Annotated in this window: 56 protein-coding genes and 1 pseudogene (2 of these 57 only partly in view); 26 read left to right on the top strand and 31 right to left on the bottom strand. The window is 70.2% G+C overall.

What is annotated here, in order from left to right; translation table 11 throughout:
- The 3 genes from AB0H62_RS27055 to AB0H62_RS27065 form a co-directional block, all read right to left on the bottom strand.
- Positions 1-266, bottom strand: partial view of a citrate synthase gene (locus AB0H62_RS27055; protein ID WP_220244560.1) — the beginning only. It extends 1051 nt beyond the left edge of the window; 266 of the gene's 1317 nt are visible here — the first part of the coding sequence; it begins with the start codon at positions 264-266; its stop codon lies off the left edge, out of view.
- A 191-nt stretch (positions 267-457) separates the two neighbouring features.
- Positions 458-1399 carry a carbohydrate kinase gene (locus AB0H62_RS27060; RefSeq protein WP_220244561.1) on the bottom strand — a complete coding sequence of 314 codons (942 nt, stop codon included), beginning with the start codon at positions 1397-1399 and terminating at the stop codon, positions 458-460.
- Positions 1400-1440: 41 nt separating this feature from the next.
- A complete protein-coding gene (locus AB0H62_RS27065; protein ID WP_360588962.1) occupies positions 1441-2037 on the bottom strand; it encodes a TetR/AcrR family transcriptional regulator in 597 nt (198 codons plus the stop codon).
- 126 nt (positions 2038-2163) lie between these two features.
- Between AB0H62_RS27065 and AB0H62_RS27070 the strand changes: the two genes are divergently transcribed.
- Positions 2164-3309: an acyl-CoA dehydrogenase family protein gene (locus AB0H62_RS27070; protein ID WP_360588964.1), complete on the top strand. Its 1146-nt coding sequence runs from the start codon at positions 2164-2166 to the stop codon at positions 3307-3309.
- A gap of 51 nt (positions 3310-3360) precedes the next feature.
- Here AB0H62_RS27070 and AB0H62_RS27075 read toward each other — a convergent pair whose 3' ends face one another.
- Genes AB0H62_RS27075 through AB0H62_RS27085 form a run of 3 tightly spaced genes read right to left on the bottom strand, consistent with a single transcriptional unit; the run spans position 3361 to position 5983 of the window.
- Entirely contained in the window at positions 3361-4581 is a 1221-nt protein-coding gene (locus tag AB0H62_RS27075) for an amidohydrolase (RefSeq protein ID WP_220244564.1), read from the bottom strand.
- An 11-nt stretch (positions 4582-4592) separates the two neighbouring features.
- On the bottom strand, positions 4593-5111 hold the full coding sequence (locus tag AB0H62_RS27080; RefSeq protein WP_220244565.1) for a GNAT family N-acetyltransferase: 519 nt from the start codon (positions 5109-5111) through the stop codon (positions 4593-4595).
- A complete protein-coding gene (locus AB0H62_RS27085) occupies positions 5078-5983 on the bottom strand; it encodes an aldose 1-epimerase family protein (protein WP_220244566.1) in 906 nt (301 codons plus the stop codon). The genes AB0H62_RS27080 and AB0H62_RS27085 overlap by 34 nt, the downstream gene beginning before the upstream one ends.
- An 88-nt stretch (positions 5984-6071) precedes the next feature.
- On the opposite strand from AB0H62_RS27085, the gene AB0H62_RS27090 reads away from it, so the two are divergent.
- Together AB0H62_RS27090 and AB0H62_RS27095 are read left to right on the top strand one after the other, a co-directional pair.
- A complete protein-coding gene (locus tag AB0H62_RS27090) occupies positions 6072-6650 on the top strand; it encodes a TetR/AcrR family transcriptional regulator (RefSeq protein ID WP_220244567.1) in 579 nt (192 codons plus the stop codon).
- On the top strand, positions 6650-7459 hold the full coding sequence (locus AB0H62_RS27095) for an MBL fold metallo-hydrolase (protein ID WP_360588967.1): 810 nt from the start codon (positions 6650-6652) through the stop codon (positions 7457-7459). Before AB0H62_RS27090 ends, AB0H62_RS27095 begins: the two co-directional genes overlap by 1 nt.
- Here the strand turns inward: AB0H62_RS27095 and AB0H62_RS27100 are convergent.
- From AB0H62_RS27100 to AB0H62_RS27150, 11 genes are all read right to left on the bottom strand, one after another.
- On the bottom strand, positions 7437-8807 hold the full coding sequence (locus tag AB0H62_RS27100) for an APC family permease (protein ID WP_360588969.1): 1371 nt from the start codon (positions 8805-8807) through the stop codon (positions 7437-7439). The two genes, AB0H62_RS27095 and AB0H62_RS27100, sit on opposite strands and share 23 nt — an antisense overlap.
- A gap of 38 nt (positions 8808-8845) precedes the next feature.
- Positions 8846-9376, bottom strand: coding sequence for a hypothetical protein (locus AB0H62_RS27105; protein ID WP_360588971.1), 531 nt, complete (start codon positions 9374-9376; stop codon positions 8846-8848).
- 24 nt (positions 9377-9400) lie between these two features.
- Complete coding sequence (locus AB0H62_RS27110; RefSeq protein ID WP_220244571.1) at positions 9401-10741, bottom strand: MFS transporter; 1341 nt, start codon at positions 10739-10741, stop codon at positions 9401-9403.
- Positions 10742-11035: 294 nt separating this feature from the next.
- Positions 11036-11719, bottom strand: coding sequence for a pyridoxamine 5'-phosphate oxidase (gene pdxH, locus AB0H62_RS27115; RefSeq protein WP_220244572.1), 684 nt, complete (start codon positions 11717-11719; stop codon positions 11036-11038).
- A gap of 160 nt (positions 11720-11879) precedes the next feature.
- A complete protein-coding gene (locus AB0H62_RS27120) occupies positions 11880-12497 on the bottom strand; it encodes a TetR/AcrR family transcriptional regulator (RefSeq protein ID WP_220244573.1) in 618 nt (205 codons plus the stop codon).
- Positions 12498-12995: 498 nt separating this feature from the next.
- Positions 12996-13694, bottom strand: coding sequence for an urease accessory protein UreD (locus AB0H62_RS27125; protein ID WP_220244574.1), 699 nt, complete (start codon positions 13692-13694; stop codon positions 12996-12998).
- Complete coding sequence (gene ureG, locus AB0H62_RS27130; protein WP_255638487.1) at positions 13691-14404, bottom strand: urease accessory protein UreG; 714 nt, start codon at positions 14402-14404, stop codon at positions 13691-13693. The genes AB0H62_RS27125 and ureG overlap by 4 nt, the downstream gene beginning before the upstream one ends.
- On the bottom strand, positions 14394-15080 hold the full coding sequence (locus AB0H62_RS27135; RefSeq protein WP_220244576.1) for an urease accessory UreF family protein: 687 nt from the start codon (positions 15078-15080) through the stop codon (positions 14394-14396). Before AB0H62_RS27135 ends, ureG begins: the two co-directional genes overlap by 11 nt.
- Positions 15080-16801, bottom strand: a complete 1722-nt coding sequence (locus AB0H62_RS27140; RefSeq protein ID WP_360588974.1) for an urease subunit alpha — start codon at positions 16799-16801, stop codon at positions 15080-15082. The genes AB0H62_RS27135 and AB0H62_RS27140 overlap by 1 nt, the downstream gene beginning before the upstream one ends.
- Before the next feature lies 1 nt (position 16802).
- On the bottom strand, positions 16803-17108 hold the full coding sequence (locus AB0H62_RS27145; protein WP_354874732.1) for an urease subunit beta: 306 nt from the start codon (positions 17106-17108) through the stop codon (positions 16803-16805).
- Between the two features lie 9 nt (positions 17109-17117).
- Positions 17118-17420, bottom strand: coding sequence for an urease subunit gamma (locus AB0H62_RS27150; protein WP_220244579.1), 303 nt, complete (start codon positions 17418-17420; stop codon positions 17118-17120).
- A gap of 304 nt (positions 17421-17724) precedes the next feature.
- Here AB0H62_RS27150 and AB0H62_RS27155 point away from each other — a divergent pair, with 304 nt between their 5' ends.
- Positions 17725-18870 carry a citrate synthase 2 gene (locus AB0H62_RS27155; protein ID WP_354874728.1) on the top strand — a complete coding sequence of 382 codons (1146 nt, stop codon included), beginning with the start codon at positions 17725-17727 and terminating at the stop codon, positions 18868-18870.
- A gap of 47 nt (positions 18871-18917) precedes the next feature.
- Here the strand turns inward: AB0H62_RS27155 and AB0H62_RS27160 are convergent, their stop codons facing one another.
- Together AB0H62_RS27160 and AB0H62_RS27165 are read right to left on the bottom strand one after the other, a co-directional pair.
- Entirely contained in the window at positions 18918-19514 is a 597-nt protein-coding gene (locus AB0H62_RS27160) for a TetR/AcrR family transcriptional regulator (RefSeq protein WP_360589058.1), read from the bottom strand.
- 14 nt (positions 19515-19528) lie between these two features.
- On the bottom strand, positions 19529-21247 hold the full coding sequence (locus AB0H62_RS27165; RefSeq protein ID WP_360588977.1) for an SDR family oxidoreductase: 1719 nt from the start codon (positions 21245-21247) through the stop codon (positions 19529-19531).
- 214 nt (positions 21248-21461) lie between these two features.
- On the opposite strand from AB0H62_RS27165, the gene AB0H62_RS27170 reads away from it, so the two are divergent.
- The 7 genes from AB0H62_RS27170 to sepH all read left to right on the top strand — a co-directional run bounded on the left by AB0H62_RS27170 (position 21462) and on the right by sepH (position 28652).
- Positions 21462-22301, top strand: coding sequence for an ABC transporter ATP-binding protein (locus AB0H62_RS27170; RefSeq protein ID WP_220244581.1), 840 nt, complete (start codon positions 21462-21464; stop codon positions 22299-22301).
- Positions 22298-23113, top strand: a complete 816-nt coding sequence (locus AB0H62_RS27175; RefSeq protein WP_220244582.1) for an ABC transporter permease — start codon at positions 22298-22300, stop codon at positions 23111-23113. The genes AB0H62_RS27170 and AB0H62_RS27175 overlap by 4 nt, the downstream gene beginning before the upstream one ends.
- Positions 23110-24282: a sensor histidine kinase gene (locus tag AB0H62_RS27180; RefSeq protein ID WP_360588980.1), complete on the top strand. Its 1173-nt coding sequence runs from the start codon at positions 23110-23112 to the stop codon at positions 24280-24282. The genes AB0H62_RS27175 and AB0H62_RS27180 overlap by 4 nt, the downstream gene beginning before the upstream one ends.
- Positions 24279-24902 (top strand): response regulator transcription factor, encoded by a 624-nt coding sequence (locus tag AB0H62_RS27185; RefSeq protein ID WP_360588982.1) that lies wholly within the window; start codon positions 24279-24281, stop codon positions 24900-24902. The genes AB0H62_RS27180 and AB0H62_RS27185 overlap by 4 nt, the downstream gene beginning before the upstream one ends.
- A 24-nt stretch (positions 24903-24926) precedes the next feature.
- A complete protein-coding gene (locus AB0H62_RS27190; protein WP_360588984.1) occupies positions 24927-26273 on the top strand; it encodes a serine hydrolase domain-containing protein in 1347 nt (448 codons plus the stop codon).
- A 116-nt stretch (positions 26274-26389) separates the two neighbouring features.
- A complete protein-coding gene (gene serC, locus AB0H62_RS27195) occupies positions 26390-27517 on the top strand; it encodes a phosphoserine transaminase (protein WP_360588986.1) in 1128 nt (375 codons plus the stop codon).
- Between the two features lie 286 nt (positions 27518-27803).
- Positions 27804-28652 (top strand): septation protein SepH, encoded by an 849-nt coding sequence (sepH, locus tag AB0H62_RS27200; protein WP_360588988.1) that lies wholly within the window; start codon positions 27804-27806, stop codon positions 28650-28652.
- Here sepH and AB0H62_RS27205 read toward each other — a convergent pair.
- The 3 genes from AB0H62_RS27205 to AB0H62_RS27215 form a co-directional block, all read right to left on the bottom strand.
- Positions 28649-29005: an MmcQ/YjbR family DNA-binding protein gene (locus tag AB0H62_RS27205; protein ID WP_220244588.1), complete on the bottom strand. Its 357-nt coding sequence runs from the start codon at positions 29003-29005 to the stop codon at positions 28649-28651. The two genes, sepH and AB0H62_RS27205, sit on opposite strands and share 4 nt — an antisense overlap.
- An 18-nt stretch (positions 29006-29023) precedes the next feature.
- A complete protein-coding gene (locus tag AB0H62_RS27210) occupies positions 29024-29620 on the bottom strand; it encodes a DUF2537 domain-containing protein (protein ID WP_220247181.1) in 597 nt (198 codons plus the stop codon).
- Between the two features lie 402 nt (positions 29621-30022).
- On the bottom strand, positions 30023-30826 hold the full coding sequence (locus tag AB0H62_RS27215; RefSeq protein ID WP_360588990.1) for an RNA methyltransferase: 804 nt from the start codon (positions 30824-30826) through the stop codon (positions 30023-30025).
- Positions 30827-31052: 226 nt separating this feature from the next.
- Between AB0H62_RS27215 and AB0H62_RS27220 the strand changes: the two genes are divergently transcribed.
- The 5 genes from AB0H62_RS27220 to AB0H62_RS27240 all read left to right on the top strand — a co-directional run bounded on the left by AB0H62_RS27220 (position 31053) and on the right by AB0H62_RS27240 (position 35714).
- A complete protein-coding gene (locus tag AB0H62_RS27220; RefSeq protein WP_360588992.1) occupies positions 31053-32552 on the top strand; it encodes a glutamate-cysteine ligase family protein in 1500 nt (499 codons plus the stop codon).
- 64 nt (positions 32553-32616) lie between these two features.
- The gene (locus AB0H62_RS27225) at positions 32617-33234 is read left to right on the top strand and encodes a TetR/AcrR family transcriptional regulator (protein WP_220244591.1); all 618 of its coding nucleotides are present in this window, start codon (positions 32617-32619) and stop codon (positions 33232-33234) included.
- Positions 33235-33300: 66 nt separating this feature from the next.
- Complete coding sequence (locus tag AB0H62_RS27230; RefSeq protein ID WP_220244592.1) at positions 33301-33984, top strand: biliverdin-producing heme oxygenase; 684 nt, start codon at positions 33301-33303, stop codon at positions 33982-33984.
- 194 nt (positions 33985-34178) lie between these two features.
- Positions 34179-34802: a superoxide dismutase gene (locus AB0H62_RS27235; RefSeq protein ID WP_220244593.1), complete on the top strand. Its 624-nt coding sequence runs from the start codon at positions 34179-34181 to the stop codon at positions 34800-34802.
- A gap of 99 nt (positions 34803-34901) precedes the next feature.
- Positions 34902-35714, top strand: coding sequence for an arylamine N-acetyltransferase (locus AB0H62_RS27240; protein WP_360588995.1), 813 nt, complete (start codon positions 34902-34904; stop codon positions 35712-35714).
- 282 nt (positions 35715-35996) lie between these two features.
- Here AB0H62_RS27240 and AB0H62_RS27245 read toward each other — a convergent pair whose 3' ends face one another.
- The 3 genes from AB0H62_RS27245 to AB0H62_RS27255 form a co-directional block, all read right to left on the bottom strand.
- A complete protein-coding gene (locus AB0H62_RS27245) occupies positions 35997-37256 on the bottom strand; it encodes an MFS transporter (RefSeq protein WP_360589061.1) in 1260 nt (419 codons plus the stop codon).
- Positions 37257-37465: 209 nt separating this feature from the next.
- Positions 37466-37897, bottom strand: a complete 432-nt coding sequence (locus AB0H62_RS27250; RefSeq protein ID WP_220244595.1) for a MarR family transcriptional regulator — start codon at positions 37895-37897, stop codon at positions 37466-37468.
- A gap of 118 nt (positions 37898-38015) precedes the next feature.
- Positions 38016-39482, bottom strand: a complete 1467-nt coding sequence (locus tag AB0H62_RS27255) for an NCS2 family permease (RefSeq protein ID WP_360588997.1) — start codon at positions 39480-39482, stop codon at positions 38016-38018.
- A gap of 107 nt (positions 39483-39589) precedes the next feature.
- Here AB0H62_RS27255 and AB0H62_RS27260 point away from each other — a divergent pair, with 107 nt between their 5' ends.
- Positions 39590-39817 carry a DUF2530 domain-containing protein gene (locus AB0H62_RS27260; RefSeq protein WP_220247183.1) on the top strand — a complete coding sequence of 76 codons (228 nt, stop codon included), beginning with the start codon at positions 39590-39592 and terminating at the stop codon, positions 39815-39817.
- A 34-nt stretch (positions 39818-39851) separates the two neighbouring features.
- On the opposite strand, the gene AB0H62_RS27265 is transcribed toward AB0H62_RS27260, so the two are convergent.
- Together AB0H62_RS27265 and AB0H62_RS27270 are read right to left on the bottom strand one after the other, a co-directional pair.
- A complete protein-coding gene (locus tag AB0H62_RS27265) occupies positions 39852-42623 on the bottom strand; it encodes a molecular chaperone Hsp90 (protein WP_360589063.1) in 2772 nt (923 codons plus the stop codon).
- 1541 nt (positions 42624-44164) lie between these two features.
- Positions 44165-44908 (bottom strand): annotated as a pseudogene (locus AB0H62_RS27270) (DUF3027 domain-containing protein); the annotation flags it as partial.
- Between the two features lie 50 nt (positions 44909-44958).
- Between AB0H62_RS27270 and AB0H62_RS27275 the strand changes: the two are divergent.
- From AB0H62_RS27275 to AB0H62_RS27285, 3 genes are read left to right on the top strand one after another with little or no spacing between them, the layout of a single operon-like run.
- Entirely contained in the window at positions 44959-45756 is a 798-nt protein-coding gene (locus AB0H62_RS27275; RefSeq protein ID WP_360588999.1) for a glutaminyl-peptide cyclotransferase, read from the top strand.
- A 38-nt stretch (positions 45757-45794) separates the two neighbouring features.
- Complete coding sequence (locus AB0H62_RS27280; protein ID WP_360589001.1) at positions 45795-47795, top strand: MFS transporter; 2001 nt, start codon at positions 45795-45797, stop codon at positions 47793-47795.
- 10 nt (positions 47796-47805) lie between these two features.
- The gene (locus AB0H62_RS27285; protein WP_220244599.1) at positions 47806-48282 is read left to right on the top strand and encodes a DUF2771 family protein; all 477 of its coding nucleotides are present in this window, start codon (positions 47806-47808) and stop codon (positions 48280-48282) included.
- Positions 48283-48340: 58 nt separating this feature from the next.
- Here AB0H62_RS27285 and AB0H62_RS27290 read toward each other — a convergent pair whose 3' ends face one another.
- The gene (locus AB0H62_RS27290) at positions 48341-48727 is read right to left on the bottom strand and encodes a cold-shock protein (RefSeq protein ID WP_220247185.1); all 387 of its coding nucleotides are present in this window, start codon (positions 48725-48727) and stop codon (positions 48341-48343) included.
- Between the two features lie 131 nt (positions 48728-48858).
- On the opposite strand from AB0H62_RS27290, the gene AB0H62_RS27295 reads away from it, so the two are divergent.
- Positions 48859-49089, top strand: coding sequence for a hypothetical protein (locus AB0H62_RS27295; protein WP_220244600.1), 231 nt, complete (start codon positions 48859-48861; stop codon positions 49087-49089).
- A 3-nt stretch (positions 49090-49092) separates the two neighbouring features.
- On the opposite strand, the gene AB0H62_RS27300 is transcribed toward AB0H62_RS27295, so the two are convergent.
- Positions 49093-49698, bottom strand: a complete 606-nt coding sequence (locus AB0H62_RS27300) for an HAD hydrolase-like protein (protein WP_220244601.1) — start codon at positions 49696-49698, stop codon at positions 49093-49095.
- A gap of 102 nt (positions 49699-49800) precedes the next feature.
- On the opposite strand from AB0H62_RS27300, the gene AB0H62_RS27305 reads away from it, so the two are divergent.
- A complete protein-coding gene (locus AB0H62_RS27305) occupies positions 49801-50421 on the top strand; it encodes a TetR family transcriptional regulator (RefSeq protein WP_360589003.1) in 621 nt (206 codons plus the stop codon).
- Positions 50422-50437: 16 nt separating this feature from the next.
- Positions 50438-51406, top strand: coding sequence for a R2-like ligand-binding oxidase (locus tag AB0H62_RS27310; protein ID WP_220244603.1), 969 nt, complete (start codon positions 50438-50440; stop codon positions 51404-51406).
- Positions 51407-51448: 42 nt separating this feature from the next.
- Here the strand turns inward: AB0H62_RS27310 and AB0H62_RS27315 are convergent, their stop codons facing one another.
- Positions 51449-52522, bottom strand: coding sequence for a hypothetical protein (locus AB0H62_RS27315; protein ID WP_360589005.1), 1074 nt, complete (start codon positions 52520-52522; stop codon positions 51449-51451).
- A gap of 119 nt (positions 52523-52641) precedes the next feature.
- Positions 52642-54300: an AMP-binding protein gene (locus tag AB0H62_RS27320; protein WP_360589007.1), complete on the bottom strand. Its 1659-nt coding sequence runs from the start codon at positions 54298-54300 to the stop codon at positions 52642-52644.
- 133 nt (positions 54301-54433) lie between these two features.
- On the opposite strand from AB0H62_RS27320, the gene AB0H62_RS27325 reads away from it, so the two are divergent.
- From AB0H62_RS27325 to AB0H62_RS27335, 3 genes are all read left to right on the top strand, one after another.
- Entirely contained in the window at positions 54434-55201 is a 768-nt protein-coding gene (locus AB0H62_RS27325) for an ESX secretion-associated protein EspG (RefSeq protein ID WP_360589009.1), read from the top strand.
- Positions 55202-55280: 79 nt separating this feature from the next.
- The gene (locus AB0H62_RS27330; protein WP_360589011.1) at positions 55281-55835 is read left to right on the top strand and encodes a hypothetical protein; all 555 of its coding nucleotides are present in this window, start codon (positions 55281-55283) and stop codon (positions 55833-55835) included.
- Positions 55836-55936: 101 nt separating this feature from the next.
- Positions 55937-56280, top strand: the 5' portion of a protein-coding gene (locus AB0H62_RS27335; protein WP_360589013.1) for a DUF3558 family protein. 211 nt of this gene lie beyond the right edge of the window; the window shows 344 of its 555 coding nt (coding positions 1-344); the start codon lies at positions 55937-55939; its stop codon lies beyond the right edge, outside the window.

The following is a 56280-nucleotide window of genomic DNA, read 5'->3' on the forward strand; positions in this document are numbered from 1 at the left end:
TTCTCGGCGAGCTGCTCGATCGGGTACCCGCGGTAGCGCAGGATGCCAGCATCACCGTCGATGTAGGTGATGGCCGACGACGCGGCACCGGTGTTCACGAACCCGGGGTCGTAAGTGATGTACCCCGTCTGCGCGAGCAGCTTCCCCAGCTCGATCCCGGGTGCGCCCTCCACCGGGTGGACGACCTTGAATTCGTGCTCGCCACTCGGCAGGCGCAGCGTCGCGGTTTCGCCGCCGGACTGCCCCGCATTCGTCGCGTCGGACATGCAGGTCCCTCTCACGTTGGCACGGGCCGGCGGCGCCTGTACGTTCCACAGGTAGCCACGTGTTCACGCGAGGAAACACGCGCCTCGCTGCACACCGCCCCGCTGGGGTATGAATTCCCCCCTACGCTAGTCGAAATAAGGGTGTGCGCGCAGCCGCTGCGTTGCCCTCAATAGCCCCTTTGGGACCAGGTTCACACGGTGGAAGCCATTTCCCGCGCCGTCGGCGGCTCCGCGCCGCTGCGCGAGACGGTGATCGAGGCCGCTTTCGCGGCGTAGCCGAGAGCCTCGCGCCACGCGTCGGCGTCGAGTGCGGCCAGGTCACGGACCTCGCGGGTGTGCAACCACGCCAGCAGCGCGCCCTGAACGGTGTCGCCCGCCCCGATCGTGTCGACCACCGGTACCCGCCGCGAAGGCACGTGGGCCAGCTCACCTGCGGCGGTGATCACGGACAGCCCTTCGGCGCCGCGGGTCAGGACGACCGCGTCCACACCGGACTCGACCCACGTCTTCGCGGCCGCCACCGGATCGGCTCCTTCGGTGAGCCACGCCGCGTCGTCGTCGGAGATCTTCAGCAACCGGACATCGGGCAGCCACGACGCGAACCGTGCGCGGTAGGCGGCCGGGTCGGCGATGAGCGCCTCGCGGATGTTCGGGTCGAGCGCGGTGAGCGTGCCGCGCGCGGCCTCTCGGCGCAGCATCGCTTCGTACGCGCTGGCGCCGGGCTCCAGCACCAGGCCGAGCGTGCCGAGCGAAAGGGCGGTGGCGTCGTCGGGCAGCGTGCCCGGGTCGGTCACGAGCCGGTCGGCCGTGCCCTCGACGTAGAAGGTGTAGCGAGCGGCACCCGTTTGGTCCAGTGCCACCACGGCGAGCGTGGTCGGCTCGTCGCCGCGCTGCAGCAGCGAGGTGTCCACGCCGGAGTCGACGAGCCGGTCGACGAGCGCGACACCGAACCGGTCGGTGGACACGCGGGACAGGAAGGACGCCGGCACACCGAGCCGCGCGGCGGCCAGCGCGACGTTGTAGGGCCCGCCACCCAGCCGTGGCAGCAGAGCGCGCAGCCCACCGTCCACATTGGAGTCCAGCAGTTCACCCGGAACGAGGTCGACCAGCGCCTCTCCACCCACCACGATCACGAGCGCGAGTGTAGAGGACGGTTTCGTGACAAATCCTGTCCTCAGTCCTTGTTCAACCCACCGAGGAGGAGCTCGCCGAGCGCGGTGAACGCCTCGGCGTCGGACACGTCGGTGCGGCGTCCGAGCACCCCGGTCTGGATGCCCTCGACGATCAGCCCCGTCATCTCGGCGACGAGGCGGGCGTGCACGTCGCGGAACACGCCGTCGGCCACGCCCTTGTCGATGAACGCGCGGATGCGGCGGGCGGCGGCGCGGCTGTTGAGCTGGTAGGTGTCGCGGGCCGGCTCGAACTGCGCGATGTCGGTCATGAAGGCGGGCGACGCGCGGTTCAGGTGCTCCGAGACGCCGGCGAGGTACTCCCCGATCAGCTTGCGCGCGTCGTCGATGCCCTCGATGCGGGTCTCGATGCGCTTCGCGGCGCCCCTGAAGAAGTGGGCGACGACCTTCACCGCGAGCTGCTCCTTGCTGGGGGCGAGCGCGTAGAGGGTCGACTTGGAGCAGCGCAGGCGGGCGGCCAGGTCGTCGAGCGTGAAGCCGGCGAAACCCTCCGCGAGGAACAGTGCCTCGAGCTCGGCGAGCAACGCCTGCTGCCGCGCCGTCGGGCGACGTCGGGCTTCGCGGTCAGACGGTACTGCCATCGGGGGGCCACCAGCTTTCCTGATCGCGTCACTATCCCTCATTAACGCAGGACAGCTCCCACCTCCGTACGGTACTCTCAAACGGCCCCCAGTACTGTTTTCAGTACTCCTGCCACTGGAGGAGCCATGCCGGCGGAACGTTTGCTGCCCACCCCCGAGGCCGAGGACCTGCTCGCGCTGGTCAGGGAGATGGCGCGCGACGAGTTGAAGCCCCGCGCCGCGGCGGCCGAGGAGGCCGAGGAGTTCCCGCGCGACGCGTTCACGCTGCTGGGCAAGTCCGGGCTGCTGGGGCTGCCGTACGCCGAGCGCTGGGGTGGCTCCGACCTGCCGTACGAGGTGTATCTGCAGGCGCTGGAGGAGATCTCCGCCGCGTGGATGACCGTCGGCGTGGGGCTGTCGGTGCACACGATGTCCTGCTACGCGCTGGCCCACTACGGGTCCGACGAGCAGCGCTCCCGCTGGCTGCCGGACATGCTCGGCGGCGCACTGCTGGGCGCATACGCCCTGTCGGAGACGCAGGCCGGCTCCGACGCGGCCGCTTTGTCGACCCGCGCCCGCCGTGACGGCGACGACTACGTGGTCAACGGCACCAAGGCCTGGATCACCCACGCCGGCGCCGCCGACTTCTACACCACCATGGTCCGCACGAGCGACGACGGCGGCCACGGCATCTCGTGCCTGCTCGTCGACGCCGCCACTGCCGGTCTGTCCGCGGCTCCTCGCGAACGCAAGATGGGCCTCACGGGCTCCCCGACGGCGCAGATGATCTTCGACAACGCGCGGGTGCCGGTCTCCCGCCGGATCGGCGACGAGGGTTCCGGCCTGAAGATCGCCCTGTCGTCACTGAGCTCCGGCCGCCTCGGCATCGCCGCGTGCGCCGTGGGTCTGGCGCAGGCCGCGCTGGACGAGGCCGTGGCCTACGCCAAGGGCCGCACCCAGTTCGGCAAGCCCATCATCGAGTTCCAGGGCCTGGAGTTCCTGCTCGCCGACATGGCCGCCACCGTCGAATCCGCCCGCGCGACCTACCTCGACGCCGCCCGCCGCCGCGACCGCGGCCTCGACTTCCAGCGTCAGTCGTCCGTTGCGAAACTCGTCGCCACCGACGGCGCCATGCAGGTGACCACCGACGCCGTCCAGGTCCTCGGCGGCGCCGGCTATACGCGCGACTTCCCGGTCGAGCGATACATGCGCGAGGCGAAGGTCCCGCAGATCTTCGAGGGGACGAACCAGATCCAGCGGATGCTGATCGCGAGGGCGCTGAAGGCTGCCTGACCCCCGCTTCGTGGGTGCTGCCGGCCGAAGCGGGCAGCACCCACGCGCAGGTCAGCGGGTTTCGCGGTACCGGCGGTCCGCCGCGACGCCCTCGCCCGTGGACTCGTCGTAGTGGTAGACATCGCGGCCCCGGACGAAGACGCGCAGGGCGCGGTTCATGACGTCCAGCGGGTCGCCCGACCAGAGGACCACGTCGGCGTCCAGGCCGGGCGCCAGGGAGCCGATGCGGTCGTCCAGGCCCAGCATCTCGGCCGGGTGCACGGTGAGCGAGCGCAGCGCCGTCTCGGGGTCCAGGCCGTCCTTCACGGCGAGGGCGGCCTGGTAGACGAGGAAGTTGATCGGCACCACGGGGTGGTCGGTGGTGATGGCGATCTTCACGCCCGCGCGCGCCAGGATGCCGGCCGAGCGCAGGGAGCGGTTGCGCAGCTCGACCTTGGACTTGGTGGTGAACAGGGGGCCCAGGATGACGGGCACGCCGCGTTCGGCCAGCAGGTCGGCGATGAGGTGGCCCTCGGTGCCGTGGTTGATCACGAGCTTGTAGCCGAACTCGTCGGCCAGCCGGATGGCCGTGACCATGTCGTCGGCGCGGTGCACGTGCTGGTCCCAGTACAGCTCGCCGTCGAGGACCTTCGACAGCGTCTCGTGCGTCAGGTCGACCTCGTGCGGCTTGCCTTCCGCGAGGGCGTGCTCGCGCTTGGCCTGGTAGTTGCGGGCCTTCGTGAACGCCTCACGCAGGATCGCGGCCACGCCGAGGCGGGTCGACGGCGTCTGCTTCTTGTCGCCGTACACGCGCTTCGGGTTCTCGCCCAGTGCGCTCTTCACGCTCACCTGCTCGGCGAACGTCATGTCGAGGATGCTGCGGCCCCACGTCTTCACGCCGATGGTCTGGCCGCCGATCGGGTTGCCCGACCCCGGCTTGATCACCACGCTCGTGACGCCGCCGGCCAGCGCGTCGTCGAAGCCCGGCTCGTACGGGTCGATGCCGTCGACCGCGCGGAAGCGCGCGCCGTTCGGGTCGGTCATCTCGTTGGTGTCGTTGCCGGCCCAGCCTTCGCCGTCCTCGTGGACGCCGAGGTGCGCGTGCGCGTCGATGAAGCCGGGCAGAACCCAGCTGCCGGACGCGTCGACGAGCTCGGCGTCCTCCGGCACGTCCACGTCGGCGGCGGCGCCGACCTGGACGATCCGGCCGTCTTCGATGAGCACGGTGCCGTCTTCGATGGGAGCCGAACCGACGGGGACGACGTAGCCCCCCACAATCGCCTTAGAAGCCATAGTTTGACACGCTAACGAATTGCCGCCGGTGCCCGCTCGCGGGGTTTCTCCAGGTGGATGAGCTCGTAGTCCGCCTCGGGGCTGCGGTGGGTCTCGCGGTAGCCCAGCTTCGCGTACAGCCGCAGCGGCCCGGCGGAACGTTCGCCGGTGAACAGCCGGAACCGCGCGACCTCCGCAGGTGCCAGCTCCTCCGCCACGAGCAGCAAAGCCGTGCCGAGGCCCTCGCCCTGCCGGTCCGGCGCCACGGCCAGCCGGCCGACCTCGCCGACGTCGCCGTTCACCCGGACCCGCACCGTCGCGATCAGCCGCGAGCCGGCGCGCACGCCCCACACCGGCAGCGACGGGTCGGCGAGCGCCGCACGCACGCTCTCCAACGGCTCCACCAGCGGCGGGAGCTCGAAGTTGTCGTGCGCGCGGGCCTCGCTGAGGTACGCGGCGCGCTGCAGCGTGAGCAGCTCACCGGCGTCGGCCCCGGTCAGCAGCTCGGGCGACACGGTCACGGAACGCGGATGCCCCAGCTGCCCGACCACGACGTCGCGGGCTCCAGCTCGATCAGGTCGGTGCCGGTGTTGAGCGCGTCGGCCGGGCAGGTCATCGGCTCGAGCGCGACAGCGCGGCCACGGCCGGTCAGGTCGTCGGGCGTGAACACCTGCACCCAGCGGAAGTCGGGGCCGGTCCAGACCACCAGCCGCTGGTCCTCGTACGAGAGCACGTGGTGGTGCGTGCCGTCGTCGGCCAGGGAAAGCGAGCCGAACGCCGTGTCGAGGTCGACGCCCGCAAGCACCCGGCCGCTGCGGAAGTCGTACTCGGTGTCCGCGACATCCTGCTCGTCCGCGTACGGCATCTGCTGGTCACCGACGTACGGGCGCACGCGCGAAGCCGGCAGCGTGAGCGTGAGCTCGTCGGTCGGCACGTCGCCGATGCGGAAGTACGGGTGCGTGCCCACGCCAACGCCGATGGGTTGCTCACCCTCGTTGCGGATCTCGTGCGTGATCGTGAGCTCGCGCGGCTGCAGTTCGTAGGTGATGGTGGCGCGCAACGGCACCGGCCAGCCCGGCTGCACCTCGACGTCGACCGCGAGCGTGATCGACGATTCCGCGTGCTCCAGCAGCTCCCACTCCTTGTGGCGAGTGAGGCCGTGGATCGCGTTGCCACGCGCGGCTTCCGTGATCTCCAGCTGCTGCATCTCGCCCTGGAACTCCCACTCGCCGCCCTTCGTGCGGTTCGGCCACGGGAGCAGCACCTGGCCGAGGCCCTTCGGCGGCATCTCATCGGCCGCGTACTCCTCGACGTAGGGCACGCCGCCGACCTCGAACGCACGCAGGCCGGCACCGATCTCGGTGACGATGGCGCGCGCGTTGCCGCGGGTGATTTCGAACTGCTCTCCGGTGGGGTTGGCCATGCCGCAGACATTACCGGCGGACACCACGTGGATGCGGCCGGTCAAACTAACTAGACCGGTCGTCATAGTTTGAGCTACGGTGAGCCGCATGGTCCGCCGCACCGACTCCCGCCGCCGCATGCTCGACTCCGCCGCCGAGCTGTTCCAGGCGCAGGGTTACCACGCCACCGGCCTCACGCAGCTCGTCGCCGCGGGCGGAGCCCCGAAGGGCTCGCTGTACTTCCACTTCCCCGGCGGCAAGGAGCAGCTGGCGGCCGAGGCCGTACGGCTGTCGAGCGAACGGGTGGCCGACGTGCTGACTGCCGTGGTCGCGGCCGCGCCGGATCCGGCGTCGGCGATCGACGCGGTGGTCGACGCCTTGGCCGCCTCGCTCACCGAGTCCGACTTCCGGCGCGGGTGTCCACTTGCGACAGTCGCGCTGGAGGCCGCCGCGGAGAGCGAACCGATCCGCGAGGCCTGCCAGGACGGTTACGCCGGCTGGCACACGCGGCTGGCCGAGTACTTCACCGCCCAGGGTCTTGCGGTTGACCGCGCCGCTTCCCTGGCCACGGTGGTGCTCGCGTCGATCGAAGGCGCGCTGCTGTTCGCCAAGACCCGCCGCGACGTCACGCCTCTTCGCGACATCGCCGCCCACCTGCACACCACCGTCGAGAGGGAGTTCGCCTGATGCGCGTGCACCACCTGAACTGCGGCACCATGACCCCGATCGGCGGCCGGCTCGTCGACGGCCGCCCCGGCCTGTTCCGGCACGCCACACTCGTGTGCCACTGCCTGCTACTCGAGACCGCCACCGGCCTCGTCCTGATCGAGACGGGCATGGGCACGCCCGCCGTCGCCGACCCGGAACGCTGGCTGGGCCGCCGGTTCCTCACCCTGTCGAAGCCCGTGTCCCGGGCCGAGGAAACCGCCGTGAGCCAGATCCGCGCCCTCGGCCTCGACCCGGCCGACGTGCGCGACATCGTGCTGACCCACCTCGACCTCGACCACGCGGGCGGCCTCGTCGACTTCCCGCAGGCCCGCGTGCACGTCTACGCGGCCGAGCTGGCGGCCTACCACGCGGGCAACCCGCGGTACCGGCGCGCGCAGTTCGCCCACGGTCCACAGTGGACGCCCTACGAAGACGCCGGCGACGACTGGTTCGGCTTCTCCGCCGTCCGCGAGCTCGACGGCGTGCCCGACGTCGCGCTGATCCCCCTGGCCGGCCACACCACCGGCCACGCCGGCGTCGCCGTCCACACCGACACCGGCTGGCTCCTCAACGCCGGCGACGCCTACTTCTACCACTCCGAAATCGACGAACCGGCCCGGATCCCGCCGGGCCTGAAGCTTTTCGAACGGTTGGTGCAGACAGTGCCCGAGCAGCGCATCGAGAACCAGCAGCGCCTCCGCGAGCTGCGGCTGACGAGCGACGTCACCATCTTCGCCGCCCACGACCTCACCGACTTCGAACGCCTCAGCCGACCGGCTCACGCTTGACGTCGCGCCGGTCAAGACCCCGCTTGACCAGCCAGTTCACGAACCACAGCACCACACCCACCCCGAGCAGGATGGCCGCCACGCGGTAGTCGCTCGCCGGGCGGCCCGACAGTGGGCTCACGAGGTAGAGGCAGAAGATCGCCGCGAGCACGGGGATCACGGTGGGCGCGCGGAAGTGCTTGTGCGCCACCTTGTCCTTGCGCAGCACGAGCAGTGCGACGTTGACGATGGCGAACACCACGAGCAGCAGCAACGCCGTGGTGCCGCCGAGCGCACTGATGTCTACAAAGGACACCAGGAGGATCGCGATGGCGCTCGTGAAGATGATCGACACCCACGGCGTGCGGCGGGTCGGGTGCACACGGCCGAAGATCGACGGCAGCACGCGCTCGTTGGCAAGACCGTAGAGCAGGCGGCTGGCCATGAGCATGTTGATCAGCGCCGAGTTGATGACCGCGAACAGGCCGATGGCCGAGAAGACTTCGCGCGGGAAGCCGGGGGCGCCGACGTCGAGCACGGTGAGCAGCGCGCTGCTCTTGGCCGCGGCCAGGTCGTCGGCCGGGACGAGCAGCGAGGATGTGATGGACACCAGCACGTAGATCGTCGCCGCGATGACCATGCCCCAGAGCATCGCCTTCGGGAAGATGCGGACCGGGTCGTGGCATTCCTCGGCCATGTTCACGGAGTCCTCGAAGCCGACCATCGCGAAGAAGGTCAGCGAGGTGGCCGACGTGATGGCCACCAGCCACGTCTTGTCAGCCGTGTTGATCTCGACCAGCCGCGAAGGTTCGCCGTCGCCGTTGATCACGGCCCACACGCCGACGCCGATGATGATCAGCAGACCGGACAGTTCGATGCAGGTGAGCACCGCGTTGGCCTTCACCGATTCGCCCACGCCGCGGAAGTTGATCAGTCCCAGCGCGATCACGAACACGATCCCGACCAGCACCATCGGCAGCTTCACGAACGCCGCCAGGTACGTCGCACCGAACGCGACCGCGGCCGACGACGCCGACGTGATGCCGGAGCACATCACCGCGAACGCGACCATGAACGTCAGGAACGGCACCCCGAACGCCTTGTTCGTGTACAGCGCGGCGCCCGCGGCCCGCGGATACTTGCCGACCAGCTCCAGGTAGCTGAACGCGGTCATGAACGCGACCACGAAAGCCAGCAGGAACGGCAGCCACAGCGCACCGCCGACCCGGCCGGCGACCTGGCCGGTCAGCGCGTAGATCCCCGTACCGATGATGTCGCCGACCACGAAGAACAACAGGAGCTTCGGCCCCATCACGCGCCGGAGACCCGGTCCACCCACCTGCGGACCGTCCGCCTCAACGTCCGTCATGGGCGAATAGTCTGCCTTGTCCGGCCGCCTCGCGAAAGTCAGACGGCGGTGACAGCCGTTTTGACCAGCGGAACCATCATCTGCTGGGTCATCTTCACCGGACCGGTGTAGTTGACGAGCATGGGCACGCCCTTGGCGATCTTGGCCGTGGCGAGCGTCGCGGTCTTCTGCTCGTCGATGTAGTACACGGCGCCGTCGGCGAAGCCCGGCACGTCGACGGCGCCCGGCTTGGCCTTCTTGATCGCCGCGACCATCTCGGCCGGGTCGGCCTGGCGGCCCTCGTACCGGGTCACGGCCAGCGCGCCGGCCTGCTTGTCGCCGACGAGGTATTCGCAGCTCGTGGCCTTGCCCCCGTTGGCGGCGTTTTCCTGGTTCGGGCCGACCTTCGACGTCACGCCGGGGATCTTGATCGCGTTGCCGACCTCGCTGGCCGACAGGAGCGAGCACGTCGAACCCGGCGGCGCGGGCGTCGTGGAAGACGGTTTCGGCGGAGCGGCCTGCTGCTCACCCGAGGAGCAGGCAGTGAGCGCGGCGGCGGTGAGCAACAGGGCGACCGGGTAAACACGCATGCCCGGCATGTTAGGCCGTTCGGACTATTCTCCCGCGACCGGTTCGGCACCCTTCGCCGCGACCGGCTCCGGCTTGGCCTCTCCCGTGGGCGCGCGATAGCGCCAGAACGCGGGCAGCACCAGCATCGCCGCGAGCACCAGCACGATCACCAGCAGCCCACCGCCCGTCGCGGCGGCTTCGGTGCCCCACTCGGCGCCGGCCCAGCCGTGCGTCAGGTCGGCCAGCCGCGGCCCGCCCGCGACGACGACCGTGAACACGCCCTGGAGGCGGCCGCGCATCTCGTCGGTGGTGGCGGTCTGCAGGATGGCCTGGCGGTAGACGGAGCTGACCATGTCGGCGCCGCCTGCCAGCGCCATGAAGATCACCGCGAGCCACAGCGAGTGCGCGAGCCCGAACGCCGCGACCGCCGCGCCCCACAGGCAGATCGAGACCACGACGGCCACGCCCTGCCGCGAAACGCGGTGCAGCCAGCCGGAGAACAGGCCGATCAGCATCGCGCCGGCCGGGAGTGCCGCGTAGAGCAGACCCAGCGCCGGACCGCCGCCCGGCGGGTCGCCGAACGTCCGCTCGGCCATCTCCGGGATCAGCGCGCGCGGCATGCCGGCGACCATCGCGATGATGTCGGCGACGAACGACGCGAGCAGCACCTTCTGCTTGGCCAGGTAGCGGAACCCGTCGACCACGTCGCCGAACCCCGCGCGCCGCGACGGCCCGTTCAGCGGCGGGATCGGCGGCAGCCGCCACACTGAGATGAGCGTGATCAGCAACGCGCACACGTCGACGAGGTACAGCGTCGACAGGCCGATCACGGGGATCAGCGCCCCACCGAACAGCGGCCCGAACACCGCGCCGAATGTCGACATCGTCGTGTTCAGCGCATTGGCTGACGGCAGGAGTTCAGGGGGCACCAGCCGCGCGACGACGGCGCCGCGCGTGGGCATGTTGATCGCGAAGAACGCCTGGTTGGCCGCGAGCAGCACCAGCACGAGCGTCACGGAGCGGAAGTTCGCGAAGGCCTGCAACCACAGCAGCGCCGAGGAGACCGCCACACCGATGTTCGTGACCAGCAGCAGCTTCCGCCGGTCGACCGCGTCGGCGATCGCCCCGCCCCACAACCCGAACACGAGCAGCGGCACCAGCGCCACGGCCCCGGTCAGCCCCACATACCCGGACGACCCGGTCAGGTCGAACACCTGCTTCGGCACCGCCACGGCAGTCAGCTGCGACCCGACCGCGGTCACCGCCGTCGACATCCACAACCGCCGGAACGCCGGAATCTTCAACGGCCGCGTATCGACCACGATGCGCCCGAGGACTCCCCGCGCCCCCCGACGAGGGCGCGCCGCCCCCGGATCAGAACTCACGACTCACTATCTTAGCCGCGCTAACTATCGCCCCGCGGGTGATTTTGATCGCCGGACATTCGTCCGGAATGCCGCTTTCAGTAGATCTCACCCACCACAACCCGGCAGCCGAACCCACCTACCCCACGGCCATCGATGCACCCAACTCACCCGTGCACCCGGACCCGCCCCTGCACCTCGATCCCCGCGCCCTTCACAATCAAAGATCGGGGTGCCCACCGCTCACCGGAACGGCGACGCGCCCACCCGAAGCAACCAGCAGCCACGCACCCACTCAGCCAAAGAAGCGATGGATCAGGGAGCCAACCTCTCCACCTGCCACCCATCATCCGTCCGCCTGAACCTCAACCGGTCATGCATCCGGTCTTCCCGCCCCTGCCAGAACTCAACGAAGTCAGGCCGGATCCGCCAGCCACCCCAGTGCGGCGGCGCCGGAATCTGCTCCACATCCCCGAACCGCCGCTCGATCCCGCGCAGCGCGTTCTCCAACGCCCGCCGGCCGTCGACGATCCGCGACTGCGGCGAAGCCCAAGCCCCAAGCTGAGACCCGCGCGGACGCTGCGCCCAGTACGCGGCCGTCTCCGCGGAGCCGACCTTCTCCACCTCACCCCGCACCGTGACCTGCCGCTGCAGCGAGTACCAGGGGAACGTGGCCGACGCATACCGCGTGGCCGTGAGGTCGTGACTCTTCGCCGACGTGTAGTTCGTGTAGAACACCACGCCGCGTTCGTCCAGCCCCTTGCACAGCACCGTGCGCGACGAGGGGTGACCCTCGTGGTCCGCCGTGGCGAGGACCATCGCGTTGGGTTCGGCGACGCCTTCGGAGATCGCCTGGCCCAGCCAGTTCTGCAGTTGCTCGGTCCAGGTGGCCGCGAGCGCCGTCTCGTCGAACGGAGCGCCGTCGTAGGCCACCCGCATCCCAGGCAGCCGGACCACCGCGTCGGCTACGTCGGCCACCTCGTCGGTCTCCGGCATCATGGGCCCCAACCTCCGTACCCCTGGTGAGGGTGTCGACTCATCGGTATCCGGAGACGGTATTGGCTCCTCAGCTGCGGCGAAACCCACCGAACGGTGACTCCTGCCACCCTCACCGGACCGGGTGGCGTAACCCGCGGTTAACCCCGTGGCCCCGAATCGATCAAGATCGCGTAATCGCCGCCAGCATCAACCCCCGCAGCTCGGTGCCGACGGCCTCTACCGGCAACGGCGGTTCGTGCGCCTGCCATTCGCGCAGCAGACCCGTGGCGGCGCCGACGAGCGCGATCGCCGTGAGCCGGTAGTCCCGATCGGGCGCGGCGCCGGCTTCGGCCGCGCGGCGCGCCTCCGTCTCGATGAACGTGGCCCAGCGGTCCACCCACACCTGGTGCTGCGCCTCCAGCTCCGGGCTCACGCCCACGGCCTCGACGTAGTTCAGCCGTGGCATGCGCGGGTCGATGGTCACGGTCGCGACGAAGACGTCGAGCAGCTTCGCGATGCGCGTCATCGCGTCGGCGTCCTTGACCTCCTCCAGCGCGGCGGAGACGTGCGTGAGCGCGAGCGAGTTGATCCGGTCGTGCAGGGTCCGCAGCACCTCTTCCTTGCTGCCGAACTCCTCGTAGAAATTCCGGGTGGAGACCCCGGCACGAGTACACAACTGGGTGATCTTCGCCTGCCGGAAGCCCGTCGAGGTGAACAGCTCCAGTGCGGCCGTCAGCAGCCGCTCCCGGCGCTCGGCGCGTCTCTGCTCCGGCGGGACGCCACCGTAGGTACGGGCCACCGGCCCTCCTTCCCGCCGCGCGCCGCCCAGGGGCGGCACCGACGTCCATCTTGTGAAAATCCCAATTACCGATCGAACGGACGCGGGAGCGCTTGAAAATTGATTCCGGTAATCGCGGTGGCCACTCCGCCGAGCATTCACGAAACGCGGCCCACGCGCACGGTCCGGCGGACGGTCGCGCCGTCGAACCCGCGGCGATCACGGTATCGAGCAGCGGAACACCGGCTCGCGCAGGCCCCATCACAGGCGATCACCGAACGCTAAGTCGTTGCCACCCCTGGGAATCGTCCCTGCACCTCGCGCTTGAACATTGTTCTGCACCGGTGCGTCACGGCGGCACGCGCCGATCCGCGGTCCGGCGTGCGCGACACAGCGCGGACGCCGCCGCGCGCTCGGTACCGACGTGGACTGGCAGGGCTTCCCCTCGCTGGAACACCGTGTCGGCGTTCCCGGTCGACGTGCGCTGGCTGGGCACGAAGTTTTAGCAGCCCAAGCGTTTCAAGGCAACAGCCGCAAAGCAACCACGGCGTCTTCCGCCAGCGCCGTGGTGAGCGTGACCCCGACGGCCGGCGAGGTGCACGCCCACCAGTCGCCCGAAGCCGTGGGACGCGCGGGAAAACCCACCTCGAGGTCCGTCGCGAGCACCCGCTTGCCCGCCAGCACCGCCAGTCCGCCGTCCAGCGCGGGGTCGCCGATCGTCTGCGTCTGGCGCAGCAGCGGCACTCCGCCGCGGAGCACGTGCGTGGACGTGGTGAGCCGGCCGGGCCGTTCGCCCGCGCGGCCCAGTACCAGGACTTCCCGGGTGTGGAAACGGGAATTTTCCCCGAGCCTCGCGTGCAGCACGGCCACGTGGTCCGCGCGGGCGGTGACGACCGTCGGCTCGGGCAGGTAGGCCAGCGAACCACCGTCGGCCACCTCGATGTCCACAGTGGACGAACTGCGGCCACCGGACGGCCCCGGCAACGCGAGCGTCGCCGCCACCCCGGACAGCCGCAGCTCCGCGCCGGGCCCGACGCGGACGTCGAGCAGCAGCTCGTCGCCGCCCAGCGGCGCGGTGGCGGAGCTGACGAGGTGCACCACGGCTTGCCGCCCGGTGCGGCGGCGCGGGAACAACGTCAGCGGCGCCATCGAGCGCAGCTCACGCAGCACCGTGCGGCCGTCCTCGAAGCACGCGACCACCCGCGCGTGGGCCTTCACCCCGCGCGCACCGGCAGCACCGACCGCACCCACTGCGCGACGGCGTGCGCGTCCGGCGTGTCCACGAGCGACTGCGCGATGACCGGCAGCTCGCCGCGCATGCGGTGCGCGTCGGAGGTCATCACGTCGAGGTCCGCGCCGACGAGGTGGGCGATGTCGATCTTGTTGATCACCAGCAGGTCGGCCGTCGTCACGCCGGGGCCGCCCTTGCGCGGCACCTTGTCGCCGCCGGCGACGTCGACCACGAACACCTGGCTGTCGGCGAGGCCGCGGCTGAACACGGCGGTGAGGTTGTCGCCGCCGCTCTCGATGATGACCAGGTCCAGACCGGGGAAGCGCTCCTCGAGCTGCTCGACCGCGTCGAGGTTGGCGGTGATGTCGTCGCGGATCGCGGTGTGCGGGCAGGCGCCGGTCTGCACGGCCGCGATGCGCTCGGGCGCGAGGACGCCGGCCTTGCGCAGGAAGTCGGCGTCTTCGGTGGTGTAGATGTCGTTGGTGACCACGGCGAGGTTGAGCTCACCGCCGAGCGCGCGGCACAGTGCCGCCGTCAACGCCGTCTTGCCGCTGCCGACGGGCCCGCCGATGCCGATGCGGTAAGCGCGCCCAGCCGTCGGGGCGGGTTCGTAGTGGTCCGGTTCGGTCTCCGTCGGATCGAAGCTGACCGGATGGGCGTGACCGTGACCATGACCGTGGCCGTGTTCAGCTGGCAAAGAGACGCACCTCTTCCTCGTGGTGCCGGGCATGCGCCTCGGCGAACAGGTCCAACGCGGGTGAGCCCGGCGCGGGCAGGTCCGCCGGGTCCAGCCCGGCGACGCCGGCGGCGGCCCCGGCCACGGCGCGCACCTCGGCGCCGAGCCGGGCCACCACGGCGTTGACGGCGAACGGGTCGAGCCCCAGCAGCCGCACGGCCGCGCTCGCCGGCCCGCTCACGGCCAGGTACGCCACGGCCGCCGCGGCCTCGGCCGGCTCGCCACCGGCGATGCCCACCAGCGCTCCGCAGACGATCGGGTGGTGCGGCCGCGGCGTCTCGGCGAGCAGCGTGGTCAGCACCGGCGACGGCCACGCGACGGCCCCGGCCCGTGCGGTGCCCCGGCCCTGGGCCCGCGACGCCACGCGTTGGGCCGGAGAGGGCGTGCGCGCGTCGAGCTCCTGGTCGAGCCGCCGCCAGTGTCCACTATGGACGCCACGGCCGGCGGCGTGGGCCGAGGCCGCGGCGAACGCGGCCGACAGCGCGCCCGCCGTGCGCAGGCGGCTGAGCAGGAAGCCCGGCAGGTCGGCCTCGGTCCTCACGAGCTTGCGGCTCACGGCTTCCTCCAGGCCGCCGGAGTGCACGTGGCCGCCCCCGGGGAACCGGGAGTCGGCGAGGATCAGCGCTGAGAGGTCCATCAGAACAAGAAGTAGCGTTGAGCCATCGGCAGCTCCGTCACCGGCATCGGCTCGATCAGCTCACCGTCCACGAGCACCGCGAAGCTGTCGGGCTCCACGCGCACGTCCGGGGTCGCGTCGTTGAGCACCATGTCGGCCTTGGTCCGCGCCCGCGTGTTCGCGACGGCGACCAGCGGCCGGTTGATGCCGAACGTCTCCGCGAGCCCCGAATCGAGGGCCTCCGGCGCCACGAAATGGAGACTCGACGCGGCGGCCACCCGCGGCACGGCGCCGAACATCGGCCGCGCCAGCACCGGCTGCGGAGTGGGGATCGACGCGTTCGCGTCCCCCATCGCCGCCCACGCCGGGAAGCCGCCCTTGAGCACCACGTGCGGGCGCACGCCGAAGAACTTCGGTTCCCACAGCACGAGGTCCGCGAGCTTGCCGACCTCCACCGAGCCGATCTCGTCGTCCATGCCGTGGGCGATGGCGGGGTTGATCGTGTACTTGGCGACATAACGACGCGCGCGCAGGTTGTCGGCCGCGCCGTCGCCGGGCAGGGCGCCGCGGCGGCGTTTCATCACGTGTGCGGTCTGCCAGGTCCGGATGATCACCTCGCCGATGCGGCCCATGGCCTGCGAGTCGGAGCTCATCATCGAGATGGCGCCGAGGTCGTGCAGCACGTCCTCGGCGGCGATGGTGCTCGGCCGGATCCGGCTCTCGGCGAACGCCAGGTCCTCGGGCACCGACGGGTTGAGGTGGTGGCAGACCACGAGCATGTCGAGGTGCTCGTCGAGCGTGTTGACGGTGTGCGGGCGCGTCGGGTTGGTCGAGGACGGCAGGATGTGGGGCAGCGAGACGACCTGGATGATGTCCGGCGCGTGGCCGCCGCCGGCGCCTTCGGTGTGGTACGCGTTGATCGAGCGGCCGCGGATCGCCTCCACAGTGGACTCGAGGAAGCCGGCCTCGTTCAGCGTGTCGGTGTGGATGGCCACCTGCACGCCGGACTCGTCGGCCACGGTGAGGCACGCGTCGATGGCGGCGGGGGTGGTGCCCCAGTCCTCGTGCAGCTTGAACCCGCCGGCACCGCCGGCCAGCTGTTCGCGCAGAGCCTCGTGCCGGACGGTGTTCCCCTTGCCCAGCAGCAGGACGTTGACCGGGTAACCGTCCATTGCGGACAGCATGCGGCCAAGGTTCCACGCGCCGGGCGTGACGGTGGTGGCCTTGGTGCCCTCGTTCGGCCCGGTGCCGCCACCCACGAGCGTGGTCAGGCCCGCGGCGAGCGCGGTGTCCACGAGCTGCGGGCAGACGAAGTGCACGTGGCAGTCGATGCCGCCCGCGGTGAGGATCTTCCCGTTGCCCGACAGGACTTCCGTCGCCGGACCGATCACGAGCGCCGGGTCGACACCGTCCATCGTGTCGGGGTTGCCGGCCTTGCCGATGCCGACGATCCGCCCGTCGCGCACGCCGACATCGGCCTTCACCACACCCCAGTGGTCGAGGATCACGGCACCGGTGATGACCAGGTCGGGGGCGCCTTCCGCGCGCGTGGCCATGCCCTGGCCCATCGACTCGCGGATGACCTTGCCGCCGCCGAAGAGCACCTCGTCGCCGGAACCCGACGGGCCCATCGACCGGTCTTCGGTCACCTCGATGAGCAGGTCCGTGTCGGCCAGCCGGATCCGATCACCGGTGGTCGGACCGAACAATTCCGCATAACGCTCACGATCGATTCGGGGCATTTCAGAACTCCCCGGCATATTCGGTGCGCAACCCCGGCACCCGCCGGTTTCCCCGCAGCGGAACAAGATCGACTTCCCGCTCCACGCCGGGCTCGAACCGCACCGACGTCCCGGCCGGCACGTCGAGCCGGTGCCCTCGCGCGGCTTCGCGGTCGAACTCCAGACCCGGGTTCACCGCCGCGAAGTGGTAGTGCGAACCCACCTGCACGGGCCGGTCACCGAGGTTGCGCACGAGCAGCCGCACCCTCTCCCGTCCGGGGTTCAGCTCCACGGGCTCATCGCCGGGAATGATCTCGCCTGGCCGCACGCGCTTCTCCTAGACGATCGGGTCGTGCACGGTGACGAGTTTCGTCCCGTCCGGGAAAGTGGCCTCCACCTGCACGGAGTCGACCATTTCGGGCACTCCGGAAAGCACCTGCGCACGCGAGAGCACGCTGCGTCCGCTCGATGCGAGCTCGCTCACGGAAAGCCCGTCGCGCGCCCCTTCGAGCACGTGGTCGGTGATCAGCGCGACGGCCTCGGGGTAGTTCAGCAGCACGCCGCGGTCAAGCCGGCGGCGCGCGACATCGGCGGCGACGTGGACCAGCAGCTTGTCGCGTTCCTGCGGGCTCAGGTGCATGCGACAGGTTGTATCACCGGGCCCGCCGCGTCGCCGGGTTCGGAAACACAGGATTTACCTCCGGTACACCGCGCGTCTTCGGGCTCGGTCACAGCCCGTTGCCGAAGAACTTGCCGCGACACGCCTTCCTGGACTGAATCGTTCTCGGAATCGTGACCGAAACCACCACATCTTTCATTGCCCACGGCTCGGCAGAGGAGCAAAGTTTGTCCAAACGTGCGATGAGGCGCGCCGAGTTGCGTGTATCCCGTCAGCGCGAGTGGTCAGACAAAGCCGGGGAAATGCGCATCGAAAGGTTCGCGAAGTGACTACCTCCACCATCAAGCAGACGAACTCCGACCAGGCCGACGACGGCTTCCGCCCCGGCCTCGAAGGCGTGGTGGCGTTCCGCACCGAAATCGCCGAACCCGACCGGGACGGCGGCGCGCTGCGGTACCGCGGTGTCGACATCGAGGACCTCGCCGGCAAGGTGAGCTTCGGGGACGTGTGGGGCCTGCTCGTAGACGGCCGGTTCGGCAACGGGCTCCCGCCTGCCGAGCCGTTCCCGCTTCCGGTGCACACGGGCGACGTACGCGTGGACGTGCAGGCGGCGCTGCCGATGCTCGCGCCGATCTGGGGTTACGAACCGCTGCTCGACATCACCGACGAGCAGGCCCGGGACCAGCTCGCGCGCGCCTCGGTGATGGCGCTGTCCTACATCGCGCAGTCGGCGCGCGGCATTTCGCAGCCGGCCGTGCCGGAGTCGAAGGTCGACGAGGCCTCGACGATTACCGAGCGCTTCATGGTCCGCTGGCGCGGCGAGCCGGACCCGGCCCACGTGAAGGCGCTCGACGCCTACTGGGTCTCGGCCGCCGAGCACGGCCTCAACGCGTCGACCTTCACCGCGCGCGTGATCGCGTCGACGGGCGCCGACGTGGCCGCCGCGCTCTCGGGTGCCATCGGCGCGATGTCGGGCCCGCTGCACGGTGGTGCGCCCGCGCGCGTGCTGCCGATGATCGAAGAGGTCGAGCGGACCGGTGACGCCGCCGGCCTGGTCAAGGGCATCCTCGACCGCAAGGAACGCCTGATGGGCTTCGGCCACCGCGTGTACCGCGCGGAGGACCCGCGCGCCCGCGTGCTGCGCCGCACCTGCCAGGAGCTCGGCTCCGAGCGCTACGAGGTCGCCGCGGCGCTGGAGCAGGCCGCGCTGACCGAGCTGCGCGAGCGCCGCCCGGACCACCCGATCGAGACCAACGTGGAGTTCTGGGCCGCCGTGATCCTGGACTTCGCGAAGGTGCCGCCGCACATGATGCCCGCGATGTTCTCCTCCGCGCGCACCGCCGGCTGGGCGGCGCACATCCTGGAGCAGAAGCGGACCGGCCGCCTCGTGCGCCCGTCGGCGAAGTACGTGGGCCCGGAGCCCCGCAAGCCCGAGGACGTCGAGGGCTGGGAAACGGTCACCAAGCACTGACCCGCGTTTGGCGTGAAGGGCACTTCGAGGGACTCTCGAGGTGCCCTTCACGCCGTTTCACGGGAAACGCGCGCCGGATCGTGGGCGGCGGTCGTGGTGAGCATCGCCGTGAGCTGGTCGACGAGCCAGCCGTCGAGGATTTCGCGGGGCACGTCGCGTTCCTGAAGCCACGACAGCAGCGCGCCCTCGACCACGGCCGTCCAGCACCGCAGTGTGAGCAGCACGAGTGGCGACGGCTCGGCGAGGCCCAGCGCGTCGAGGATCAGCTCCACGGAGCGGTTGCGCACCTCGTCGATGGCCGCGTCCGTCTCCGAGGTCGCGATCACGGAACCGCTGCGCAGCAAGGCGACGTAGCCCGCGCGGTAGTGGTCGGCCACGTCGATAAGGCCCCGCACGGCCGTGCGCAGCCGGTCCTCCGGCGGCCCTTTCTCGAGGTGCGCGAGGCCGTCGACGAGGCCGTCGGTCACCGTGCGCAGCGCCTCGACCTGCAGTTCGCGCAGGCTCGGAAAGTAGCGGTAGAACAGCGGCCGCGACACCTCGGCGTGCGCGACGATGTCGTCCACCGTAACCAGTTCCGGGGCGCGGCTGCCGAACAGGTCCAGCGCGGCGGCGATCAGGTCGTCGCGCCGGGCCTGCGGGGTCATCCGGCGCGGGCGGCTCACGGGGTGACGTCCAGTTTCGCCGCCGCGCGCAGCAGGCCGGGCGTGAGGCGTGACAGGACCAGCGCGACCTTCGCCTCCGGCGACGACGGCTGGATCGCGCGGTCGCGCTCGACGGCCCGCAGGATGTCGCGCGCCACCTTCTCCGGGCCGAAGCCGCGCCGCGCGTAGAGCTTCGTCGACGCCTTCTGCCGCCGCGCTTCCTCGTCCGGTGCGACGCCGACGAATCGCGTGGTGCTGGTGATGTTGGTGTTCACCAGACCCGGGCAGATCGCCGTGACACCGATGCCGTCACCCGCCAGTTCCGCCCGGAGCCCGACGCTCAGCGCGAGCACGGCGGCTTTCGTCGTGCCATACGCGGTGAGCACCTTCGACGGCAGGTACGCGGCGGCTGACGCGAGGTTCACGATCTGCCCGCCCTCGGCGCGCTCGACCATCATCGGCGCGAACGCGCGGCACCCGTGGATCACGCCCCACAGGTTCACGTCCACCACCTTCTCCCAGTCGGCGAGCGACGTGGCCAGGAACGGCCCGGACATTCCGATCCCGGCGTTGTTCACCACGATGTCGGGCACCCCGAACTCCGCGCGCACCTGCTCGGCGAACCGGGCCACGGCGTCGCCGTCGGCAGCGTCCACTGTGTACTCGCCGGCTTCGACACCCTTGTCCCGCACCAGCTTCGCCGTCTCCGTCGCCGCGACCTCGTCCACGTCGGTGACGATCACGTCGGCACCTTCGTCGGCGAACGCCAGCGCGGTCGCGCGCCCGATGCCACTGCCGGCCCCGGTGACGACCACAAGCTGGTTGGCGAAGCGGCCACGCCCGGCGTCGCCGACGCGAGCGCGTTTCAACGCCCGGCTCTCCTCGCCGCCCTCGACGTGGTCGATCAGCTCCGCCGTCGCCGAGGCGATGACGTCCGGATTGCTGCGGGCGATCCAGTGCGAACCGGTCAGCCGCCGCACGCGCAGGTCCGGCACCCAGCGCGAGATCTCCGTCTGCAGCGGCGTGGTCACGAACGCGTCGCGCGACGGCGCGAGCACCTGCACCGGCACGTCGGCCGAACGCGGCGCGGGCCAGGAAAGGCGCGTGAACATGTTGGCGCGGTACAGCTTCAGCCCGTGCACGGCGTCGGCCGTCGAGATGTGTCCCTCGGCCGGGTCCAGCCGGCGGATCAACGCGGGCACGATCCCCGAGCGCCAGCCCAGCTCCGGCACGAGCGGGAGCTGGAAGAGCAGGATGTAGTACGAGTGCAGGAATTGCCTCAGTGCACGCGGCAGACCCGACGGCCGCCGCAGCTGCGAGCGGAACCACGCACCGGCGTGATCGAGGCTCGGGCCCGAGATCGACGTGTACGACGCGATCCGCCCGCGCAGCTCGTCGCCGGTGACCGCGTGCCAGGTCTGGATCGAGCCCCAGTCGTGGGCGAGCAGGTGGACCTTGCCGGTCGGCTGCACGGCGTCGACGACCGCGGCGAGGTCGGACGCGAGCTGGTCGAGGAGGTACGCGCTGCGCGCCTTCGGCTTGTCGGACTCGCCCGCACCGCGCACGTCGTAGACCACGACGCGGTGGCGGCGGCCGAGCTCGGCGGCCACGCCGTCCCACATCGAGCCGTTGTCCGGGTAGCCGTGCACGAGCACGACCGTGGGTCCGTCCGCGGCGCCGGTCACGCGGACCGAGAGGCGGACACCGTCACTGGCGGTCACCTGCTTGTGAGACATTCTGTCATGTTAGACAATTTGTCAATAGGGGCGGTTCACCTCGGCGGCGGTTGCCGTCTGCCGGGCGTTCGTGCAGTGGGTGATCTCCGGGGTTCGCAACGGCGTTTTCGCTGGTTCCACGGGAAACACCGGCTCGTGTCCACCGTTCGGTGGACAGCCGGATTCCACTGGCCGGACGTTCCGCGGCGACACTGCGTGGCCGCAGGATTGAGCCATGACCACAGCAGTGAGGGTGCGCGGACTGCGCAAGGAGTACCCCGGCCACGTCGCCGTGGGTGGGCTCGACCTCGACATCCACCACGGCGAGGTATTCGCGCTTCTGGGGCCCAACGGCGCGGGCAAGACCACCACCGTCGAGATCCTCGAAGGACACCGGCAGCGCACGTCCGGCGAAGCCGACGTGCTCGGCGAAGACCCCGGCAAGGCCGGCCGTGCGTGGCGCTCCCGGCTCGGCATCGTGCTGCAGACGGCGACCGACGCGGCGGAGTTGAGCGTCACGGAAACCGTGCGCCACTTCGCGAAGTACTACCCCAACCCGCGAGACCCGGAGGCGGTGATCGACCAGGTCGGCCTCACCGAGAAGGCCGGCGCCCGCGTGAAGTCGCTTTCGGGCGGGCAGCGCCGTCGCGTCGACGTAGCGCTCGGCATCATCGGCCGACCCGAGCTGCTCTTCCTCGACGAGCCCACCACGGGGTTCGACCCGGAGGCGCGGCGGCAGTTCTGGGGCCTGATCGAAGGTCTCGCGAAGGAGGGCACCACGATCCTGCTCACCTCGCACTACCTCGACGAGGTGGAGGCTCTGGCCGACCGGCTCGTGGTGATCGCCGACGGCAGCGCGGTCGCGGAGGGGACCCCGGAAACGCTCGGGGGCCGCGGCCAGGCCGAGGCGATCGTGCGGTGGAGCGACGAAACCGGGGAGCACGAGGAACGCACCGCGTACCCGACGAAACTCGTCACGCAGGTGTCCGGTGGGACGAGGGAGCTCACCGGCCTCACCGTGACGCGCCCCAGCCTGGAGGACATCTACCTTGAACTGATCGGGGAGAAATCGTGACCACCGCACTCGCCCTCCCGGGCACCTTCACCCTCGGCGCCGCGCGAGGCAGCTTCGAGCTGCGGCAGTTCTTCCGCAACAAGGAACAGGTGGTCTTCACCTTCTCCCTGCCCGCGGTGCTGATGATCCTGCTCGGGTCCATTCTGGACGGACCGACCGGACAGGCCGGCGTCTCGTCGGGACAGCTGCTCGCCGCGAGCATGATCGGCGCGGGCATCGTGTCGACGTCGTTCAACAGCGTCGGCATCGGGATCGCGGCCGACCGCGAGGTGGGCGCGCTCAAACGCCTGCGCGGCACGCCGATGCCCGCCGCGTCGTACTTCATCGGCAAGATGATCATGGTGCTCGTGACGAGTGTGGCGCAGACGGTGATCATGGCCGCGGTCGCGATGCTGCTGTTCGGGCTGAAGCTGCCGGCCGACGGCGAGAAGTGGGCCACGCTGGTCTGGGTGATGCTGCTGGGCGTGATCTCCTCGACGCTGCTCGGCATCTCGATCAGCTCGCTCACCCGCACCGCCAACGGCACGGTGGCCGTGGTGCAATTGGTCTACCTGGTGCTGCAGTTCATCTCGGGCGTGTTCGTCACGCCGATCACGCACCTGCCGAAAATCATGGTCGACATCGCGTCCTTCTTCCCGCTGAAATGGATCTGCCAGGGTTTCCGGTCGGTCTTCCTCCCGGAGGCGGCCGCGAGTCAGGAGATGGCGGGGTCATGGGAACTTCCGATGGTGGCGCTGGTGCTCGGCGCCTGGTGCGTGGCTGGGCTCGTGCTCGCGAGGCTCACGTTCCGGTGGACGAACGAAGCGAAGTGACGCCCCCGGACGACGCGTGGGAGCGCTCGTTCTGGGTCTGGGAGGTGCTGTTCGCGGTCGTCTACCTGGCGACCGCCCTCCTGGTGTTCTTCGACGACGTCTCCCTGGCGGAGAAGGTGGTCGCGGAGACCGTGCTCGCGGCGCTGCTGCTCGGCTACTTCGCGGCGGGGCGCCGGATCGTGCGCACCGACGACAACCCCGTTCCCCGCGCTGCCGCGACGAGTGTGCTTGTGGTGCTCGTGGCCACGGCGATCTTCTCCGACACCACGGCCTCGTTCATCCTGTTCATGGCGTGCCCGATGCTGTTCATGCTGCAGGAGATCCGCCCGGGCATCGTGCTCACGACGGTGCTGATCCTGCTGGACCCGGTGGCCGCAGTCGTCCGTGGCGGCTGGGAGAACCCGAGCCTGCCGATCCTGCTGCCGATGACCGCGATCCTCGTGGTGTTCAGCGTGCTGGCGGGCAAGTTCACCACCGACGTCATCAAGCAGAGCGCCGCGCGCGCCGAGCTCATCCGGCAGCTGGAAGACAGCCAGGCCGAGGTCTCGCGGCTCTCGCGCGAAGCCGGCACGGCGGCCGAACGCGAACGCCTGGCGCGCGAAATCCACGACACGCTGGCGCAGGGGTTCACCAGCATCGTCACGCTCGCGCAGGCCATCGAGTCCGAACTGGACACCGACCTGGTGGCGGTCCGCCGGCACCTCGCGCTGGCGTCGGCCACGGCCCGCGAGAACCTCGCCGAGGCCCGCGCGATGGTTGCGGCGCTCGCACCTTCGGACCTCGCGGCCGGGACCCTCACCGACGCGGTGCGCCGCGCGGCCGAGCGCCTCGCCGACGAAGCCGGCCTCCACGTCGAGTACGAAGTGGACGATCCCCTGCCACCGCTGGCCATGGCGTCCGAGGTCGTGCTGCTGCGCGGCGCGCAGGAGGCGCTGGCCAACGTCCGCAAGCACTCGGGCGCCGACTCGGTGCTGGTGCGGTTGTCCGCTGTGGACGGAACGGTACGGTTGCGCGTGCGCGACGACGGCCGCGGCTTCTCCCCCGACGCGCCCACCGAGGGCTTCGGCCTGCGCGGGATGCGCTCACGCGTCGAGCAGGTGGGCGGCCGGCTGAGCCTGCGCGGCGGCGCGGACGGCGGTACGGAACTCGAGCTGGAGGTACCCGCGTGATCACGATCATGCTGGTCGACGACCACCCCGTGGTGCGCGAAGGCCTGCGCGGGATGCTCGAGGCCGAGGCCGATCTGACCGTCGTCGGTGAGGCGGGCTCGGGCCACGAAGCCATCACGCTCGACCGCGTGAAGCAGCCCGACGTCGTGCTGATGGACCTGCGCATGCCGGGTCTCGACGGCGTCGGCGCGATCCGCGGCATCCTCAAGGAGACGCCGAAGCGGCGGATCGTCGTGCTCACCACGTATGAGACCGACGCCGACATCCTGCGGGCCGTCGAGGCGGGCGCAGCGGGGTACCTGCTCAAGGACGCGTCCCGCGCCGAGCTGGCCGGCGCGATCCGGGCGGCGGCGCGCGGCGAGACGGTGCTGGCGCCGTCGGTGGCGGGCAAGCTCGTGAACCGCGTGCGGAACCCGGAACCCGCGTCGCCGCTGTCGGCGCGCGAGGTCGAGGTGCTGCGGCTCGTCGCGAAGGGACTGACGAACGCCGAAATCGGGCGCTCGCTGCACATCGGCGAGGCGACGGTGAAAACGCACCTGCTGCGCGTGTTCGGCAAGCTCGGCGTGTCCGACCGCACCGCGGCCGTGACCACGGCTCTGGACCGGCAGCTGCTGGGCTGAGCCGCGCGGGGCAGAATGGCCCGCATGCTCGCTTCCACCGAACTCGCCCTGTACCGCCGGCTCGCGCGGGAGCAGGCGTCCTCCCGCACGCCGTCCCTCGTCGCCGCCGTGGTGCGCGACGGGAACCTCGTGTGGTCCGGCGCGCGCGGCCGCGTCGGCTCCGCGCGCCCCGACGACGACACGCAGTACCGCCTCGGCTCGATCACCAAGACGATGATCGCCACGGCCGTGCTGCGCCTGCGCGACGAGGGCCGGCTCGAGCTCACCGACCCGATCGAGAAGCACCTGCCGGGCACGGCGTTCGCCACGGCGACGGTGGCGCAGCTGCTCTCGCACACCTCCGGCCTCACGTCAGAGTCGCCGGGCCAGTGGTGGGAACGCACGCCGGGCGGCGACTGGGGCGCGCTCGTGGCGAGCCTCGACAAGGACGCGACGAAACTGCGTCCCGGCTTCAAGTTCCACTACTCCAACGTCGGCTTCGGCGTGCTGGGCGAGCTGGTGGCGCGCCTGCGTGGGAAGCCGTGGTTCGACGTCGTGCGCGAGGAGATCCTCACGCCGCTGGGCATGACCCGCACAACGCCGCACCCCCAGGGCGCGCACGCGGAGGGCTTCGCCGTGCACCCGTTCGCCGACGTCCTGCTGCCCGAGCCCTCGCCCGACGCCGGCGCGATGGCCCCGGCCGGACAGCTCTGGTCGACGGTCAAGGACCTCGGCCGCTGGACCTCGTTCATCGGCGGCCACACCGGTGGCGTGCTGAGCGAGGACACCGTCGCCGAGATGCGGATGATGAACACCGTCGACGACACCGAGGTCTGGACCACGGGCTTCGGCCTCGGCGTGATGGTGGTGCGCTACGAGGGCCGCCACCTCGCGGGCCACACCGGCTCGATGCCGGGCTTCCTCGCCGCGTCGCTCGTCGACCCGGCCACCGGCACCGGCGCGCTGTGCCTCACCAACGCGACCGCGGGCGTCGGCATCACGCAGCTGACCCTCGACCTGCTCACGATGACCGACGAGCTCGAGCCCGCGCTGCCCGACGAGTGGGAGCCGTCCACTGTGGACTCGGCGCTGCTCGCGCTCACGGGCCTGTGGCACTGGGGCCCGACGCCGTACCACCTGCGCGTGTTGGGCTCGGACCTCATCTCGCTCGACCCCGCCAACGGCGGCGGGCGCGCGTCCCGCTTCCGGCCCACCGGCCCGGACACCTGGCTCGGCCTCGACGGGTACTACACCGGCGAGACCCTCACCGTCGGCCGCGACGCGTCGGGCACGGCGAACCACCTCGACCTCGCGACGTTCATCTTCACCCGCACCCCGTACGACCCCGCCGCGCCGGTTCCGGGCGGTGTCGACGAGAACGGGTGGCGCTGAGCGTTCCGGCCTGGGTGTGTCCCGTTCGCCGGGAGCGGCCGGGGTGTCCGATTCCACATGTCGGACACCTCCCCACCGCATTGAGCAGGCGCATCCCGACCTGAGAGACTGCCCACATGACCGACGCAGCGGAGTTGAGCATCCCCGAAGACCTCAAGCCGGCCGATGGGCGCTTTGGTTGCGGACCGTCCAAGGTCCGTGACGAGCAGCTCGCCAAGCTGGCTGAGTCCGGCCACACCTACCTCGGCACGTCGCACCGCCAGAAGCCGGTGAAGTCGCTGGTCGGGCGCGTGCGCGCGGGGCTGTCCGAGCTGTTCTCCCTGCCGGAGGGCTATGAGGTCATCCTCGGCAACGGCGGCACCACCGCGTTCTGGGACGCCGCCGCGTTCGGGCTCGTGCGCGAGCGCGCGCAGCACTTCACCTACGGCGAGTTCTCCTCGAAGTTCGCGAGCGTCACGAACAAGGCGCCGTTCCTCGCCGACTCGATCATCGTGAAGGCGGAAGCGGGCAGCGCGCCCGACATCGCGTACGAAACCGGTGCCGACCTCGTCGGCTGGGCGCACAACGAAACCTCGACCGGTGTCGCGGTGCCGGTGCGTCGCCCCGAGGGCAGTGACGGCGCCCTGGTCGCGATCGACGCGACGTCCGGCGCCGGCGGCCTGCCGGTGAAGGCCGAGGACTTCGACGTCTACTACTTCGCGCCGCAGAAGTCCTTCGCGTCCGACGGTGGCCTGTGGATCGCCCTCGCTTCGCCGGCCGCGGTCGAGCGCATCGGCGAGCTGGGCGGCGGCGACCGCTGGATCCCCGAGTTCCTGTCGCTCACCACGGCGCTGGACAACTCGCGCAAGGACCAGACGTACAACACCCCGGCCGTGGCCACGCTCTTCCTGCTCGCCGACCAGATCGAGTGGATGAACGGCCAGGGCGGGCTCGCCTGGACGACCGCGCGCACGCAGGACTCGTCGAACCGGCTCTACGAGTGGGCCGAGAAGACCTCCTACACCACGCCGTTCGTGAAGGACGCGGACCTGCGCTCGCAGGTCGTGGGCACCGTCGACTTCGCCGACGAGGTCGACGCCGCCGCGGTGGCCAAGGTGCTGCGCGCCAACGGCATCGTCGACACCGAGCCGTACCGCAAGCTGGGCCGCAACCAGCTGCGCGTCGGCCTGTTCCCGGCCATCGACCCCGACGACATCACGAAGCTCACGCAGAGCATCGAGTACGTCGTCGAGCGGCTGGGCTGAGTTCTGTACTGCGGAGTTCCGCACCGCTGAGTTCCGTACGCGACGGGCCCCTCTCACTCCGGGAGGGGCCCGTCGTGCGTTGCGCGACGAACACGGAACACCACTCATTCGTGACGGAACGTGGTCGGCGTGTCCCACGGGTGCCCGGTGAGCGGGCCCGGGAGGATGACGGAGACCGTCGCCAAAAAGGTGACGGTTGGGTGATGCATCGGCGCGCCTCGCACGTCAAGCCGACGCGCCGTTCTAACGTGAGCACCCACAAAGGTGAAGATCGGGGAGGCGAGAAATGCGGGCGCTACGGGTGGTCGGTCTGCACGAGGACGGCAAGTCCATCGTGCTCGAGGACCCGGCGAGCCGTACCCGCTTCCTGCTCCCGGCCGATGAAACACTGCGAGCGGCGGCTAGGGGGGACATCGCCCGGCTGGGCCAGATCGAAATCGAGTTGGAGAGCCAGATGCGGCCACGCGAGATCCAGGCGCGAATCCGCGCCGGCGAGTCCGTCGAACAGGTCGCGAGCGGCGCCGGCGTCTCGGCGCAGCGCGTGGAGAGGTACGCCTACCCCGTACTGCTGGAGCGCTCGCGCACGGCCGACCTCGCCCAGAGCGCCCACCCCGTCCGCGAAGACGGCCCCGACGTGCAGACGCTCGGTGAGGTGATCGCGTACGCGTTCGGCGTCCGCGGCCACGACTACAGCCAGGCCCGCTGGGACTCCTGGCGCGGCGACGACGGCAAGTGGGTCGTCGTCCTGCAGTGGAAGGCCGGGCGCTCCGACAACCGCGCCCACTGGTCCTTCTCGCCCGGCGCCCACGGCGGCACCGTGCACGCCCTCGACGAGAACGCCGAGGTGCTGCTCAACCCCAACTCCTACCGCCCGCCGCGCACGGTCCGCGCCCTCGACCCGGCGCGTGACGCCGTCGTGCAGCCGACGCTGGACTCGACCGAGGACGAGCGGCTGGCGATCGAGGCGCCCACCGAGCCGCACGAGGAGGACGACGACACCCGGGAGATCCCGCGCGTCCCGTCCGACGACGAGGCCGCCGACGACGACCAGCCGCGCGCGAAGCCCAAGAAGAACCACCCCATCGTGCCTTCGTGGGAAGACGTCCTGCTGGGCGTGCGTTCCCAGCGCGGCTAGTCCTCGAGGAGCACGGCCAGCGACTTCGGCGCGACCAGCCGGTAGGCGTCGCGCACGATGTGGTCGATCTCGGCCCAGTCGACGTCCACGTCGAGGCGTACGCCGAGCCAGCCGCGGTGCCCGACGTAGGGCGGGCGGAAGAAGCGTTCCGGCTCGGTGCGCACGAGATCCTCCTGCGCACCGGGCGGCGCCGGGCACCAGAAGCCCAGGCGCCCGTCGTCGTGGTGGTGGTTCGCGAACGTCACGAACGTCTTCTTGCCGCGCACGAACCACGTCGGCTCGCCGTGGCTGAGCCGTTCGGTCGCCTCGGGCAGGGCGAGGCACAGCTTGCGCAACTCGTCGAGGGGCGCCATCGGGCCAGTATCGGCCGGTCAGAGCACGATCGCCAGCACACCCAGCCACGCCGCGATGATCCCGGCACTCGCGCCGTAGACCGCCCACCGCACGATCGGCAGCCGCCGCCCGAGCCACAGCGACGGCCCGATCCCTGCGGTCACCACGACCGACGCCACCAGCGCGATCCACTTGTTCGTCTCTTGCGCGAGCGTTCCTGCCAACGCCAGCATCGCCACGGCCACGAGCACCGCGGCGAACGCCGACACCGTCAGCCCGGTCACCCAAGGCGTCGGCTCAGTCGCGGCTCCAGGCACCCCACGCCGCCGCGCCACCACGCGCGCGGGCGGGTCGATCACCGTCTCGACGCCGGACACCGGATCCACGAACCGCACCGTCGTCCCCATCACCGTCGCCAGCCGCCCGGCCAGCTGCCGCCCCCGCTGCGACACGACGGACGTCGCGACCTCCGCGTCGCCCCCCGCCCGCGACACCGCCGACGCGACGCGTGCCCACTCGTGCAGCGCCTGCGCCAGGTCCGGCCCGATCGCCAACCGCCGCGGGTCGACTTCGCGCGCACCCTCGCCACCCGGGCCGGCGAGCACCGCGCGCTCGCCCCGGATCCGCAGCTCCACTGACGTCCTCCCGCTGGGCATTTCCCACCCGCAGGTGCTTGCCCTCGAACGCGACTGCGTCTGCCCGCACCTGCCCGCACCTGCCCGCAGCAGCGTAAGCCCCGCGAGCCTCCCGGCGGGACCGGCACCCGGCGCGGAAACCGACCGAAATCAGAGCCGCACGTCGAGCAGCTCCTCCACGGCCGCGGCGACCTCGAAGTCGTCCGACTCCGTCGCGTAGATCAACAACCGGCGAAATCCGGCTCACCCGAATGTTGATCACCGCGCGAAAATAGCCGCGCCGGCCCGCCGATGCCAGGGACTGCCGCGCGGGCGGGGCCGGATGGGCCACGGTCGTTGACCGATCGACATCTCCGCCTGTGGTTACCGGCGCGAAATGGGTATCCCGGAAAGGTGAGCACCTCAACGCGTGGCGGCGACCTCGTGGAACGCGACCGCGGCGGCGGTGGCGACGTTCAGCGAGTCGACGCCCGGCACCATCTCGATGCGCACGGCCAGATCCGCGGCCGTGATCGCCTCTTCAGTGAGCCCGGGTCCCTCGGCGCCGAGCATCAGCGCCACCCGCTCGCCGACCTTCTCGCGCAGTCCGCGCAGCGGAACGGATCCCGGCCGCGGTGTGAGCGCCGCCACGGTGAAACCGCTTTCCCGCAAGAGGTTCAGTCCGTCGGGCCACCCGTCCAGCGGAGCGAAGGGCACGCGGAGCACGTGCCCCATCGACACGCGCACGCTGCGCCGGTACAGCGGATCCGAGCAGCCCGGCCCGAGCAGGACACCGTCGACACCGAGCGCGGACGCGTTGCGGAAGATCGAACCGAGGTTCTCGTGGTCGCCGACCCCTTCGAGCACGGCGAGCACTTGCGCCCCGGCGATGATCTCCGAAACCGCAGGCGGCGCCGGACGATCGGCCACCGCCAGCACCCCGCGGTTGAGGTGGAACCCCACCACGGAAGCCATCGTTGCCGCCGAAGTCACGTACGCGGGCGCGTCGACGCCGGAAAGGTCGAGGTCACGCACCCGCCGTTCCACGCCGAGCAACGCGCGCAGGGGGTACCGCGAAGCGAGCATCCGCTCGACCACCACGGTGCCTTCCGCGATCACGAGCCCCCGCCCACCGGGACGGTCCGGCCGCCGGTCCGCAGTGGACAAGTCGCGGAAATCGTCGAGCCGGGGATCTTCGGGATCCTCGGTGAAGATCAGTTCAGCCACACCGCACAGTGTGACATCCGCATGCCGGGACCCCGCCCGGTACAAAGCTGGTCCGAACGACCGGATAACTCTGGTACGAATGGGCCATTTTTGCGGACAGTCAACCTCCCGTGACGGAGAGCACCAGTTTGGCCGCTAGCCCGGATGCGCCGCTCTGTGCGACGGTTGGCGGCCTGGCAGTCCCCGCCCGGACACCCGCGGACAGCAGCCAAGGAGCGCGTCAGACATGGGTACCGACCTTTCGGCGAAACCTTTCGACCAGCTGGACCGAGGACGGTACCGCCGCAAAGTCCAACGCTGTCTCGACACGCTCGCCCGGATGCTCACGGACGGCAGTTTTTCCTTTCCCCGCAAGAATATCGGGCTCGAAGTGGAGCTGAACCTCGTCGATGGGCAACTGCGCCCGTCGATGACCAACACCGCGGTGCTGGAAGCGCTCGACGACCCGTCGTTCACCACCGAACTCGGGCAGCACAACCTCGAGCTGAACGTGCCGCCGCGCCCGCTCGCCGGCGATTCGGCTCTGCAGCTGGAAGACGATCTGCGCGCGTACCTCGGCAAAGCGTCCGCCAAGGCCGCCGACGCCGGTTCGACGCTCGCGATGATCGGGATCCTGCCGACACTGCGTCAAGAACACTTCGACCAGAAATGGCTCACCAACAACGCGCGGTATTCGTCGCTGAACGACCAGATCTTCGCCGCGCGCGGTGAGCGAATCGCGCTTTCCATGGACGGCGCCGCGCTTCCGGGCGAACAGCCCGAAAGGCTGCGCAGTTTCGCGGAATCCATCCTGCCGGAAGCCGCGTGCACGTCGGTTCAGCTGCATCTGCAGGTGGCGCCTGAGGAATTCGCGGCGCACTGGAACGCGGCGCAGTGCCTCGCCGGCGTGCAGACGGCGCTGGCCGCCAACTCGCCCTTCCTGCTGGGCAAGGCGTTGTGGCACGAGACGCGCATCCCGCTGTTCCAGCAGGCCACCGACACCCGTCCGGAAGAGCTGAAGAACCAGGGTGTTCGCCCGCGGGTGTGGTTCGGCGAGCGGTGGATCACGTCGATCTTCGACCTGTTCGAGGAGAACGTGCGGTACTTCCCCGGCCTGCTGCCGCAGACCGACACGGAAGACCCGATCGAGACGCTGGAGTCGGGCCAGGCGCCGAAGCTCACCGAGCTGCGCATGCACAACGGCACGATCTGGCGCTGGAACCGGCCGGTGTACGACGTCGTCGACGGCCTGCCGCACCTGCGCGTCGAGAACCGCGTGCTGCCGGCCGGGCCCACGGTCGTGGACATCGTGGCCAACGCCGCGTTCTTCTACGGCGCCCAGCGCGCGCTGGCCGAGCAGGAACGCCCGGTGTGGACGCAGATGTCGTTCCAGGCCGCGGAGGAGAACCTCTACGCGGGCGCGCGCAAGGGCTTCGAGGCGCAGCTGTACTGGCCGGGCATCGGCTGGATCCCGCCCGACGAGCTCGCGCTGCGCGTGCTCCTGCCACTCGCCCACGAGGGCCTGCGCCGCTCCGGCGTGTCCGACGAGGCCCGCGTGAAATACCTCGGCGTGATCGAACGGCGCTGCCTCGCGCGGCGCAGCGGCGCCACCTGGCAGCGCGACTACGTGCTGCGCGTGCAGGACCGCGGCGCCGACCGCGAGACGGCGCTCAACCGCATGCTGGGCCGCTATCTCGAGCTCTCGGCCGCCGGCGAACCCGTGCACACCTGGTCGCTCACCGACTGAGTACGAGCCCCCGTTCGGCCTTATGGTGGCTGGAGCAGGTCTGAGGCAGGCAGGGGAAACAACGGTGCCGAAGGTACTCGGTGGCTCGCTCGAAGCGCACCGGCGCGAGGTTCGCGCGCGGGTGTTCGAGGTGCTGCGCGCGCAGCTGTACGAGCGTGGCTTCGACGCGATCACGCTCGCCGGCGTCGCCGCCGAGGCCGGGCTTGGCCGCACCGCGCTGTACAACCACTTCCCCGACAAGGAAAGCCTGCTCGTCGCGTTCGTCGAGGATGAGGCGGCGCGCTACGTCGAGCGGCTGCGCGCGGCCGTGGAAGCCGAGACGGACCCGATCGCGCAGCTGGCGACGTTCGTCCGGCTGCAGTTGCGCGTGCTCGCCGAGCACCACCTGCCACCCGGCGGCGCGCTGGAGTCGGCGCTCGCACCCGCGGCCTACCGGCGCATCAGCGCCCACGCCGACCCGATCACCGGGCAGCTGCGCGCGGTACTGCTCGCCGGCGTCGACGCGGGCAGCTGGCCCGCGCAGGACGTGGACGTGGTGGTCCCCATGATCACCGCGGCGCTGGGGACGCGGCAGGTGATCGACGTGCCCGCCGAGCGGCTGGCCGGCGTGATCGAGGCGGCCGTGCGGTTCGTCTTGCAGGCTGTCGGTTCGAGTGAACTTCCGGATCACCGTCCGATTTAGGGTAGCCTAAGCCCTCGTCGTGGCCTACGCTCTATCTGACAGCTTGTCAGAAAGAGGGAGGCCGCCATGTCGGTGACCACTGAGCTCGAAGCCCGGCCGTTCTCCGGACGGCTGCGGGAGTCGACCAGGGGCGTGCACGAGCGGGCCAACCACTCCACGTACATGAACGCGCTGCTCGGCGGCGAGCTCTCGCTGGAGGGCTACACGCAGCTCGCGATCCAGTACTACTTCATCTACCAGGCCATCGAGCGCGTCAGCGACACGATGACCGGCGACGCCGTCGGCCGCGAGTTCGTGTTCGACGAGCTGCGCCGGCTGCCCGCGCTCGAGCGCGACCTCGCCCGCCTCGCCGGCCCGGCCTGGCGCACCGAGATCCGGCCGCTCGCCAGCACCGAGGCGTACGCCGCGCGCATCGCCGAGGCCTCGGCGTGGGCCGGCGGGTACGTGGCGCACCACTACACGCGCTACCTGGGCGACATCGCCGGCGGTCAGATCATCCGGCGGCTGCTGGAGAAGAACTTCGACCTCGCCGAGGCGGGCTCGCTGTTCTACCACTTCGACGAGATCGGCAGCGCACCCGCGTTCCGCGACCGCTACCGCGCGAAGCTCGACGCCGCGCCGTGGGACGACGACGCCCGCGCCCGGGTGATCAACGAGACACTGGTCGCCTTCGAGCACAACGTCGCCGTGTTCGACGAGCTGGCGCTCGAACTGGACCGCTACCGGCTCGCCGGACGCCCGGGCGGATGAGGCTGATCACAAGAAGTTGACCTCCAGTTTGGTGGAGGTACAAAGCTCGGTTTCGCACCGTGCCCACCCGGGTACGCCGTAGCCGAACGAGTGGGTCCACCCTGTGGCACGGAGGCCGCCCCCGGTCGCCGCGAACCCGGGTGTGCTACTAGGTTCGGTAGTAGGAACTTGTGTCGAAGACTGAAGGAGGGCCAATGGCCCGGTACAACCTGCCCGATCTCGACTACGACTACAGCGCCCTCGCGCCCCACATCTCGGGTCAGATCAACGAGCTGCACCACAGCAAGCACCACGCGACCTACGTCAAGGGCGCGAACGACACCCTCGACAAGATCGCCGAGGCTCGCGAAGCCGGCGACTTCAGCAACATCGTCGGTCTCGAGACCACGCTGGCCTTCAACCTGGCCGGCCACGCGAACCACGTCGTCTGGTGGAAGATCCTTTCCCCGGAAGGCGGCGACAAGCCGACCGGTGAACTGGCCGCGGCGATCGACGAGGCGTTCGGCTCCTTCGACAAGTTCAAGGCGCAGTTCACCGCCGTCTCCACCACGATCCAGGGCAACGGCTGGGGCGCGCTCTCCTGGGACCCGATCGGCAAGACGCTGATCACCCAGCAGCTGCGCGACCACCACAACAACCTGATCCTGCCGACCACGCCGATCCTGCTGGTCGACGTGTGGGAGCACGCGTTCTACCTGGACTACAAGAACGTGAAGCCGGACTACGTCAAGGCCCTGTGGAACATTTTCAACTGGGCTGAGATCAGCAAGCGCTTCGACAACGCCGTCGCCGGCGGCAACGGCCTGCTGCTCAGCTGAGCCTGCTGCTTCGGCAAAAGCGGGGTTCTCCTTCACGGAGGGCCCCGTTTTTCGTTTCTCGCTTGACTTCGAGTGCACTCCAGGTGTGAGGCTGGGGTCATGGACGTCGACGCCTACCTCGCCCGCCTCGACCTCGCATTGCCCGCCAAGGCCGACCTCGCGGCCCTGCGGCAGCTGCAGGAGCGCCACCTCGAACGCGTGCCGTTCGAAAACCTGAGCGTGCACCTCGGTGAACCCATCGAGCTGGCCGAGGAAGCGCTGTTCGACAAGATCGTGCGCCGCCGGCGCGGCGGCTTCTGCTACGAGCTCAACGGGCTCTTCTCGGCCCTGCTGCGCGAGCTCGGCTTCGACGCCGCGTTGCGCGGCGCGCAGGTTTTCACCGACGAGGGCGAGCCAGGGCCGCCGCTGGACCACGCGGCCGTGGTCGTGAAGCTCGACGGCGAGCATTGGCTGGTGGACGTCGGCTTCGGCCGCTTCAGCCGTGGCCCGCTGCGCCTGTCGGCCGTGGAGGTCCAGTCCGATCCGGACGGCGAGTTCCTCTTCCTGGACGCCCCGTTCGGCGACGTGGACGTGGTCATGGACGGCACGCCCGTCTACCGCCTGGAGGCGCGCACGCGGCCGCTGACGGACTTCGTGCCGATGGCGTGGTGGCAGTCGACGTCGCCGCTTTCGGGCTTCACCCGGCGGCTCACGTGCTCGCGCCCGACCTCCCAGGGCCGCGTGACGCTGTCGGGGAACCGGCTGATCGAAACGGTCGACGGCGTGCGCAACGAGGTACTGCTGGGCACCGACAACGCCGTGCGCACCGCGTACCGCGTGTACTTCGGCCTGGAGCTCTCGCGGCTGCCGACCCCACCAGGTGGGCACCTCTTGACGGAGCCCTCGGCCGACCCGACCATGAACCCGTCATGAGCCGGTGAAGGACGCTTTGCCCGAGACCCTCGTTTGTGAACCCTCGTAAATGAACGGAGCCCCGCTCCTGGGGTTCCCAGGGGCGGGGCTCCGTCCGTTCCCGAACTGACTGCCGCTCCCACCACGAAGCGGACACGTATGAGGTTAGCCTAACCTCAGCAGCCCCGGCAAGCCCTCTCTTGCGGAGACCCACCTCTCACTCGTCCGGGGGAGGGCGTGAAAAGTCCCTGAAATGCTTGAAGGGCACCCCGGCGAACCGAGATGCCCTTCGAAAGCCGCAGGTCAGACGCGTTCGCGCTTGAGCACACGCAGGCCGTTGCCGAAGCGGCGCACGGGCAGCGAGACGCCGCCGCGCCGGATCAGCACCAGAGCGCACACCACGGCGGCAATCAGCGAGATCGCGCCGCCGATGTAGAACGGCGAGCGGCCGCCGAACGCGTCGGCCATCCAGCCGGTCATCGGACCGCCGATCGGGTTGCCGCCGATGAGCACCAGCACGTAGATGCCCATCACGCGGCCGCGCATCTCGGGCGAGACGGACGTCTGCACCAGCGCGTTGGCTGTGTTCAGGAACGTGATGGTGGCGAAGCCGAGCGGGATGAGGCCGAGGCCGAAGGTCAGATAGGTCGGCATGAACGCCGTGACGAACTCGAACAGGCCGAGCAGCGCGCCGGAGATCAGCATGAGCCGCACGCGGGGCCGGCTCTTGATCCCGCGGCGCGCGGACAACAGCGCGCCCACGAAGGTCCCCACGGCGACGAGCGTGGACAACAGACCGTAACCGTCGGCCTGGGTGTGGAAGACGTTGGCGGCGACGATCGGCAGCGACGTGAAGTAGGTGATGCCGAACGTGCTGACGAAGAACATCAGCACCATCACCGTGACCAGGTCGGAGCGGTGGCGCACATAGCGCAGGCCCTCCATGAGCTGGCCCTTCGCGCGGGGGATCGCGGGGCCGCGGAAAAGGTTGGCGGGGTTCATCATCGCCAGCCCGGTGACCACGGCGATCGTGCTCACCGCGTTGGCGATGAAGAGCCAGCCGGTGCCCACCCAGGTGATCGCGAACCCGGCGATGGCCGGGCCGACGATGCGCGCCAGGTTGAAGATCGACGAGTTCAGCGCCACGGCGTTGGCGATCTGGTCGCGGCCCACCATCTCGGCCACGAACGACTGCCGCGTCGGCACCTCCATCGCCGAGGTGATGCCGAGCATCATGCACAGCAGGTACACGTGCCAGATCTGCACGACACCGGTCAGATTCAGCACGCCCAGCAACGTCGCCTGCAGGCAGTTGACGCTCTGGATGAGGATCAGCAGCCGCCGCTTGTCCACGCGGTCCGCGATCACGCCGGCCTGCAGCGACAGCAGCAGTGTCGGCGTGAACTGGAACGCGACGGCGATCCCCAGTGCGACCGGGTTGTTCCCCGAGAGCTGGAACACCAGCCAGTCCTGGGCAATGCGCTGCATCCAGGTGCCGACGTTGGAGATGACCTGGCCGGTGAAGAACAGCCGGTAGTTGCGCACGCGCAGCGACGCGAACATGCCCTTGCCGCGCTTCGGCTCCGCGGGTCTGTCGGGTTCGGCCGGCTCCTTGCGCACGCGATCGGCGCCGTCGGGCAGGCTCGGGGTGCGCTGTGTTGGGGTGCCGGGTGGTCCGGAGACAGGCGGGCTGGCCGGCTGTGGCGCCGTGTCCCGGGTAGCAATGGGTTCGGTCGTACGCTCTGCTTCGCTACCCGTGGTCGCCACCGGTGTTAGTTCCCCGCCATCCTGTCGATGATCTCAGCGGCGCGGGAGAGCACTTCCAGCTCTTCCTCGCCGAGTTCGGCCAGTTGCCGATCCAGCCACGCCTCCCGGACGGAAATGGCCTGCTTCACGTAGGCCATGCCGCTGTCGGACAGCTCCACGATGGCCTGCCGGCCATCCGTCGGGTGCGGGCGCCGCTCGACGAACCCCATCTCCTCGAGCGCGGCGATGACCCTCGTCATCGAGGGCGGCTGGACGCCTTCCTTGGCGGCCAGCTGACCAGGCGTCAGCGGGCCGCACTTGTGCAAGGTGGACAGCGCCGCGGTCTGCGTCAACGTCACGTCGTCGCCCACGCGCTGTGCCCGGAGCCGGCGGTTGAGCCGGACCACCGCGAGACGCAGGCGGCTCGCGAGGGAGCGCTCATGCGTGTCACCGGACATATAGTTAGCTTACCTCACGAAAATGGCGCCGGAGGGTGAACCCCGCCACCCTCCGCGATCACGCTCAGCTCAGCGCCGACCGCTTTCGGCACCGGTCAGTGCGACGCCCTTTCCACGCTCAGCTCAACGCGGCCTGGATCGGACCCACCGCGAAGTACGCCACGAACGCCACCGCGATCACCCACATCAGCGGGTGGACCTGGCGGGCCTTGCCGGTGGCGGCGCGGATGACGACGTAGCTCACGAAGCCCGCGCCGATGCCGTTGGCGATGGAGTAGGTGAACGGCATGACGACGATCGTCAGGAAGGCCGGCAGCGCGATCGAGAAGTCCGTGAAGTCGATTTCGCGGACCTGTCCCATCATCAGCGCGCCCACGACCACCAGCGCCGGCGCGGCGGCCTCGACGGGCACGATCTGGTAGAGCGGCGTCAGGAACATGGCGGCGAGGAAGAGCACGCCGGTGACGACGTTGGCGAGGCCCGTGCGTGCGCCCTCCGCGATGCCGGAGGCGGACTCGACGAAGACGGTGTTGGAGCTGGCCGAGCCGAAGCCACCGGCCGCGCCGGCGAGGCCTTCGACGAACAGGGCGCGCCCGACGCCTGCCAACTGGCCGTCCTTGCCGATCAGGCCGGCTTCCTTGCCGAGGCCGGTCATGGTGCCCATGGCGTCGAAGAAGTCGGCGAGCACGAGCGTGAACACGAGCAGGACGACGGTGATGATCGGCAGCCGCGTCCACGCGCCGAAGGACACGTCGCCGACCAGCGACAGGTCGGGGATACCGAGGACGTTCGACGGCAGCGCCGGGTAGCCGAGGTTCCAGCCCTTGGGATTGGTGCCGTTCGACGGACCGGCCTTCACGATCGCCTCGACGGCGATGGCCAGCACGGTCGAGCTCAGCACGCCGATGAGGATCGCGCCCTTGACCTTCTTCGCCACGAGGATCGCGGTGAGCAGCAGGCCGACCACGAACACGGCCGTCGGCCAGGAGGCGACCGAGCCGTTGATGCCGAGGCCGACCGGGACGGTGGTGTGCGCGTCGTCGGGCAGGCGGCGCACGAAACCGGCGTCGACAAGCCCGATGAGGCAGATGAACAGGCCGATGCCGACCGCGATCGCCGACTTGAGCGCCGGCGGCACCGCGCGGAACACGGCCGTGCGGAAGCCGGTGAGCACCAGCAGGACGATGATCACGCCCTCGATCACCACCAGGCCCATGGCCTCGGGCCAGGTCATCTGGGGTGCGAGCGTGACGGCGAGCAGGCTGTTGAGGCCCAGACCGGTGGCGATGGCGAACGGGTAGTTGGCGATCAGGCCCATCAGGATCGTCATCACACCGGCGACCAGCGCCGTCACCGCGGCCACGGCCGGCACGGGCAGGATGTGGCCGAGCACGTCGGCGTGCGCCGAGGGCGTGCCCGCGGCGAAGCTGCCGATGATGAGCGGGTTGAGCACCACGATGTAGGCCATGGTCACGAACGTGACGACGCCGCCGCGGATCTCCCGCCCGGCCGTGGAGCCGCGTTCGGTGATCTTGAAGAACCGGTCCAGAGTGGACACGGCCTCCCGCTCGCGCTGATCCGTCATGCCGTGCCCCTGTCTTGCTCGCTGCTGTCGTGCTCGTTGCGTGAACGCCCGGGGGTACCCTTCACCACGTGGATGAACCGATCAATCCCGCGGAGGTAACGGGCTCGTTGCGGCACACGCCGGACCTGCCCAAGCGCCTGACCGACCTGACCCCGGTGGTGATCGTAGGTACCTCGCTGTGGGCCGTTGCGCTGGTGGTGCTCTTTTTCGTCGCCGACGGTGTGTGGGTGTGGACGGCGTTCGCCGGGATCGTCCTGGGGTTCATCGGCTTCGGCATCATCTTCTGGCAGCGCGCGGCGGCCCGGCGGGGGTCGAAGTCGGCACAGCGTCTCTAGTTCGGCGCAACGGCTCTAGTTCGACACAGCGGCTCTAGTTCAGGAACGTGTGCGGCGCCGGGTCGTCGAGCAGTGCGGTGATGCGGTAGCGCTCGGTCCAGTGGTCGGTGGCCCAGGCGAACGCGCGGGCCAGACCTTCCGACGTGTCGGCGGCGTGGAGCCGGTTGTCCTCGTCCGACCACCACGAGACGTCGGCGGTGGTGCCGTCGACGATCACGGTGAGCACGTCGTGCAGCAGCGGGCCGCCCTCGGGCACGGTGAGGCCGAGTTGGTCGGCGACGAGGCGGATCGCGGGCAGGTCGGCCCAGGCGACGTACTCGCCGGTGCTGGTCACCTCGTTCGGCAGGGCGCCGGCGAGAGGGACGTCGAGCAGTTCGGCGAGGTGTTCGGGGTCTTCGGGGGCGGCGATGATCTTGGTCGCCGGCAGCGCGGACGCCGGCCACGGGACGTCGAGGACCACGGCTTTGTCGGCGTCTGCCACGCTCGCGCCGGCCGTGCGGACGCGGACCGGGGCGTCGAGGTCGTCGACGTCCACGGGCGACTGCACGAGCGCGCGGTGGGCGCGCGCGGCGAGACCCGGTGTGAGCGTGCGGGCGGGGTCGCCGAGGCGGTCGAGCAGGTCGGTGACGTCTTCGGCCGTCGCGAGGTCCAGCGTGGTCCGGACGCCGGCGGCCTGGAGCAGCTCGACGGAGAGCTCGAGGTCTGGCACCTCGTCGTAGAGGCCGGCGAGGTCGGCCGCGGCAGGCAGGCGCCAAGAGCCGGGGGCTTCGCCGGCGAGCAGGGCGTAACGAGCGAGCCACCAGCCCGCGTGGCCTTCGGGCGCGTGCAGCGCCTGCCACGTCTCGGGCCGCGCGGCGATGAGGCGCAGCGCGGCGGGCCACGCGTCGTCGGCGACGAGGTCGAGGTCTCTGATCGCCAGGACAGCCGTTGGCGGGCGTTCGAACGAGTCCCACCACGAGTCTTCGTCGGGCAGGCCGTGGTCAGGCTCGTGCGGCTCCTCGTCGCGGACGACGGCGAACGAGTCGAGCACGCCGACCGCTTCGAGTGTCGGCTGTGGCCAGTCCTCGGCGAACTCCTCGTCGAGAACGGACAGGGCACCGTCCTCTTCGAACACTTCGGAGTCGAACACGTCGAGAAGAGGAGACGAAGGCAGCACGAGCTCGTCGGCCCGGCGCCAGCCGTCTTCGGACGGGAGGGCAAGCGCACCGGCCCACTCCGGCGCATCGTCACCGCACTCCGCGATCAGCCTCAGCACGGCACCCGCGAGGTTCATCCCATCCAAACCGGACCGGACGTCTTCCACACTGCGTTCCACGGCGTACTGCACCTGCTCGGCTTCGAGCAGCTGGCGGGCGTCGGCATGCTTGGCGCCCAAGCGTTCCAGCAACGGGTGCGCCGCCGCGGGGTGCACGAGCCGCAGGCCTGGAACGTCCACATCGGACAGGAGTTCGAGCAGCTCGTTTGACCCGTCGAGCAGCAATGTGCCGCGCGCGCCGGGCAGCGTGCGTCCGTCGGACAGCGGCACCGGGAGCCCGTCGAGCTGTGCCGGCGACACGTCGTGCGTGTCCACAGCCACGGCGAGCGCCGCGTACAGTCGGTGCCACCACCCGGGTTCACGGTCGATCCCGGTGAGCACCTCCAGCACGTCCTCGACGCCGATCGCCTGCGCCGACACGGGCTTCAGCACCCGCGCCGCCCCCGCCGGCGCGGCCACCAGCCCCGGCACGAGGTCGGCCAAGAGCGGCGGCAAGTCCGGCACGTCGACGTCGAGCACCTTCGCCTGCCGGCCGGACACCTCCTTGTTGTCCATAGTGGACAACCACGGCTGCGTTGCCAGCTCGGCGAAAACCTGATCCCTCAGCTGCGCGTCCACTGTGGACCGCGGGAATCCGGCCTGGGGCACCAGCACGAACCGATGCTCCTGCGGCACAGCCCTGACGAGCCCGACGTATTTCTTCGCCGCCGCCGCGATCGCCTCATCCAGCGCCGCCCCGGGCAACACCCTCCGCCGCGACGGCTCCAGCGGCACGGGCGCGATCAACCGCGCCGGCAGCGACAACGCCTCATCCGTCGGCGTCGGCGCATGCAGCACGTCTTCGTCCAGCGGCTGCGGCACCCCGTCCACGTCGATCGGCACGGCCCAGCCCTCGCGAGTCAGCCACCTTCGACTCTTCTCGGGCCCGGCGATCTCAACCTGATCCGTGCCGGTGCGCGTCCAAACGCGACCGTCCACTTCAGCCTCACCCAACCACGGCAAGGCCAGCAGAAGGTCGGAAATCTCTTCCTGGAGGGCGTCCAGCAGCGCCTTCCCACTCTCCGGCTCCCGCAGCGGCAGCCGCACTTCGGTGTCGAACCCCTCCGGCGGTGCCTCCTCTGAAGGCCACGGCAGCCGCAGCACGGGCACATCCCCGTCCCGCCCGGCCGCCTCCCGCGTGCGCTCCGCGGAGAACCGCACCCCACCTCGCGCCGAAACGACCCGCGGCTCGTCGGACACGGTCAACACCGCCGCAAACCCGACGCCAAACCGCCCGACCGTGTCCAGCCGCTCCTTCGCCGACGCCCGCAACGACGCCAACGACTCCACACCCCGCGTATCCAGCGGCGCCCCGGTGTTGGCGAACCTCAGCTCACCGTCCACAACGGACACCTTGACCCGGCCGGGGGTCTCGGCCGCCTGCGCCGCGTCCGCCGCGTTCTGCGCCAGCTCCACGAACAGCCGATCGCGATACGCCCCAACCCTCAAGTCACGCTCGGCGTTGGTGTCCTCCACAAACCGCGTCGGCGAGTCCCGCCACGCGCGCAACATCGCCTCGCGCAGCCGCCCCGTCCCGAACGGATCCGCCCCTATGCCCTCATTCACCGGGGGCCGTCACCACTCTCAGTGCCCAGGTCACCCTCGCCGGCCTGTACTTCGGCGACGCGGTCCGCTTCGGTGGCCTGGCCAGCTTCGGCGGCGTGAGCCGCTTCGCCTGCTTCGGCAACCTGGCCCAGCTCGGCGGCTTCGGCCACCGTGCTGGCGTCGCTCGCGTCGCTGGCCTGGCCAGCTTCAGCGGCCGGGCTCGCTCCGATCGCTTCGGCACCTTCGCGCGCTTCGGCGACGTTGGTGGCTTCGGTCGCGTTCGTTGCGTCGGAGGGTTCGGCGGAATCGCCGGCAGCTTCCTCGAACGACTCCGCAGCCGACTCCTCGACCGTCGCCGCTTCCGGCGCCGCGCTCTCCGCGATCTCGTCGGCCGCGGAAACCGCCTGGGCCTCGGGCGCCGCAAGGTCGGCGACTGCTGTGGTTTCCGCGCCCGCGCCATCCTGCGCAGCCGGCACGGCGGCAGCTTCCTCAGAAGCTCCGGCGTGAACTTCGCCAGCCGGTTCCGAACCCTGCTCGGCGGAGTGATCCGCCCACAGCCCCACCGCTTCCCAGGCCGCAGCAGCCGGCTTAGCGGGGGCAGTGGCCTCGGGCTCCGAGGTCACAACTGCGGAGTCCTCAACCGCATCGGCCGCCGGGGTAGCGGCGGGCTCGGCGGCGGGATCCGCCTGGGCCGCCGCAACTTCAGCGACCGAGTCAGCAGGCGCTTCTTCCACCGCCGGCTCGGCAGCTTCGACCTCAGGCAAGACAGCCGGGGGCGACCCCGCCGCTTCGGAGGCGGAAGCCACCTCCGAAGCCGAGGCCGTCGCGGCCGGTTCGGCCGGTTCGGCCGGTTCGGCCGGTTCGGCCGAGGCAATCGCCTCCGGGTCCGCAGTCCCAGCCTCGGCGGCGGAAGCCGCCTCCGGAGCCGGGGTCATCGCAACCGGCTCGGCAGAGACAGTCGCCTCAGGCTGCGAGGTCGCGGCCGCAGTGTCGGCGGCTGCATCCGGCGCCGGGGCGACCGCGGTCGGCTCGGTGATCGAGTCGGCCGAAGCCTCGGCGTCCTGTTCGGCGGGCGCCGACTCGGGAGCTGAGGTCGTCGAAACCACCTCGGCTTCCGCGGGCGCAGCCGTGGTGTCGGAAGTTGCTTCCGGCTCCGGGGCAACCGCAGTCGGCTCGGCGACGGCGATCGAGTCCGCCGAAGCATCGGCGGCCGGCTCGGCAGAGACCGCGGCCTGCGAAGCGTCCGCTGCGGTCGTGTCCGAAGAAGCGGCCGAAGCAGTCTCCGCAGCCGCGTTCGTCGCGAGAGTTTCACCGGCCGGGGTTTCGGTGATCCCAGCCGAGGCAGCCTCCCCGACAGCGACCTCAACAGCAGCAACCTCAGCAGCAGCCTCCGGCTCCACCGTCGCCGCGGTGGAAGCCTCTTCAGCAGCAGCCGACGAAGCCTCCGCAGCCACCTCTGACGACGAAGCAGCAGCCGCAGAGGCCTCAGGCTCACCATCCGACACAAAGTCGATCAACGAATCGTCATAAACCAGTTCCGCCACCGGGATCGACGAGGTGATCTCCACCTCCACCTCGGAATGCGCCCCACACCCGTACTCGACGTCCACCGCGTGGCCGTCCGCCGGGGCGATGTCGTTGGTGCACACCCCGAACGCTCCGCGCAGAGACCCGGCGAGCGGCACGAAAAACCCACAGGACCCACAAGTCGCCGGAGCGCTCCGGGCCATGTCGGAGCGCGGGCCGAACTCGCCGCCGTGCCAGCGGGTGGCGGCGTCCTGGCGGCCGTAGCGGGAGAGGACGTGGACGCGGCCCAGGCCGACGTCGTGGGCGACCTCTTCGACGGCCGGGTCGTCGGACTTCAGGTACGCGGGCGCGAGGCGCGGGTCGTCCTTGTCGGTGGGGAAGATGTCGCCCACGCCGAGGTCGCCGGCGCGCACGCGTTGCTCCCAGGGAACCCACGTGGGTGCGACCAGGGAGTCCGGGCCGGGCAGGAGGGCGAGCTCGCTCACGGTCACCGGCTCGTCCAGGCCGGCGACGGCGACCGTCACGGCCCAGCACCAGCCGTGGTAGCCGGGCACCGACGCCTCGAACAGGTGGGTCGCCGAGACGGCGTCCTCGGAGGTCACGGCGACGTGCTCGCCGACCTGCTCGGCCGGGGCGTCCGCCAGCACAGCTTCGCGCGCAAAGTCTTCCGCGTCCGCGAGCTTCCGCTGGATAGAGCCGTCGTCCAGGGTCAACAGCAACGTCATGGCCCCAATTGTGCCGCACGCATCCGCGCGGCCCGTGCCAGGCTGTTCCCGTGCGCACTCCCCTGACGCGAACCCCGTTGATCTGGCCGCTGCTGGCGGTGGCTCTGCTCGGCGGCTGCGCCGGCACGCAGGCGACACAACCCCCGCCCGAAGAGCTCACTGTGCAGGTGCTGCAGACGCTGCCGCACGACACGTCGGCCTTCACCGAGGGCCTCGAGTTCGCCGGCACGACGCTGTACGAGAGCCGCGGCCTCTCCGGCGAGTCCGCGCTCACCGCGGGCGCCGCCGGCCAGAAGCCCACCACGCGCGTGGCGCTGCCGGCGCCGCTGTTCGCGGAGGGCATCACGATCCTCGGGCCCAAGCTGTGGCAGCTGACCTGGCAGGACGGCTTCGCCATCGAACGCGATTCGAAAACCTTGGCCGAGCTGCGCCGCGTGCCCTTCGACGGCGAGGGCTGGGGCCTGTGCCATCAGCCCAGCGGCCGGCTGGTCATGAGCAACGGCACCTCGCAGCTCACGTTCCGTGACCCGCAGACGTTTGCGGTCACCGGGAGCGTCGACGTCGGCGTGGACCAGCTCAACGAACTCGAGTGCGTCGGTGACACGGTGTACGCGAACGTGTGGAAAACCGGCACCATCCTGCGCATCGACTCCAAAACCGGACACATCACCGGACGCATCGACGCCGGCGGACTCCGCACCCCGGTCAACCCCGGAGAAGACGTGCTCAACGGCATCGCGGCCGTCCCCGGCACCGACGAATTCCTCGTCACGGGCAAGCTCTGGCCCGCGATGTACCGGGTGAAGTTCGTCCCCGCCGGCGCCACCGGGACACAGAACGGCACGTGATCGGGCGGAACGGCACCCGGATGAGGCAGGATTGACGCGTGGCACTCTTCGGTTCGCACTCCGAACCCGACGGCACCTTCTCCGGGCGGTCGGGCAAGGGTCGCGGCCGGAAGTCCAAGCGCAAGTGGACGCCGGAGCCCAGCGCCGCCCAGGCCCGCTCCTGGCGCGACTCGCCACAGCCCACCCGCGTCGACCCCGCCGCGCACCCGGTCGAACCACCGACCCGGGGCGTCGCGGCGGAACCCCCGACCCGGCGCGTCCCGGCCGACCCGCCGCGCGCACGGCCCGAGCGGCACGAAGAGCGGTACGAACCCCGCGCTCGTCCTGAGCGGCTCCCGCCCGAAGGCCGGGAGCCGCGCGCCCGAAGCCCGTTCTACGACGAACCCCGCACCCCGACGGCCGACGAGGCCCCCACCGGCGCCGTCCCCCTCGGCCACCGACCGCCGCCACCCAGGGGCGCGCGGCCGTACCCGTCGCAAGACCGCCGCACCGAGCCCGTCCGGCCCCGCCATGACAGCCCTCGGCCCGGCAGCAGCGAGTACGAGCACTACGACACCGGCGGCTACGCCGGCGAACCCCGCGTCGACCCCGAACGTGACGAGGAACTCCGCACCACCGCCGTCCCAGGTGCCGGCTCGATCCCGAAGCTGCCGAAGAAGATCACCGTCACGCGCGTCGCCGCGTTGCGCAGCCGGCAGCTGAGCGGACAGGCCATCGGCATGTTCCAGCGCGCCACCAAGGCCGACGGCGCGGACAAGTCGGGCCTCACGTCGCTGATGTACGCGGTGATGCTCAACTACGCCAGCGACGCCGCCATGGCCATCGCGCTCGCCAACACGCTCTTCTTCGCCGCCACCAGCGGCGAGAGCAAGGGCAAAGTGGCGCTGTACCTGCTGATCACCATCGCACCGTTCGCACTCGTCGCGCCCGTGATCGGCCCGGCGCTGGACAAGATCCAGCGCGGCCGCCGCCTCGCGATGTGCGTGGCCTCGATCGGCCAGGGCCTGATGGCCGTGGTCATGGCCCTGCACTTCGACGACTGGCTGCTCTACCCCGCCGCGCTCGGGATGATGGTGCTGTCGAAGTCGTTCACCGTCCTCAAGGCCGCCATCACGCCGCGCGTGGTGCCGCCGGAGATCACGCTGTCGAAGACCAACGCGCGGCTCACGATCTTCGGCCTCGTCGCCGCCGGCGTGTTCGGCGGGCTGGCCAGCGGTGTCAACGCGATCAGCGGTTCCGCCGGCGCGTTGTGGTTCACCGCGTTGATCTGCGTGGCCGCGGCCGTGCAGTCGATGCGGATCCCGTCGTGGGTCGAGGTGACCGAGGGCGAGGTGCCGACGTCGCTGTCGGCGCGGCCCGAACCGACGCAGAAGAAGCAGCGCCAGCCGATGGGCCGCCACATCGTGGTCGCCTTGTGGGGCAACGGATCCGTGCGCGTGCTCACCGGCTTCCTCATGATGTTCGCCGCGTTCGCGGTGAAGGCGCAGACGGAGGGCACGGGCCACAGCCCGTTCATGCAGCTGCTCCTGCTGGGCATCATCGGCGCCGCGGCCGGGGCAGGTGGCTTCGTCGGCAACGCGCTGGGCTCACGCCTGCAGTTCGGCGCGCCGGACCAGGTGATCGTGTGGTGCGTGGCCGCGTGCGCGGGTGTGACGCTCATCGCCACGCTCCTGCCCGGACTCGCGACGGCCGCGGTCGTCGGCCTCGTCGGCGCCACGGCGAGCGCGCTTGCGAAGATCAGCCTCGACGCCGTGATCCAGGAAGATCTGCCCGAGCAGTCGCGCGCGTCGGCGTTCGGGCGCTCGGAAACGGTGCTGCAGCTCGCCTGGTGCTTCGGTGGCGCCGTCGGTCTGCTGCTGCCGCCGACGTACTGGATCGGCTTCCTCGTGGTCACGGTGCTGCTCGGCGTCGGCCTCACGCAGACCTACCTCGTGCAGCGCGGCGGCTCGCTCGTGCCGGGACTGGGCGGAAACCGGCCACTGCGGCCCGAACCGACCGGCAGCTTCCCCGCGCAGGGTGCGTCCCGAGAGCGCCGGTAATCTTCGGACCATGCGACGTTCCCGATTGGTAGCCGTGCTCGCGGCCGGTGGTCTCGCCGTGGCCGGCTGCTCGGCGCCAGGGCCGGCCGAGGTGACGTTCTACGGCGATGGGCACACGATCAACGTCGGGCCGATCGGCAACTGCGACGTCAAGACCGGCATCTGCGCCGCCAACCCCGGCGCCGCGGGCACGCTGAAGCTGCGCCCGGGCAAGTCCGTGCAGATCTCCGTGCCGAAGGAGGTCGCGGAAGGTCCGTGGAAGGTGACGGTGCAGTTCGTCAACGGCAAGGGCCAGCCTCAGCCGTTGAAGGAAGACATCATCACCAGCGGCGACCGCTACGCCTACACCGCGACGCCGCCCACCAAGGACGACCAGATCGTGGTGGTGGAGATCGCGCAGGCCACCGTGGTCAGCCGCACGGGCGACCCCAACGACGCGGAGCCGATCACCTCGGCCCTGTGGTCGCTGCAGGTTCAGCCCGCCTGACGGCACGACGAGTGAAGGGCACCCGTCGAGGTGCCCTTTCACCGCAAAAGATGCAGGTTTAGGGGTCGATGTCCCGGGCGACCGCGCGCATGATCTCCGCGATCTGCTTGGTGTTCTTGCGATCCGGGTAGCGGTTGCGGCGCAAGTCCGGCTGGACCTTCAGCTCGAGGAGCTTGATCATGTCCTCGATCAGACCGTGCAGCTCCTCGGCGGGACGCCGGCGTGCTTCGGCGACCGACGGCGGCGGGTCCAGCAGCCGGACGGAGAGCGCCTGCGGCCCGCGACGGCCGTCGGCGACGCCGAACTCCAGCCGCTGCCCGGCCTTGAGCCCCTCGACGCCCTGCGGCAGCGCGGCCTTGCGGATGTAGACGTCGGCTCCGCCGTCCTGCGTGACGAACCCGAAACCCTTCTCCGCGTCGTACCACTTGACCTTGCCGGTCGGCACTTCCCTCACCAGTCCTTCTGCTGTGCTGCTCACGACGAACGCGCCCCGGGCGTACCCAGGGCGCGCGTCCGCTTAGCGTATCTCGCCACATGCCCTGGGGAGAAGCGGATACGGCCGTTACCCTCAGCGCCATGGACAACGCAGCAAAGCAGACCGCGGGCAAACCGATCCTCATGCGGATCGGGATCGGCCTGTTCGCCATCGGGCTGCTCGCCGTGCTGGCCGTCTTCGTGATGTTCGCCGCCGGTCTGGAGAACCTGCCGGTGTGGCTCAGCGCGGTGGCCGGCGTGGTGACGCCGCTGGGCCTGCTGCTCGGCCTGATCGCGCTGGTCCGCGAGGCGCGCGCCGGCAAGCACGGCTGAGCCTCAGAACGCGCGGGCGAACCACTCCGGGAACTGCGTCAGCGAGCCGAACACCACGTCGGCTCCCTCGGCGAGCAGTTCTTCCCTCGTGCACGGCCCGGTGGTGACGCCGACCGCGAGCGCGCCGGCCGCGCGGGCGCCCCGCACGTCGCCGAGGTGATCTCCGACATACGCCCGCGCGTCGTGCTCCTTGAGCGCCACGGCTTTCTGCGTGGACCACAGCTCGCCCACGAGCTCGTCGACCTCAAGCCCGAGCGCCTCGACGTGCAGGCACGCGTTGGGCCCGTACTTGCCGGTGACCACGAGCGTGCGCCCGCCCGCCGCGCGCACGGCCTTCAGCGCTTCCGCCGCGCCCGGCAGCGCGACCGTGCTCGGCACGACGAGGCCGGGGTACAGCGCGCGGAACCGATCCACCAGGCCCGGGATCCGCTCCTCGGGCGCCTCGAAGCCGCGCAGGATGTCGTCGAGCGGCGGGCCGAGGTTGGCGGCGAAGTGGTCGCCGTCGAGCGGCAGGCCCGACTCCGCGCCCAGCGCGTTCATCGCCGCGACCATGCCCGGCCGCGGGTCGATCAGTGTCATGTCCAGGTCGAAGCCCACGGTGATGCCCACGTCCGCCACGGTAGCGGGGACCACCGACAGAACGGGCTTGTACATCCGATTGTGGTCAGTAAACCTTCTTGACACGACCTCGATCTGTGTCAAGCTGACGGTGTGACGAGCTTCACTGAGCGCACCAAGGCATCGCTGCGCGAAGCACTGCTCGACGCGGCCGCGGATCTGCTCCCCGACCGCGGCTACCAGGCGCTTCGCATGGCCGACGTCGCGGCGCGCGCCGGCGTGAGCAGGCAGACCGTCTACAACGAGTTCGGCAGCAAGGCGGCGCTCACGCAGGCCGTGGCGCTGCGTACGGCGGCGGAGTTCCTCGACGGCATCCGCCGCCGCTTCGAGAGCGCCGACGGGCTGATCCCCGGCATCCACGGCGCCGTCGTCTACACGATCGAGCACGCCCGGGAGAACCGGCTCGTCGCCGCCGCGCTCGGCACGGAGGCGGGCGAGGACCTGCTCCCCCTGCTCACCACCAAGGGCGAGCCCATCCTCACGGCCGCCGCCGACCTGGCGACCGAGCAGTACCGCTCGCTAGAGCACCGCCTGTCGCAGAAGTCCGCCGCACTGCTGGCGGAGACCGTGGTGCGGCTGTCCCTGAGCCACCTGGTGCTGCCGACGCACGCCGCGACCGAGGCGGCCGACGCCGTGGTGGCGGTTCTGGCGCCGGCGATCGAAAGCTTCCTTTCACCGACAGACTCGTCCACGGAATCGTCCACAATGGAGTGACACGAAAGGGCCGGACATGACGGACACGCTTCCCGAGCTGCGCAGCGGGTTTTCGTCGCTGCGCAAGGGTGGGCTCAACTGGGACTCGTTCCCGCTGCGCCTGTTCGTGAAGGGCAACAAGAAGTTCTGGAACCCCGCCGACCTCGACTTCAGCCGCGAACGCGAGGGCTGGGAGAGCCTGACGCCGGAGCAGCGCCGCTCGACGACATACCTCGTGGCGCAGTTCATCGCCGGCGAGGAGGCCGTGACGGAGGACATCCAGCCCTTCATGCGCGCGATGTCCTCGACCGGCCGATTCAGCGACGAGATGTACCTGACGCAGTTCTGCTTCGAGGAGGCCAAGCACGTCGAGGTCTTCCGCCGCTGGATGGACGCCGTCGGCCTCGACGAGGATCTGCACCCGTACGTCGCCGAAAACCCCCACTACCGCAAGCTTTTCTACGAAGAGCTGCCGCAGTCGCTGCGCGCCCTGGAGGACGATCCCAGTCCCCTCAACCAGATCCGCGCGAGCGTCACGTACAACCACGTGATCGAGGGCAGTCTCGCGTTGACGGGCTACTACTCGTGGCAGCTCATCTGCACCCAGAACCAGATCCTGCCCGGCATGCAGGACCTCGTCCGCCGCATCGGCGACGACGAACGCCGCCACATGGCGTGGGGCACCTTCACCTGCCGCCGCCACGTCGCCGCCGACGACTCGATGTGGGACGCAGTGCAGCAGCGCATGGGCGAACTGCTGCCGCACGCGCTCAACATGATCCAGTGGGTGCAGGACCAGTTCGAGGAAGTCCCGTTCGACAACGACCCGCAGGAGTTCGTCCAGTACGCGGCCGACCGCGCGCAACGGCGGTTGGGCGCCATCGAATCGGCCCGCGGGACGCCGGTGGAGCAGATCGACCTGGACTACTCGCCGGAGCAGCTGGAGGAGACCTTCGGGGAGGAAGACGAGAAGACGCTGGCGGAAGCCGCTGCGGCAGCTTCCTGACGCACAGGCCGTCCCCGACCCCCTCGGGGACGGCCCGCCGCGTCACCTCCAGATGACGCCGTGCCAGACGTCGCCGTAAGACATCCCCGCGGTGACGCCGCGCGAGTTGATCAGCAGCGCCGCCGCGGAAGTGTGGCCCGGCAACGGTTCCAGCCTCGTGCGAGTGCCGTCCGGCGCCCACTTCGCGCCGACGCCCTCGGCCTGACCCACGATCGTGCCGGCGCGGTTGATGGCGTTGGCGGCCGCGTTGCGGGTGTCGCTCGGCAAGTACGTCGGGCGGCCCACCCGGTCCCATCGCGTCGCGTAGCTGCCGCCGAAGTCCGGGTCGACGATCCCGACGACGGTGCCGTTGTCGCTGATCCCCGACGCGTACCCCGAGCTCGGCGCCTCGGTTCCACCCAGCGTCACAACGCGGCCCGAGGGGTCCCACCGCTTGGCCACGTGGTTGCCGCCGATCGTGATCGAGCCGGTGATCGTGCCGTCACGGGAGATCCCGACGACACGGCCGTACTCACCCTCCGGTGTGAGGTCGGTGATCCGGCCGCGCTCGTCCCAGCGCACGACGTGGGTGTCGCCGCCCGCGTCGTCGGCGGTACCGGCGACGACGCGACCGTCGGGCGTGATCTCGTCGGCCCACGTCGAGCCGCCGCCGGGCAAGCCGGGCAGCTCGCGGACGGTGCCGTCGCGCTCCCACAGCAGCGCGTGGGAAAAGGTGCCGTCGTAGAAAGAACCCACGATGCGGCCGGTGTCGCTGATCGCGTCCGCGCCACCGCCCACGCCGGGGGTGGCCAGCTCCGTGACGGTGCCGTCAGCAGCCCAGCGAGCGGCGCGCTGAGCGCCTTGCGCGTCGTCGGCGACTCCGACGACCACGTCGGCCTGGTTCACCGCCACGGCCTGGCCCAGCGCGCCCCCGAGCGTCGGCAGCGCGGTGGCCTCGCCCGCGGCGGACCACTTCATCGGGTGGTACAGAATCCGCGTCTCACGCGGGTAGGACTCGCCCACGACGGTGCCGTGGTCGTTGATCGCCTCGATCCCGGTGTAGGTGTCGCCCGCCCGTGGCGCGAGCTCGATCGGCCCGGCCGGCGCGGCCATCGCGCCGGCCGCTGGTGCGAGCACGGTGATCGTCGCCGCCGCGACCCCCCGCGGCGAACACTCTTCGGGTGACCTTCACGATGTTCCCCCTTCGTCGGTCTCCGAGGGGGAACACGCGCGACCCTGTTGTCCGGTTGCCTGCCCTATGCGTGTTTCGCCGAAGCGGCGTCTTCGAGGCCCAGCAGCGTCACGGACTGCTCGCGCATCTCGACCTTGCGCACCTTGCCCGTAACGGTCATCGGGAACCCGTCGACGATGTGGACGTAGCGCGGGATCTTGTAGTGCGCCAGCTTGCCCTGCGAGAACTCGCGCACGGCCTCGGCGGTGAGCGGCTGCGCGCCCTCGCGCACCTGGATCCAGGCCATGAGCTCTTCGCCGTACTTGACGTCGGGCACGCCGATGACCTGTGCGTCGAGGACGTCCGGGTGCGTGTAGAGGAACTCCTCGATCTCGCGCGGGTACACGTTCTCGCCGCCGCGGATCACCATGTCCTTGATGCGGCCGGTGATGTTGAGGTAGCCGGCCTCGTCCATCACGGCGAGGTCGCCGGTGTGCATCCAGCGCGCGGCGTCGATCGCCTCGGCCGTCTTGTCGGGCTGTTCCCAGTAACCGAGCATCACGGAGTAGCCGCGCGTGCAGAGCTCGCCGGGCACGCCGCGCGGCACGGTGAGGCCCGTCTCGGGATCGACCACTTTGGACTCGAGGTGCGGCCCGACGCGGCCGACCGTGGACACGCGGCGCTCCACCGAATCGTCCGCGCGCGTCTGTGTGGAGACCGGCGAGGTTTCCGTCATGCCGTAGCAGATCGACACTTCCGTCATGCCCATCCGGTCGATCACCTGCTTCATCACCTCGACCGGGCAAGGCGAGCCCGCCATGATCCCGGTGCGCAGCGACGACAGGTCGAACTCGCCGAAGTCCGCGTGGTTGAGCTCCGCGATGAACATCGTGGGCACGCCGTACAGCGACGTGCACCGCTCCGCCTCCACGGCCTCCAGCGTCGCCCGCGGGTCGAACGCCGGCGCCGGGATCACCATGCACGCGCCGTGGCTGGTGCACGCGAGGTTGCCCATCACCATGCCGAAGCAGTGGTAGAAGGGCACGGGGATGCACACGCGGTCTTCTTCGGTGTAGTTGCACAGCTCGCCGACGAAGTAGCCGTTGTTGAGGATGTTGTGGTGGGACAGCGTGGCGCCCTTGGGGAAGCCCGTGGTGCCGGAGGTGTACTGGATGTTGATGGGGTCGTCGGCGCTCAGGTTTTTCTGGAGCTCGGCCAGGGCCTCCGGGTCGCCACCCGCACCCTTGGCCATGAGGTCCGTCCACGCGTCGGTGCCCAGCAGCACCACGACCTCGAGCCCCGCGCAGTTCGGCCGGACCCGCTCCACCATCGCCGCGTAGTCCGACGTCTTGAACTTGTCCGCCGCGACGAGCATCCGCACACCGGACTGGTTGAGCACGTACTCCAGCTCGTGCGAGCGGTACGCGGGATTGATGTTGACGAGGATCGCGCCGATCTTGGCCGTCGCGTACTGGAGGAGCGTCCACTCCGCCCGGTTCGGCGACCAGATCCCGACGCGGTCCCCCTTGCCGATCCCGGTGGCGACGAGCCCGTGCGCGAGCTGGTCGACGTCCTTTTTGAGGTCGGCATACGACCATTTCGTACCGGCCGCGCGGTCCACCATCGCGTCGCGCTCGGGAAACGCGGCCACAGTGCGGTCGAAGTTGTCCCCGATGGTGTCACCCAGCAGGGGGACGTCGGACGTCCCGGAGGCGTAACTGGGCAGGGCGGGCGCGTCGGGCATGGTTGCCTCCCGGTGGGGTCTTCGTCGACACCCGCGAGTCTAGGAACCCGGGGGTTCGACGACCACCCGGCCGGGCACCCACCTTCCGCTACGCTCGGTGCGGGTTCGTTTCACGAGGGGTTGGGGTTGGGCCGTGCCGGAGGAGTTCTCCCTGAGCTGGACCGAAGTCGACGTCGCCGTCCGCCGCAGTGGCCTGCCGGCTTCGTGGCACCCCTTTGAAATCCGCAGCCCTGGGCTGACTCTGGATGAGCACAAGCGGCTGTCGGATGAGGCATGGGCTTTGCTGCGTTCGCGGGGGTTGGCTCATGCGGACAAGCTGGACCATGACGTTCTGGCTACCTTGCAGGCTTGGACGCGGCCTGAGGTGCTGATCATCGTCCGCGCCGCCGAGTTGCCTTCCGGGACGGTGCTGTACCGGGCCTGCATCGGCGAGGGGCTGGGGGTGTTTTCGTCGTCCGAGCCCGACGGGATCCGGTTCCAGCAGACGCGACCGGATCGGCTGGTGGAGACGGTGTTGAGCATGTTCCCGACCTATCCGCCACTGCCGGTTGCTCCGGTGTCTCTTACGCAGGCTCCGGCTCGGCATTCTTCAGATTCGGATGCTTCGGACTTTTCAGACCGGGATTTCACCTCGGCTCCGTCTCGCCGCGATCGGGACGCTCTGGGCTCTTACTCCCAGTGGCCCCTGCACCGGCATGGCACGGTGGAACTGTCCCTGCGCCCCCGCCACGGCACCCTCCGCCCCGTCTCGACGGCCACGTTCGTCGATACGGATGGCGGCCGGTACGTCACGTTCTCCGAGCCGCTCCGCGATGGGGGCTTCCGGCTGCGGTTCGTGCCATCTGACGGGTCTCACCTGCGAAGGTGGCTTTTTGAGACCATCGAGGAAGGCATTCGCTGAGGTCGGGGGTCACACCGTGTTGCGGCTGATTCGCGGATCTTCTCGCGGGCACTGCGCGTCTACCCGTAGTGTTCACCACGTGACTGGACCGACTCGTGGCCTTTTTACGCTCGCCTGTCTCGCCACCCTCACGCTCTCGCTGACCGCGTGCGACGGCTCGGTCGAGGGCAACCCTTCACCGACGACGTCCGCCGGGCAGGGGTCGAGCAGCGCTACACCCCCACTGTCGGACACGCCTTTGGCGGGGATGAGCTCGTGCAAGACCCTGGACCAGGCGGTCGCCGGCCAGGGTTTCCCGGCGTCTACACCGACCCTGGCGGATCCGGAACACGCTTGCGAATCGCTCAAGGCGGGCTACGGCACGGTCGGCCTGGATCTTCAAGACGGGCAGAGCTACGACACGAGCTTCTCCAACACCGACCAATTAGTGTCGGGAAATGTGCGCAAACGCAGAGCGTTCTTGGAGCCGGGGATCAACCACGGAACCGGAGGCTGCGGGGTCAGCATGGAGGTCAAGCCGAAGTCGCGCGCGCTCGTCGTCCTGACCCTGTCGTCCGGCAGCACCGACCAGTCGTGCATCGGCGCGCGGAAGGTCGCCGAGGCTGTCGATCTGATGCTTCCTTCGAACGGCTGACAGCCCAAGTATCCACCCGAGCCGTCCCGATGATCCTGACCCGTGATCGCGCTCGACCACAGGCTCGCGTCTGACGATCACCTACCCGTAGTGTTCACCAGGTGACCGGACCGATCCGTGGCTTCGTGACCTTCGTCGGCCTCGCCGCTCTCGCCTGCGCCCTGACCGCCTGTGACGGCTCTGTAGGAGGTAATCCCACTCCGGTGAGCCCGGCAGGGTCCGCGTCGAGCAGTGCGCCGAGCACGCAGTCGGACACCCCGCTGGCGGGGATGAGTCCGTGCAAGACGCTGGACCAGGCACTCGCCGGGCAGGGGTTCCCGCCAGCCACGCCGTCGACCGCTGATCTGGAGCACGCCTGCGACACGCAGCAAGAAGGGGCCGGCGTTTTCAGCCTGGGTCTGCAGGACGGGGAGGCCTATGACACGAGCATCGCCAACCCCGCGAA

This window comes from Amycolatopsis sp. NPDC050768 (genome assembly GCF_040654155.1).
Classification (GTDB): domain Bacteria; phylum Actinomycetota; class Actinomycetes; order Mycobacteriales; family Pseudonocardiaceae; genus Amycolatopsis.

What these genes read in the sequence shown, in the direction of transcription:
- AB0H62_RS27065 (WP_360588962.1), bottom strand. Translation starts at nt 2,037, where the DNA reads ATGGCAGTACCGTCTGACCGCGAAGCCCGACGTCGCCCGACGGCGCGG.
- AB0H62_RS27070 (WP_360588964.1), top strand. Translation starts at nt 2,164, where the DNA reads ATGCCGGCGGAACGTTTGCTGCCCACCCCCGAGGCCGAGGACCTGCTC.
- AB0H62_RS27075 (WP_220244564.1), bottom strand. Translation starts at nt 4,581, where the DNA reads ATGGCTTCTAAGGCGATTGTGGGGGGCTACGTCGTCCCCGTCGGTTCG.
- AB0H62_RS27085 (WP_220244566.1), bottom strand. Translation starts at nt 5,983, where the DNA reads ATGGCCAACCCCACCGGAGAGCAGTTCGAAATCACCCGCGGCAACGCG.
- AB0H62_RS27090 (WP_220244567.1), top strand. Translation starts at nt 6,072, where the DNA reads ATGGTCCGCCGCACCGACTCCCGCCGCCGCATGCTCGACTCCGCCGCC.
- AB0H62_RS27095 (WP_360588967.1), top strand. Translation starts at nt 6,650, where the DNA reads ATGCGCGTGCACCACCTGAACTGCGGCACCATGACCCCGATCGGCGGC.
- AB0H62_RS27100 (WP_360588969.1), bottom strand. Translation starts at nt 8,807, where the DNA reads ATGACGGACGTTGAGGCGGACGGTCCGCAGGTGGGTGGACCGGGTCTC.
- AB0H62_RS27105 (WP_360588971.1), bottom strand. Translation starts at nt 9,376, where the DNA reads ATGCGTGTTTACCCGGTCGCCCTGTTGCTCACCGCCGCCGCGCTCACT.
- pdxH (WP_220244572.1), bottom strand. Translation starts at nt 11,719, where the DNA reads ATGATGCCGGAGACCGACGAGGTGGCCGACGTAGCCGACGCGGTGGTC.
- AB0H62_RS27135 (WP_220244576.1), bottom strand. Translation starts at nt 15,080, where the DNA reads ATGGACCTCTCAGCGCTGATCCTCGCCGACTCCCGGTTCCCCGGGGGC.
- AB0H62_RS27140 (WP_360588974.1), bottom strand. Translation starts at nt 16,801, where the DNA reads ATGCCCCGAATCGATCGTGAGCGTTATGCGGAATTGTTCGGTCCGACC.
- AB0H62_RS27150 (WP_220244579.1), bottom strand. Translation starts at nt 17,420, where the DNA reads ATGCACCTGAGCCCGCAGGAACGCGACAAGCTGCTGGTCCACGTCGCC.
- AB0H62_RS27160 (WP_360589058.1), bottom strand. Translation starts at nt 19,514, where the DNA reads ATGACCCCGCAGGCCCGGCGCGACGACCTGATCGCCGCCGCGCTGGAC.
- AB0H62_RS27165 (WP_360588977.1), bottom strand. Translation starts at nt 21,247, where the DNA reads ATGTCTCACAAGCAGGTGACCGCCAGTGACGGTGTCCGCCTCTCGGTC.
- AB0H62_RS27170 (WP_220244581.1), top strand. Translation starts at nt 21,462, where the DNA reads ATGACCACAGCAGTGAGGGTGCGCGGACTGCGCAAGGAGTACCCCGGC.
- AB0H62_RS27190 (WP_360588984.1), top strand. Translation starts at nt 24,927, where the DNA reads ATGCTCGCTTCCACCGAACTCGCCCTGTACCGCCGGCTCGCGCGGGAG.
- serC (WP_360588986.1), top strand. Translation starts at nt 26,390, where the DNA reads ATGACCGACGCAGCGGAGTTGAGCATCCCCGAAGACCTCAAGCCGGCC.
- sepH (WP_360588988.1), top strand. Translation starts at nt 27,804, where the DNA reads ATGCGGGCGCTACGGGTGGTCGGTCTGCACGAGGACGGCAAGTCCATC.
- AB0H62_RS27205 (WP_220244588.1), bottom strand. Translation starts at nt 29,005, where the DNA reads ATGGCGCCCCTCGACGAGTTGCGCAAGCTGTGCCTCGCCCTGCCCGAG.
- AB0H62_RS27220 (WP_360588992.1), top strand. Translation starts at nt 31,053, where the DNA reads ATGGGTACCGACCTTTCGGCGAAACCTTTCGACCAGCTGGACCGAGGA.
- AB0H62_RS27230 (WP_220244592.1), top strand. Translation starts at nt 33,301, where the DNA reads ATGTCGGTGACCACTGAGCTCGAAGCCCGGCCGTTCTCCGGACGGCTG.
- AB0H62_RS27235 (WP_220244593.1), top strand. Translation starts at nt 34,179, where the DNA reads ATGGCCCGGTACAACCTGCCCGATCTCGACTACGACTACAGCGCCCTC.
- AB0H62_RS27240 (WP_360588995.1), top strand. Translation starts at nt 34,902, where the DNA reads ATGGACGTCGACGCCTACCTCGCCCGCCTCGACCTCGCATTGCCCGCC.
- AB0H62_RS27245 (WP_360589061.1), bottom strand. Translation starts at nt 37,256, where the DNA reads ATGTTCGCGTCGCTGCGCGTGCGCAACTACCGGCTGTTCTTCACCGGC.
- AB0H62_RS27250 (WP_220244595.1), bottom strand. Translation starts at nt 37,897, where the DNA reads ATGTCCGGTGACACGCATGAGCGCTCCCTCGCGAGCCGCCTGCGTCTC.
- AB0H62_RS27255 (WP_360588997.1), bottom strand. Translation starts at nt 39,482, where the DNA reads ATGACGGATCAGCGCGAGCGGGAGGCCGTGTCCACTCTGGACCGGTTC.
- AB0H62_RS27265 (WP_360589063.1), bottom strand. Translation starts at nt 42,623, where the DNA reads ATGTTGCGCGCGTGGCGGGACTCGCCGACGCGGTTTGTGGAGGACACC.
- AB0H62_RS27285 (WP_220244599.1), top strand. Translation starts at nt 47,806, where the DNA reads ATGCGACGTTCCCGATTGGTAGCCGTGCTCGCGGCCGGTGGTCTCGCC.
- AB0H62_RS27295 (WP_220244600.1), top strand. Translation starts at nt 48,859, where the DNA reads ATGGACAACGCAGCAAAGCAGACCGCGGGCAAACCGATCCTCATGCGG.
- AB0H62_RS27310 (WP_220244603.1), top strand. Translation starts at nt 50,438, where the DNA reads ATGACGGACACGCTTCCCGAGCTGCGCAGCGGGTTTTCGTCGCTGCGC.
- AB0H62_RS27320 (WP_360589007.1), bottom strand. Translation starts at nt 54,300, where the DNA reads ATGCCCGACGCGCCCGCCCTGCCCAGTTACGCCTCCGGGACGTCCGAC.